The organism is Thalassospira sp. GB04J01 (genome assembly GCF_000751115.1).
Lineage (GTDB): Bacteria > Pseudomonadota > Alphaproteobacteria > Rhodospirillales > Thalassospiraceae > Thalassospira > Thalassospira lucentensis.
The window spans coordinates 115,343-173,013 of record NZ_CCDX020000010.1 but is presented as its reverse complement, the minus strand read 5'-3'; the positions used below and the strand labels follow the sequence as shown (position 1 = coordinate 173,013).

The 57,671-nt window shown below is 52.2% G+C and carries 48 protein-coding genes, 1 tRNA gene and 1 pseudogene (2 of these 50 running past the window's edge); 39 read left to right on the top strand and 11 right to left on the bottom strand.

Annotated features, from left to right (window positions below; all coding sequences use genetic code 11):
- The 7 genes from rpoD to AMM48_RS10200 form a co-directional block, all read left to right on the top strand.
- Positions 1 to 946: the end of an RNA polymerase sigma factor RpoD gene (rpoD, locus tag AMM48_RS10230; protein WP_022731304.1), read on the top strand. The gene continues 1,148 nt to the left of window position 1, outside the view; the window shows 946 of its 2,094 coding nt (coding positions 1,149-2,094); its start codon lies beyond the left edge, outside the window; its stop codon occupies positions 944 to 946.
- Between the two features lie 106 nt (positions 947 to 1,052).
- Positions 1,053 to 1,129, top strand: a tRNA-Ile gene (locus AMM48_RS10225).
- A gap of 831 nt (positions 1,130 to 1,960) precedes the next feature.
- A complete protein-coding gene (locus tag AMM48_RS10220; RefSeq protein WP_102783931.1) occupies positions 1,961 to 2,599 on the top strand; it encodes a TnsA endonuclease N-terminal domain-containing protein in 639 nt (212 codons plus the stop codon).
- Entirely contained in the window at positions 2,596 to 4,686 is a 2,091-nt protein-coding gene (locus AMM48_RS10215) for a Mu transposase C-terminal domain-containing protein (RefSeq protein ID WP_102783930.1), read from the top strand. The genes AMM48_RS10220 and AMM48_RS10215 overlap by 4 nt, the downstream gene beginning before the upstream one ends.
- Positions 4,679 to 5,629 (top strand): TniB family NTP-binding protein, encoded by a 951-nt coding sequence (locus AMM48_RS10210; RefSeq protein ID WP_158246453.1) that lies wholly within the window; start codon positions 4,679 to 4,681, stop codon positions 5,627 to 5,629. The genes AMM48_RS10215 and AMM48_RS10210 overlap by 8 nt, the downstream gene beginning before the upstream one ends.
- A complete protein-coding gene (locus AMM48_RS10205; RefSeq protein ID WP_102783928.1) occupies positions 5,616 to 7,169 on the top strand; it encodes a TniQ family protein in 1,554 nt (517 codons plus the stop codon). Before AMM48_RS10210 ends, AMM48_RS10205 begins: the two co-directional genes overlap by 14 nt.
- Before the next feature lie 182 nt (positions 7,170 to 7,351).
- Positions 7,352 to 8,830 carry a Fic family protein gene (locus AMM48_RS10200; RefSeq protein WP_102783927.1) on the top strand — a complete coding sequence of 493 codons (1,479 nt, stop codon included), beginning with the start codon at positions 7,352 to 7,354 and terminating at the stop codon, positions 8,828 to 8,830.
- 356 nt (positions 8,831 to 9,186) lie between these two features.
- Here the strand turns inward: AMM48_RS10200 and AMM48_RS10195 are convergent, their stop codons facing one another.
- From AMM48_RS10195 to AMM48_RS10170, 6 genes are all read right to left on the bottom strand, one after another.
- The gene (locus tag AMM48_RS10195) at positions 9,187 to 9,381 is read right to left on the bottom strand and encodes a hypothetical protein (protein ID WP_102783926.1); all 195 of its coding nucleotides are present in this window, start codon (positions 9,379 to 9,381) and stop codon (positions 9,187 to 9,189) included.
- A 95-nt stretch (positions 9,382 to 9,476) separates the two neighbouring features.
- Positions 9,477 to 9,989 (bottom strand): MbcA/ParS/Xre antitoxin family protein, encoded by a 513-nt coding sequence (locus tag AMM48_RS10190; RefSeq protein ID WP_102783925.1) that lies wholly within the window; start codon positions 9,987 to 9,989, stop codon positions 9,477 to 9,479.
- A 436-nt stretch (positions 9,990 to 10,425) separates the two neighbouring features.
- Positions 10,426 to 10,686 carry a type II toxin-antitoxin system prevent-host-death family antitoxin gene (locus AMM48_RS10185; RefSeq protein ID WP_102783924.1) on the bottom strand — a complete coding sequence of 87 codons (261 nt, stop codon included), beginning with the start codon at positions 10,684 to 10,686 and terminating at the stop codon, positions 10,426 to 10,428.
- Positions 10,687 to 11,009: 323 nt separating this feature from the next.
- Positions 11,010 to 12,224, bottom strand: a complete 1,215-nt coding sequence (locus AMM48_RS10180) for a CaiB/BaiF CoA-transferase family protein (RefSeq protein WP_102783923.1) — start codon at positions 12,222 to 12,224, stop codon at positions 11,010 to 11,012.
- A gap of 3 nt (positions 12,225 to 12,227) precedes the next feature.
- Positions 12,228 to 12,644 carry a PaaI family thioesterase gene (locus tag AMM48_RS10175; protein ID WP_198413521.1) on the bottom strand — a complete coding sequence of 139 codons (417 nt, stop codon included), beginning with the start codon at positions 12,642 to 12,644 and terminating at the stop codon, positions 12,228 to 12,230.
- Positions 12,645 to 12,649: 5 nt separating this feature from the next.
- A complete protein-coding gene (locus tag AMM48_RS10170; protein WP_102783922.1) occupies positions 12,650 to 13,435 on the bottom strand; it encodes an IclR family transcriptional regulator in 786 nt (261 codons plus the stop codon).
- A gap of 147 nt (positions 13,436 to 13,582) precedes the next feature.
- Between AMM48_RS10170 and AMM48_RS10165 the strand changes: the two genes are divergently transcribed.
- The 9 genes from AMM48_RS10165 (at position 13,583) to AMM48_RS10125 (ending at position 24,647) form a co-directional block, all read left to right on the top strand.
- Complete coding sequence (locus tag AMM48_RS10165; protein WP_102783921.1) at positions 13,583 to 15,139, top strand: acyl-CoA synthetase; 1,557 nt, start codon at positions 13,583 to 13,585, stop codon at positions 15,137 to 15,139.
- A gap of 44 nt (positions 15,140 to 15,183) precedes the next feature.
- Positions 15,184 to 16,323 carry a MaoC family dehydratase N-terminal domain-containing protein gene (locus AMM48_RS10160; protein WP_022731324.1) on the top strand — a complete coding sequence of 380 codons (1,140 nt, stop codon included), beginning with the start codon at positions 15,184 to 15,186 and terminating at the stop codon, positions 16,321 to 16,323.
- A 33-nt stretch (positions 16,324 to 16,356) separates the two neighbouring features.
- The gene (locus AMM48_RS10155) at positions 16,357 to 16,848 is read left to right on the top strand and encodes a TRAP transporter small permease (protein ID WP_022731325.1); all 492 of its coding nucleotides are present in this window, start codon (positions 16,357 to 16,359) and stop codon (positions 16,846 to 16,848) included.
- A 30-nt stretch (positions 16,849 to 16,878) separates the two neighbouring features.
- The gene (gene dctP / locus AMM48_RS10150; protein ID WP_198413520.1) at positions 16,879 to 17,889 is read left to right on the top strand and encodes a TRAP transporter substrate-binding protein DctP; all 1,011 of its coding nucleotides are present in this window, start codon (positions 16,879 to 16,881) and stop codon (positions 17,887 to 17,889) included.
- An 88-nt stretch (positions 17,890 to 17,977) separates the two neighbouring features.
- Positions 17,978 to 19,267, top strand: a complete 1,290-nt coding sequence (locus AMM48_RS10145; RefSeq protein WP_102783920.1) for a TRAP transporter large permease — start codon at positions 17,978 to 17,980, stop codon at positions 19,265 to 19,267.
- Positions 19,268 to 19,370: 103 nt separating this feature from the next.
- A complete protein-coding gene (locus AMM48_RS10140) occupies positions 19,371 to 20,978 on the top strand; it encodes a carboxyl transferase domain-containing protein (protein ID WP_102783919.1) in 1,608 nt (535 codons plus the stop codon).
- Between the two features lie 2 nt (positions 20,979 to 20,980).
- Positions 20,981 to 22,984 (top strand): acetyl/propionyl/methylcrotonyl-CoA carboxylase subunit alpha, encoded by a 2,004-nt coding sequence (locus AMM48_RS10135; protein ID WP_102783918.1) that lies wholly within the window; start codon positions 20,981 to 20,983, stop codon positions 22,982 to 22,984.
- The gene (locus tag AMM48_RS10130) at positions 22,981 to 23,859 is read left to right on the top strand and encodes a hydroxymethylglutaryl-CoA lyase (protein WP_102783917.1); all 879 of its coding nucleotides are present in this window, start codon (positions 22,981 to 22,983) and stop codon (positions 23,857 to 23,859) included. The genes AMM48_RS10135 and AMM48_RS10130 overlap by 4 nt, the downstream gene beginning before the upstream one ends.
- On the top strand, positions 23,856 to 24,647 hold the full coding sequence (locus AMM48_RS10125) for a crotonase/enoyl-CoA hydratase family protein (RefSeq protein ID WP_102783916.1): 792 nt from the start codon (positions 23,856 to 23,858) through the stop codon (positions 24,645 to 24,647). Before AMM48_RS10130 ends, AMM48_RS10125 begins: the two co-directional genes overlap by 4 nt.
- Positions 24,648 to 24,668: 21 nt before the next feature.
- On the opposite strand, the gene AMM48_RS10120 is transcribed toward AMM48_RS10125, so the two are convergent.
- Both AMM48_RS10120 and AMM48_RS10115 read right to left on the bottom strand, forming a co-directional pair.
- Entirely contained in the window at positions 24,669 to 25,598 is a 930-nt protein-coding gene (locus AMM48_RS10120) for a hypothetical protein (protein WP_158246452.1), read from the bottom strand.
- Positions 25,595 to 26,392, bottom strand: coding sequence for an NAD(P)-dependent oxidoreductase (locus tag AMM48_RS10115; protein WP_279627489.1), 798 nt, complete (start codon positions 26,390 to 26,392; stop codon positions 25,595 to 25,597). The genes AMM48_RS10120 and AMM48_RS10115 overlap by 4 nt, the downstream gene beginning before the upstream one ends.
- A 532-nt stretch (positions 26,393 to 26,924) precedes the next feature.
- Here AMM48_RS10115 and AMM48_RS10110 point away from each other — a divergent pair.
- The 11 genes and pseudogenes from AMM48_RS10110 to AMM48_RS10060 all read left to right on the top strand — a co-directional run bounded on the left by AMM48_RS10110 (position 26,925) and on the right by AMM48_RS10060 (position 39,979).
- Positions 26,925 to 28,877: an ABC transporter substrate-binding protein gene (locus AMM48_RS10110; RefSeq protein ID WP_102783914.1), complete on the top strand. Its 1,953-nt coding sequence runs from the start codon at positions 26,925 to 26,927 to the stop codon at positions 28,875 to 28,877.
- A gap of 84 nt (positions 28,878 to 28,961) precedes the next feature.
- The gene (locus tag AMM48_RS10105; protein ID WP_102783913.1) at positions 28,962 to 29,948 is read left to right on the top strand and encodes an ABC transporter permease; all 987 of its coding nucleotides are present in this window, start codon (positions 28,962 to 28,964) and stop codon (positions 29,946 to 29,948) included.
- A gap of 5 nt (positions 29,949 to 29,953) precedes the next feature.
- Positions 29,954 to 31,093: an ABC transporter permease gene (locus AMM48_RS10100; protein WP_102783912.1), complete on the top strand. Its 1,140-nt coding sequence runs from the start codon at positions 29,954 to 29,956 to the stop codon at positions 31,091 to 31,093.
- The gene (locus AMM48_RS10095; protein ID WP_198413518.1) at positions 31,093 to 32,847 is read left to right on the top strand and encodes an ABC transporter ATP-binding protein; all 1,755 of its coding nucleotides are present in this window, start codon (positions 31,093 to 31,095) and stop codon (positions 32,845 to 32,847) included. Before AMM48_RS10100 ends, AMM48_RS10095 begins: the two co-directional genes overlap by 1 nt.
- Before the next feature lie 9 nt (positions 32,848 to 32,856).
- On the top strand, positions 32,857 to 34,065 hold the full coding sequence (locus AMM48_RS10090; RefSeq protein WP_102783911.1) for a mandelate racemase/muconate lactonizing enzyme family protein: 1,209 nt from the start codon (positions 32,857 to 32,859) through the stop codon (positions 34,063 to 34,065).
- A gap of 10 nt (positions 34,066 to 34,075) precedes the next feature.
- On the top strand, positions 34,076 to 35,107 hold the full coding sequence (locus AMM48_RS10085; RefSeq protein WP_158246451.1) for a beta-propeller fold lactonase family protein: 1,032 nt from the start codon (positions 34,076 to 34,078) through the stop codon (positions 35,105 to 35,107).
- Between the two features lie 30 nt (positions 35,108 to 35,137).
- Positions 35,138 to 35,881 carry a ribonuclease activity regulator RraA gene (locus AMM48_RS10080; RefSeq protein WP_102783909.1) on the top strand — a complete coding sequence of 248 codons (744 nt, stop codon included), beginning with the start codon at positions 35,138 to 35,140 and terminating at the stop codon, positions 35,879 to 35,881.
- Positions 35,874 to 36,950, top strand: coding sequence for a DUF475 domain-containing protein (locus AMM48_RS10075; protein WP_102783908.1), 1,077 nt, complete (start codon positions 35,874 to 35,876; stop codon positions 36,948 to 36,950). The genes AMM48_RS10080 and AMM48_RS10075 overlap by 8 nt, the downstream gene beginning before the upstream one ends.
- A gap of 163 nt (positions 36,951 to 37,113) precedes the next feature.
- Positions 37,114 to 37,833: a GntR family transcriptional regulator gene (locus tag AMM48_RS10070; RefSeq protein ID WP_102783907.1), complete on the top strand. Its 720-nt coding sequence runs from the start codon at positions 37,114 to 37,116 to the stop codon at positions 37,831 to 37,833.
- Positions 37,834 to 38,041: 208 nt separating this feature from the next.
- Positions 38,042 to 39,034, top strand: coding sequence for a D-2-hydroxyacid dehydrogenase (locus AMM48_RS10065; RefSeq protein ID WP_102783906.1), 993 nt, complete (start codon positions 38,042 to 38,044; stop codon positions 39,032 to 39,034).
- Positions 39,035 to 39,095: 61 nt separating this feature from the next.
- Positions 39,096 to 39,979, top strand: a pseudogene (locus AMM48_RS10060) (2-hydroxy-3-oxopropionate reductase).
- Positions 39,980 to 40,071: 92 nt separating this feature from the next.
- Here the strand turns inward: AMM48_RS10060 and AMM48_RS10055 are convergent.
- Positions 40,072 to 40,539, bottom strand: a complete 468-nt coding sequence (locus AMM48_RS10055) for an FCD domain-containing protein (protein WP_102783905.1) — start codon at positions 40,537 to 40,539, stop codon at positions 40,072 to 40,074.
- Positions 40,540 to 40,608: 69 nt separating this feature from the next.
- Entirely contained in the window at positions 40,609 to 41,304 is a 696-nt protein-coding gene (locus AMM48_RS10050) for a FadR/GntR family transcriptional regulator (RefSeq protein WP_022731347.1), read from the bottom strand.
- Between the two features lie 272 nt (positions 41,305 to 41,576).
- Here AMM48_RS10050 and AMM48_RS10045 point away from each other — a divergent pair, with 272 nt between their 5' ends.
- From AMM48_RS10045 to AMM48_RS10020, 6 genes are all read left to right on the top strand, one after another.
- Entirely contained in the window at positions 41,577 to 42,458 is an 882-nt protein-coding gene (locus tag AMM48_RS10045) for a 2-hydroxy-3-oxopropionate reductase (protein ID WP_022731348.1), read from the top strand.
- 155 nt (positions 42,459 to 42,613) lie between these two features.
- Complete coding sequence (locus AMM48_RS10040) at positions 42,614 to 44,686, top strand: alpha-amylase family protein (protein ID WP_102783904.1); 2,073 nt, start codon at positions 42,614 to 42,616, stop codon at positions 44,684 to 44,686.
- 179 nt (positions 44,687 to 44,865) lie between these two features.
- Entirely contained in the window at positions 44,866 to 45,834 is a 969-nt protein-coding gene (locus AMM48_RS10035) for a TRAP transporter substrate-binding protein (protein WP_022731350.1), read from the top strand.
- Between the two features lie 69 nt (positions 45,835 to 45,903).
- The gene (locus AMM48_RS10030; protein WP_022731351.1) at positions 45,904 to 46,404 is read left to right on the top strand and encodes a TRAP transporter small permease; all 501 of its coding nucleotides are present in this window, start codon (positions 45,904 to 45,906) and stop codon (positions 46,402 to 46,404) included.
- Positions 46,401 to 47,681, top strand: coding sequence for a TRAP transporter large permease (locus tag AMM48_RS10025; RefSeq protein ID WP_022731352.1), 1,281 nt, complete (start codon positions 46,401 to 46,403; stop codon positions 47,679 to 47,681). Before AMM48_RS10030 ends, AMM48_RS10025 begins: the two co-directional genes overlap by 4 nt.
- A gap of 35 nt (positions 47,682 to 47,716) precedes the next feature.
- Positions 47,717 to 49,000, top strand: a complete 1,284-nt coding sequence (locus AMM48_RS10020; RefSeq protein ID WP_102783903.1) for a DUF4147 domain-containing protein — start codon at positions 47,717 to 47,719, stop codon at positions 48,998 to 49,000.
- Between the two features lie 488 nt (positions 49,001 to 49,488).
- Here the strand turns inward: AMM48_RS10020 and AMM48_RS10015 are convergent, their stop codons facing one another.
- Complete coding sequence (locus AMM48_RS10015) at positions 49,489 to 50,616, bottom strand: Gfo/Idh/MocA family oxidoreductase (RefSeq protein ID WP_102783902.1); 1,128 nt, start codon at positions 50,614 to 50,616, stop codon at positions 49,489 to 49,491.
- A 107-nt stretch (positions 50,617 to 50,723) separates the two neighbouring features.
- Here AMM48_RS10015 and AMM48_RS10010 point away from each other — a divergent pair, with 107 nt between their 5' ends.
- From AMM48_RS10010 to iolC, 6 genes are all read left to right on the top strand, one after another.
- On the top strand, positions 50,724 to 51,554 hold the full coding sequence (locus tag AMM48_RS10010; RefSeq protein ID WP_101299497.1) for a MurR/RpiR family transcriptional regulator: 831 nt from the start codon (positions 50,724 to 50,726) through the stop codon (positions 51,552 to 51,554).
- Positions 51,555 to 51,686: 132 nt separating this feature from the next.
- Positions 51,687 to 52,691 carry an inositol 2-dehydrogenase gene (gene iolG, locus AMM48_RS10005; RefSeq protein WP_102784032.1) on the top strand — a complete coding sequence of 335 codons (1,005 nt, stop codon included), beginning with the start codon at positions 51,687 to 51,689 and terminating at the stop codon, positions 52,689 to 52,691.
- A 426-nt stretch (positions 52,692 to 53,117) separates the two neighbouring features.
- Complete coding sequence (locus AMM48_RS10000) at positions 53,118 to 54,059, top strand: sugar ABC transporter substrate-binding protein (RefSeq protein ID WP_102783901.1); 942 nt, start codon at positions 53,118 to 53,120, stop codon at positions 54,057 to 54,059.
- 74 nt (positions 54,060 to 54,133) lie between these two features.
- Positions 54,134 to 55,231 carry an ABC transporter permease gene (locus AMM48_RS09995; protein ID WP_022734419.1) on the top strand — a complete coding sequence of 366 codons (1,098 nt, stop codon included), beginning with the start codon at positions 54,134 to 54,136 and terminating at the stop codon, positions 55,229 to 55,231.
- Positions 55,231 to 56,010, top strand: coding sequence for an ATP-binding cassette domain-containing protein (locus tag AMM48_RS09990; protein ID WP_022734420.1), 780 nt, complete (start codon positions 55,231 to 55,233; stop codon positions 56,008 to 56,010). Before AMM48_RS09995 ends, AMM48_RS09990 begins: the two co-directional genes overlap by 1 nt.
- On the top strand, positions 56,010 to 57,671 hold the 5' portion of the coding sequence (gene iolC, locus AMM48_RS09985) for a 5-dehydro-2-deoxygluconokinase (RefSeq protein ID WP_102783900.1). 252 nt of this gene lie beyond the right edge of the window; 1,662 of the gene's 1,914 nt are visible here — the first part of the coding sequence; it begins with the start codon at positions 56,010 to 56,012; its stop codon lies beyond the right edge, outside the window. Before AMM48_RS09990 ends, iolC begins: the two co-directional genes overlap by 1 nt.

The window sequence follows — 57,671 nt, the reverse complement described above, 5'->3', positions numbered from 1 at the left end:
TGATTTTGTGAAACAGTATCAGGGCAACGAGCTTGATCCGAACTGGATGGAACGTGTTTCGGGTCTGCCGGGCAAGGGCTGGAAAGCCTTTATCGAACGCTATCCTGATGAAATTGCCAACCTGCGCGAAGGCATCGGTGGTGTTTCCGCCGAAGTTGGTTTGCCGATTGGTGAATTCCGCCGCGTTTATGGCGTGGTCAACAAGGGTGAACGCGAAGCAGGCCGTGCAAAAAAAGAGATGATCGAGGCCAACCTGCGTCTTGTGATCTCGATTGCCAAAAAATACACCAACCGTGGTCTTCAGTTCCTCGACCTTATTCAGGAAGGCAATATCGGCCTGATGAAGGCGGTAGATAAGTTTGAATATCGCCGTGGGTATAAATTCTCGACCTATGCGACCTGGTGGATCCGTCAGGCGATCACGCGCTCTATTGCTGATCAGGCCCGGACCATCCGTATTCCGGTCCACATGATAGAGACCATCAACAAACTGGTTCGGACCTCGCGCCAGATGTTGCATGAAATCGGTCGTGAACCGACCCCCGAAGAGCTGGCTGAAAAACTTCAGATGCCGCTTGAAAAGGTTCGTAAGGTTCTGAAAATTGCCAAAGAGCCTATCTCTCTCGAAACCCCGATCGGGGACGAGGAAGACAGTCATCTGGGCGATTTCATCGAGGATAAAAACGCTGTTCAACCGCTTGATGCGGCGATCCAGGCAAACCTGCGTGAAACTACCACGCGGGTTCTGGCGTCCCTCACCCCGCGTGAAGAACGTGTTTTGCGGATGCGTTTCGGGATTGGTATGAACACCGACCATACGCTTGAAGAGGTTGGTCAGCAGTTCTCTGTGACCCGCGAACGTATTCGTCAGATCGAAGCAAAAGCGCTGCGGAAGCTCAAACATCCGTCACGCTCACGCAAATTGCGTTCGTTCCTCGATTATTAAGAAATAACACGACGTTCGGGCTTGACCTTGGCCCGAAAATCGCTAGTTTTCGGGACCGCACCAGTGATCTGGTGCGGTCTTTTCTATACCCCATCTTGTTTCTTGGGGGCCCGTAGCTCAATTGGTTAGAGCCGACCGCTCATAACGGTCTGGTTGGGGGTTCAAGTCCCTCCGGGCCTACCATGGGTGTCTTGTCGAGTGCCATAAAAGTTGAAATTTTCGCCAGAGAAGCTGAAATTCTCGCCGGAAATGATGAAACTGGCACTCGACAATGTCCTTCCTACTTTGACACTTAAATGGCCGACGTTAACAACCCATTTGAGTGATTGTAGCTAAGGTATTGTCTCCAGAATTGAGATGTTGCTCTGAAGGAGCCAAATGAATGTATCCGAGCCAGACTTGAAGTTTGGGGGGTAGTCATTCAATCGCTGTTTTACTCAAATCTCAGTTGCCCGAGTCTCTAGATATTTTCAAAAACTTGAGAGTTTTCTGCTGCGGCTACAGTGTAGCTCTGGGAGAGATTAACTCAGACTGAGAGAGCAAGAAGAAAGTTTTGAATGCAGGTTTTCAAATTTTTCGGGTTTGCCTTTGAGAGGTTTTCACCACTAGATGGTGTTATTAACCTCTGTAGAGTTCGGTGAAATTTGGCAGTTTTATGTGTAGCTTGTATCGAAGATACAACTACATAGTTATGTTGAACCTCTTTCTGAATTATTTCCTGTGTGCCCTAAAGATTCATCTCAGTTAATCATCATTTGATTTCGAGACGATAATCACGACCGACGGGCTTGACCTCTTTAAGTTCAACCGGGAACATACTCCCATAACGAAAACAACTCATGAGGTCTGAAACGCAAAAACCGCCCCAGAATGTCTGAGACGGTTGGTTACGTCGCTAAATGCGATAAGGTGTGGTTACCTTCTCGTTTAGCACGTTCCCTCCTCTCAGGCAAGCACTGCGTGTCAAGCACGCCACAGGATTACTTTGCCTAATTTCAACTTGAGGAGCAGAACATGTATGAATCAGCAAGGCGGGTCGTGACCCGCAGCAAAGGCCGAGTTGTTGGTCGATTTTTCAGCGGTAAGAACAAGCGCCACGTACCCTGGGAGTCTCAACTTGAGCGGGATTGCATGCGGCTTTTGGATGTATTGCCAGAAGTAGTGACTTACTGGTCGCAACCTTTTGGTCTTATGTACGAATTTTGCGGAAAGGAGCGAATTTACTACCCTGATATTGAGGTTAGAACCAAGACGGGGCGTAAGATTATCGAGGTCAAGCCAAATAACAAACTTATCAAGGATGGCATCTTTGATCGGTTTGAGGTGATACGAGGCCTACTTCAGGATAAAGGATACTCATTTGAGGTCTGGACAGAGGATCAAATTCGTCCTGAGCCTCTATTTTCGAATGTAAACCTCTTGCAGCCCTATCGCCTACTGGGTGGAACAATATATTCCATCATTTCGATCGAGCGTGCTTTCGGTGGGAGAAGGCGGGTATCAGTTAAAGAACTTGCCCGTAAAATCAGCGCTGATGACGCTCTGGAAGCGGTGTTGCCTTACATTGCAGAGGGTAAGCTTTGCGTCGATCTTCATGCACCTATTACAGAGAACAGTCTGGTCTGGTTGTTTGAGGGGGATGCAAAGCTATGACAATGATCCATATCCCGATCAATACACGAATTCGGCTGGATGAGGCAGTTTATAAAGTCACATGCCACACCGAAACCGGTGAACTGAACCTCACATGTTGTCAAACAGGTAAGCCTCGTTTGATTTCCACGCGCAAACTGGTGAAAAAAATCATCGATGGTGAGGCGTCGCTAGATCAGCAAGTCCCTGAAGCCTTGATCAATTCAAAAGATCAAACTGAAAAGCGGTTTGATGCATTTAATGAGAGGGACAAGGCTGTTGCGCGAGAACGGCTAAGTTATGTTGAAAAAGTTGACGAGTATCTTGCTAAAAGCAACTTAACAACAGCTATAAATGACGTGATCCAGAGCGCTGTACTGGGCGGGGTTTCTTTGCCGCCAAGTTTTACTGCGATTTGGAGGTGGTATGATACTTGGATCAAAGGCGGACGGAACATTACAGCTCTCCTTCCTCGGCACCACGTGAAGGGGCGACGACCGACATGTTTGTGCAACCGGTCTTTTGAAATACTTCAGGAAGTTATCGAGGACCAGTACCTCATCCGAACACCGAAGACGAAACTCAGCGTCTTCAAGGAGTTTAAAAGTCGGTTAGTAAGAGAAAATAAGCTTCATCCAGAAGCTGGACGTATGCACATACCGTCTTCGCGAAGCATCTACCGTTTTCTTGCCGGGCTTAATCCCTATGAAGTGATGACAGGCCAAAAAGGGCGAAAAGAAGCTGATAAAGTTTTTGCCTCTGTCGGAGCTGGTGTTGTTGCGAGATTTCCTTTGCACATTGTGCAAGTGGATCATCACTTGATGGACATCATCTTAAGGCTTCAGTCAGGTGAGCTATTGGGAAGACCTTGGTTAACCGTGGCTCTGGACCTTTACAGTCGAATGCCCGTCGGCTTCTACATTAGCTTTGACGCGCCGAGCTATGTTTCTGTCATGCATTGCTTGAAGCATGCAATCCTTCCCAAAGAGCAATATCTCGAACAAGTATTGTCGCAAGTCAAAGCCCAACCGGGTACCATGATGGACGCTAAGTTCTCATCAGAGTGGCCGTGTTTTGGTTTGATGGACACTTTGGTTCTCGACAATGGCCTGGAGTTCCACTCGCAAGATTTGCAGGACAGTTGCAGTCAGCTAGGTGTTTCACTGGAATATAATCCGGCTCGAACACCTCATTATAAGGGCGCAGTTGAACGCTTCTTCGGAACGTTAAACACGAAGCTGATCCATACCTTGCCCGGTACAACATTCTCCAATCCTGAACAGAGAGGAGACTATCAGTCTGAGAAGGCCGCTTGTCTAACGATTGAGGATTTGGAGTTCCTGCTGGCCAAATTCATCGTCGATGACTATGCACTGACAATTCATTCGACGTTGGACGAGCTTCCATTGGAGAAATGGGATGACGGCGTGCAGAAGCATCCGGTTCGTTTCATTTCCGATCAGCAAGACCTGTCTGTATTGCTGTTCAAGGTGAAGCTAAAAAAGCTGACTCGAGCCGGTATCAAGATCATGGGGTTGAGCTATCAGTCGGATGCCGTGCAATTGCTTCGGCAGCGTCTGATGAAAAACGGGTCGGGGAAGCACACTAACCCGGACGTTCGCGTCAAATTCGATCCCGAGGACTTGTCGACGATCTTCGTCGAGGACTCTCATGCGAAGATTTTCCTTCCAGTCACATGTATTTACGAGACATATGCGTCAAAATTATCGATTTGGCGTCATCGCATTATCCGCAAAGCGATGCTCAAGCAAAAGCTGGACCTTAGAAAATCCTCGGAAGATGAATTTCTCGAAGTGCGGCAGTCATTGTTCGAAGTGGCTGAAGATCTCATTAAAAGTCGCCAAAAAAGGAAACGCAAGGCGGCCAATCGCGTCAGCAGCGAGGAAAGGAAAGCTGGCAACGATAATGGTCCGCTACCTGCTTCGGACGGGTCTCCTGAAGATGATAATGACGATGTCATTCCAGATGCCGAATTTACATCACCATTTCAGTCGCCTGAAGAACTTGAGGAGGAATTGAAACGACGGGGATGGAGGTCTTCTCGTGCGGGAAGGCAAAACCGTGATGGGAGTGAGGCGGATGCATGAGTTTGAGAGACGTCTCACCGAAGAACAGGCTGTTAAACTTGCAGCATTTCGGGATCGTAGGATTGCACATGATGCCTTTCAGGATGCGCTGACCAAGATTGCGAACTTCCATCAAACAGGCCGTCATGCTGCCCGGCCGGGCATTCTGACGATGGTCGGTGAAACAGGCGCAGGAAAAACATCCATCATTGAGGATTACTGCAACCTTCACAACGAGAGTGGACAATTCAAGAAGGTCCTGTTTGTCATCGTGCCTGAGAGCTGTACGGTTAAGAACCTGGCCGCAAGCATCTTTATGGCGTTGGGAGATCTGTCGAGTGTGAAAGGCACTCGGCAGGACATGGAACTAAGGATCAAAGACTATGTCGATCGCACGGGTGTCGAGATGTTGATCTTTGATGAGTTTCAGCATCTGACCAACCGCGGGAGTGCGAAACGACAGTATGATGCGGCAGACTGGTTGAAAACTCAGGTGGAGATTTTGCGCAAACCAATCGTATTTGCCGGGCTACCTGAAGTTCACAACATTTTCGCATTGAACCCTCAGCTCGAGACGAGGCGAAACGGCAAGATCGGCATCATGCCCTTTGATCTTGATACGGATGAAAATCGCAAATCTGTATTCCTCTTCTTTCATATGCTGAACAAGCACTTGCCGCTACCAAGGCCTGAACTTTCAGCCCTTAATGACCCGAACGCGATCAAATATGTCGTTGACGAGAATAAAGGGCTTCTTGGTTACATGATGAAAGTTGTCCATCATGCGACCGAGAAAGCATTGATTGAGGGGGATGAAACGCTCCGGTTTCAGCATCTTCACGATGCTGTGCAGGAATTGGGGGGTGTGACCTTCGAGGTTGGGCAAACAACGATCCGTCCCGGGAAAAACAAGAAACCTAGGGGCAAAGACAAAGGTAAGGGAGGTCTATATGACATCCTCTAGATCCCTCCTTTTTAAATCTCCCCCGATCCAACACGAGAGTCTGGTCGGCTATCTGATCAGAATAGCCGAACTGAACCGGTATCCACGCATGTCCTGGATAGGAAACTTGGCTGGGGTTAATCTCACGGAAGAAACCTTGTCCAAGATGAGCACACGCCTCGGGCGCTTAGCCAAAGTTGTTGGCGCTTCAGATGACGAGATGAAGTCCCTCTGCCATTACGTGAGTGCAAAGGGAAACAATCTACACGTTATCCTGTCGATGGGAGAGATTATCCCCAAACAATACCTTTACTGGCCAAGTCAACGTGTCTGTTTTTCATGTTTGCGTGAAAAAGGCTTCGTTTCGGGTTTGTGGGATATGAAAGCCGTTACGCACTGTCCGGAACATGGCGAATTGTTGCGTGACGCCTGTCCGGTTTGCAAGGAACCCGTAACATTCAACAGGGGGCGTTTAGCCCCCTGTCTACCCGGGTGCCAGTATAGAGGTCATGGAAGTGAGTGCTTAGATTCAGTCAGGGCACTCATGCAACTCATATCCAACAAGTTCCTTGGTATCGAATTCGATTTGACCGAGTTTGGTTTTCCGAAACAGATTGTGGATGGCGATCTTTATATGCTTCTGCAAACAATATCCTTTTTGGCAATGCGTTCCTGGCGCGGCGACAGCGACATTGACCATGGATGGTTGGACGCAAGACCAGAAACCATGATTGAAAAGATGAATCATGCTGCCGGAGCATTGGTTAACTGGCCTTCCGGGTATTTCAAATTCCTCGACGATATCTGTGCGGGTAAGGGGGCACCCAATGGCGCAATTGTGATGCATTGGATGTTTGGTGGGTTTTACAAGAGCCTTGTTTCACAGCAAAAGCAGTTAGGGTTCCTGTTTGACGGGCTTCAGGATTACATGAACCGTCGGCTGAATGACCGCATTTTGACAGGCAGAGGATGTCCTTCTGTGCTGAAGAAGCGTGATCGACGGATTTATGTGCCGGGCTTTATTGCTCGAAAGCAATTGGGAGTTGGTCGCCAGGAATTCAAACGCCTTGTCGACCGGCATTACCTTCAGAGCAAACCTTTCGACACCAGCTATGGTAAGATGATCTGCGTGCATCGCGACAGTGTGCGTGAGTATGCTGAAACCAGATCACGTTTTGTCGGAAGAAAGGAGCTTTCAGAAGAACTCGGTCTGTCCCTTCACTCGCTCTACAGTTTGAGTACCGCTAGCATTCTTAATCCATTTCACTCGCCCGAAAAGGACGGGTGGCCAAAGTGGTGGTATGACAGGCAAGTCATCGATGACTGGCTGGGCGGTTTGCGAGAAACCGCCAAACGACCAGCTACAGGAAAAAGAACGATTCAGTTGTCTAAAGCTGTTGCCAAATACAATCATATGGGCCTGACATATAGTAAATTGTTCAATGCTATAAACTATGGGGCTCTGAGATTATATCGTCGGCGACTGGATACTGAAAATCTGCTGGAGTATTTTTCCTTGGACGAGGCTCAACTGAATAAGTGGTATCTCGCTCGCGGCTAGGTATGTGACATCGATTTTCACATAGCCAACATTCGCTAGTTGGAAATATCTGAGCTTTGAATGGCTTCATTGACGATGCTGAGATCTCTTATCCATCTGTTTGTCGATAAATTCCTATCTTATTATTGAGTTTGTCGACAAAATGCTTGGATTGTTCGATCTTGTTGGCGGAACTGTTGCACATGCAGTCGTTGAAGAAACTGCCTGAAATTTTCACGACGTCACCATCGTCGCGGCAAATGATTTCCAATGCACTGAAGACCAACAGAGAGAGACGGCTGGCACGTGGGCTCTACACGAAGGATCTAGATACTCCACTCGAAGACTATGTGCGCCGTCATCTTTGGGAAATCGTCACAAAGATTTACTCAGAACCTGTGCTTGACGGACGCACAGCCCTTCAGAATGGGCCAGACAATGATGGGTGCATCTTTCTCATCACCTCAACTGCTCGGGATACTGTTCTGCCTGGTTTGACCATTTATGCCCGCCGGGGACATCAGCCGCTTTCAGACGACACCAGAACCAAAAACGGCATATATATTCCGAGCCCGGCACGTGCCCTGATCGAAAGTATGGTTCCGTCCCGTACCTCGTCGCGGCGTATTGCTCGAACATATAGCCGGGATGAACTCAAGGCGTATCTAGAAGCCTATTTGGAGCGGTATGGAGAAGACGGCCTAAGCCGGTTGCGCGATCAGGTGCCTGCGGTCGGACAGCAGTTGGGAATGACAAAGGAAGCTGAAAAGCTTGATCAGATCATTGGTGCCCTGCACGGTGCAAATAATGTTCTCCTAGAAGCAGGCGGACGCACAGACAGGGGCGAATCCCGGATTGATGCTGATCGTGTGGTTCTGTTTGAAAAGCTATTTACGGCACTGCACGAGTTCATCCCCACAGGTCGCCCAGTCTCTGCCATGAACCCAGCCAACAATGAACTGAGTGCTTTCTATGAGGCTTACTTTTCCAATTTCATTGAGGGGATCAAATTCGACGTAGAGGAAGCGCGAGACATCATCTTTACAAACAAGGTTCCCCAGGGACGCTTAGAGGATTCTCAGGACCTTTTTGGGACGTGGCAGGTGGTTTCCGGTGCAGCACATATGTCTTCGCCCTCAACGAGTTTTGACGCCTTTATTCGCCAATTAAGAACAGATCATGTTAGCGTCATGCAGGGGCATTTGGGCAAGAACCCTGGTGTGTTCAAGGCCAAAGACAACATGGCAGGAGGCTATGTCTTTGTGTCTCCTGAAAAGGTGGCGGGCACCCTGGAAGAGGGATTTGCCATGCTTGATCAGCTTAAAGGCGGGTTCCGGCGTGGTGTGTTTGCAATGTTTCTGATCAGTGAGGTGCATCCCTTCGATGATGGCAATGGACGGATGGCACGCATTGCCATGAACAGAGAAATGTCGGCTGACAATCAGTCGAGAGCTATAATCCCCCCAGTATTTCGAGATACATATTTTGTTGGCTTGAGAAGTATGTCCCGATTGGGAAATACAACGGCCCTGATCCGTATGCTTGATTTTGCTCAGCTTTGGACATCTGAGGTGCTGTGGCAAGATTGGGCTGAAACGCGCAGCATTCTTGAGGCATGTAATGCGTTTCTGGAGCCGGAAGAGGCGAATGAACACTATCTGCGCCTTGAGCGTCCGCGATAGGTCTGTTGTACGTCGTAGTCCTGGGCTTCACGCCCAATCCAAGCTTGAGAGCGCGGTAAAATCATATTCAGTGATCTAAATGATCTCTCGTCCGACACGAGGAGACGTTTCTAGCCACCTACTGTCCGTGTTTGTTTGGGAGAATTCTTCCGGATTCGTGGCAGCCAGAAGTTCGTCCAGCGTATAGAGTGGCGCGTCCCCCTACCGAAGTATGAGTACGCCATCTTTTACTGAAGCAGAAAGGATTTACCTTTCTTTAATATCTAGTCTGGAAACCAGGTCATCAGGCAAAGTCAGTGTTAACTCATCATCTCGTTTGGAAATTTTGCAGGGCTACATTTTTGCGTTCTCACTGCTCAAATACTGTTTTCTTCGTAAACAAGGCCCTTAAGGCCGGAGTTGGCCTGAATCACAAGGGAGCCGACCAGATAGTCAGGGATGCTTTTGGTTTTTGAGAGTTTGGCTGCTTTACGGATGAGCCTCTCGTCATCACGGCGGACTGTGATGGACAGTCCGCCGGTCAATTGCGCCTTGTTGCATGCGGAATCCATTGGTTTGCTCCGAATTCATATGATGACGGACAAGTGTGCCAGCAAGGCTATATGTAGCAGGGAAGATGATAAATCCTTCCAGCAGCATTCACTGGTTAGTGACTCTCGCGAAAAACAAGATCTTCCGGTTTTACAGGGCTAAATGATGTCGATGTGTATGCATTTCCTTGAGGACCGTAGGGCCAGTCATCGAGATAACGTCTTACGGTGAGAAGGTCGTCTTGTGTGCCGAGGAGCATTACTTCAAGTGGGGACAGTCCTGAAAAGACAATTCCGGTATGGGAGGCTTGAAGCCATGTCATGGCTTCGGCGGGATTTACGAACAGATTTGTAAGCTGCTTATGAATGCCAAGGATTGCCGAAATCCTGATCAAGGTGTCTTTTGACAAGGTAATAGCTTCGTGCTTCGCAGTTTTTACTATCCAGCGCCGATAGGTGGAAATTGCAGGGTCTCCAAGAAGGATACAGCGTTGTTGATGCGTAAGACCCCAGATGTCTGTAATAGAGTGAAAAGCACGCAAACCTGGACCACTTAGCCGTTTGCGATCGCTGGCGGATGTACGTGCCGAACCGATGACTTGAATGGCATCTCTGACCTGATCGCTCATTGGAGTGTTCCGTTCTTTGGGAATCTGGAAGAGGTTATTGAAGCACTGTTTATAGGGACAGACAAGACGACCAGATCAAATAATGCCCCTATCCGGAAAGTCGGATAGGGGCGGGTTTTGCTCGATGTTCGAAAGAATTAATGGGAAGTTCTGCTTGTCTCTTTTTGCTCCTGCAGCAGTTCAAGTGCAGGTTTGAGATAGCAGGAGACATAGAAATATTGTCTGTCCATCAGAGCTTTCTTGAGTGCGAGTTCCAGAAGTGTCTCCAAACTTGGTTGTTCACGCATAACCTTCCTTCTTTCGAGATATCGGGCTCATTGCCCAGCACAGAAAAACATGGGCATGGGGGAAGGTGCTGTGATCTGCCTCGTCAAGGTTGATTTACAATCGATAATTCTGCCTCAAAAAAAAATGTTCTCTTCTGGCCAACCTGTTTTCATTCAAACGGGTCAGACCGGAATTTGATCTCAAGTCTCTCAGGGTAGAATGAAACATCGGCTGCCTCAGGACTGTAAAAAAGGGTCGCCAGACTGGGCTCAGGCGTGTTCGTAACAAGCCGATCATAGTCTGCATATGTCAGCAGGACATGAGATGGATGGCCGTTGGTTGTGATCATAACCGGGCCTTTTTCTGCCGCCTGTCTGGCCATGGCAAAATTTCGAGCCACTTCTTGACTTGTAAGTGTGGTTTTCGTCATACCCTGCTCCTTGCGATTGTCTTGGAGTCTTTGGGGGTGGTCATTCAAGAGGCTGATTGACCGCGGAACACATTTTGTTCGCGAAGCTGTATGTCTGTCGGGGGAGATCGTGACGACCAAACGTTACCAACAGCACGGACTATTAATATCTGCCTTGTTCCAGATACTGTCAAACGACATTCTCTCTTGCCAGTAACATGGCAAAGTGCACCACGTTTGAAAATCGATAGTCATGATTTTCATTGATCCAATGTCTGTTTTTTATCATGCGTAGTTTGTCATAATTCGGGGATATGGACCCCGGTCACTCGATTGCTTTCTTGCTATGTGTTTCTGATGTAGCCCTTGTTGGCCAAATCCTGGACTTTCTCAGGTGAATATCCCAGCATCTCTGTCAGGACTTCAGATGTATGTTCGCCAAGGAGGGCGGGGGCACCGGATTGTACCGCACCTTTGCCATCAAACTGGATCGGGCCGCGGACAATGCGCATCTCGCCCGCGACCGGATGGGTGACGGTTTCAATCAGGCCCTGTTGTGCGACGTGATCCTGTTCAAGGGCCTCACCGATGCTCAGGATCGGGGCGTTGGGGACATCGAATGTGCTGAGCCGGTCAAGCCAGTATTCGGTTGAGTCCTGTTGCATGCGGTTGAAAATCATTGGTTCGAGCTCATCCCGATTTGCCAAACGCTGTTCATATTGCGCAAAGCGCGGGTCCTCGATCAGGTCTTCCATATCAAGGCAGCGTGCAAAATTGTGCCAGAATCGTTCGGTCAGGCAGGCAACGATCACATACCCGTCCGAGGTTGGGAATGAACCGTAGGGCACGATGCTTGGGTGGCGGGTGCCAACCGGTTCCGGGCTTTTGCCGCTAACAAAATAGATCTGTGACAGGTAGCCCTGAAGTGCGATCAGGCTATCGAGCATGGCGATTTCAACATGGCGACCGTGCCCGGTTTGATTGCGTTCATGCAAAACGGCGAGAACGCCAAACAGCGAGAAGATACTGCCTGCCATGTCGCCCAAGGGAAGACCCAGCTTGTTCGGGGCCTGATCTGGTTCACGGTTGACGCTCATCACCCCTGAAAGGGCCTGGGCTACAATATCGAACGCTGGCTTGTTGCCATGCGGGCTGTTTTTGCCAAAACCCGTGATCGAGCAATAAATCAATCCGGGATTGTCGGCCTTGAGTGTCTCGTAACCCAAACCAAGCCGATCCATGACGCCGGGGCGGAAGTTTTCAAGAACAATATCACTTTGGGCAGCAAGCTTGCGCGCAATTTCGCATCCCTCTTCGGATTTAAGATCAAGGCTGATGCTCTTTTTGCTGCGGTTCAGTGCAATGTAGTAATGGCTTAGCGGTCCCTGAAATGGCGGGAAGTTTCGCGTTTCATCGCCTTTCTCAATCGGCTCGACCTTGATAACTTCGGCGCCAAGATCCGCCAGAACCATGCTGGCATAGGGGCCGGAAAGGATGCGGGAGAAATCAAGGACCTTGATACCCGAAAGCGGGCCGGTTGTGGAGTTTGCGGTTGTCATAGGTTAGCGCGCTTTCTTGATGATCTTCATGACAGAGGTGGCCGTTGCAATCAGCGAGTTATCGGCCGTGATTTCAGCATCGACAAACATCATTGATCGGGTGGCATGACGAATGGTGACATTGGCTTCCAGAAGATCGCCAGATGTCGCTGAGGCAAGGAACCGTGTGTCCATCTGGATTGTCACCGTTGGGGATCGGTCTGCAGCTTGCCAAGCTTCCATCGCCATCACCTGGTCAAGCAAGCTGGTAATGACACCGCCATGAATGACACCGATGGCATTCTCGTGGTTGGCTGTTGTCTGCAGGCTATAGGTCTTGCGGCCATCCACTCGACGAGATCGAACAGGTCCAATCATACTGATAAAGCCGGGAATAGAGAGTCCCCGCCAGTCTTCGGTGGTCGTTGCTTTCTCTGACACGTTTTTTAACTCCCTGGCATTGCTTGCATTTCGTTGATTCTGTCCCGAATGGTTTGCAATGCCTCGGCCAGTTTCGGAACTTCCTTGTTCTGTAATCTTTCACTGATGCCGATTGCCACCAGTGAGCGGACCATTTGATCATTCTGATCCAGGATCGGAACGGCGACGACGGTTACACCGGAGATGTACGCGCCGCGGTCAACGGCATATCCCTGCTTTCGGACCTGATCGATTTCAGCCCGCCACTCTTCAAAGCTGGGCGGATGATCCCAAGCCAGTTTCTTGAACCTGGAACGCATGGTGTCTTCGTCCATCTCATTGAATGCCGCGACACAACGACCCGTCGCGGAAATCAGCAATGGGAAGCGACTGCCCAAATCGACCTGTAGGCGGAATGGCAGGTTTGATTGCGAGAGTGCAACCACCACCATTTGGCCGGGTTCTGCAATCTGGGTGGCAATGCCCGTGACGCCAAATTGCGTTGAAAGCGCTGATAGATGCGGCTGTACAAGGGCTGAAAAGGTGTTTTTCTGAAGCGCTGACCGGGCCAGCGGCAAGATGCCGATACCAATTGAATAGCGTTTGATTTTTGGCTCAAACTCAACGAGTCCCTCATCCTGAAGAACCCGCAGAATATGCATGCATGTACTCGGGACAAGGTCCAGTTCACGGGCAATAGGATTTACACCCATCGGTTCTGACGATTTTGCCAAAAACCTGAGGATTGCCAAGGCACGCGTGACGGCAGGGACCTGTCTTTTGTTATTCGGGGTTTCTGGCTTTTCGGTCATCTCATCCTCTGACAACGGTAAATTTGTTGTCTATATACAATAAGTAAAGCGTATTGACAATAATGTTCTGATCTCCCTATCGTTGTCAACGAACAGTTCGGGACGTCGATGACGAACCCGAAAGCAAAATTCGGGAGGAGACCGGACATGACCCGTTTGACGGATTTTCAATCCTACGCGGATGCCCAGAAGCACTTTTCACGCGATGCGCTTTGGGCGCTGTTTGATGGAAGCCGCCAGACTTTCAATATCGCCCATGAATGTGTTGATCGGCATGTAGGCACAGGCGGTGTAGCTGTGCGCGTTGCCCATTCGGATGGGCGTGATGAACTGATCCGTTTTGACGAACTGGCAAAGCTTTCTTCGCAGTTCGCCCATCTCCTGCAGGCGAAAGGGATTGGCAAGGGAGACCGCATTGCGGTCATGCTTGAGCCGTCTTTGGCATTCTATGTGGCATTGTTCGGGGCCATCAAAATGGGCGCGGTTGCTGTGCCGATGTTTACCCTGTTTGGCCCGGAAGGCATTCGTTTGCGCGCAGATGATTGCAAGCCGCGCCTCATTTTTACCAATGCTGAAAAGAAGAATGACGCGGATGAAGCCGGCAATCTTGATGTCGTTGTTGCCGACGATGCATTCATCAAATCACTTGCCGATTTTCCAGATCATTTTGACTGCGACACGGCCGGTGATGATCTTGCCGTTTTGCAATACACATCGGGCACAACCCGGTTGCTGCCCGCGGCTGTAAAACATACCCACCGGTCATTGGTGACATTGATGGTTGCGGCATTGTACGCAACGGGCATTCGTCCCGGTGACCGCTTCTTCTGCCCGTCGTCGCCAGCCTGGGGGCATGGTCTTTGGCACGGGACGCTCGCACCGCTTGCACTTGGTGTTTCTACCGGAACATTCAGCGGCAAGTTCGATGCCGTGCGCCTGCTCAAGGCCATCCAGGACTATAAGATTACCAACATGTCCGCAGCTGCCACCCATTACCGCATGATGCGTAACACCGGGCAGGCAGAAAACTTCACCTACGCGATTGAGAAGCTTTCCTTCACCGGAGAACCGATTGATAGCGAAAGCGCGCGTTACATTGAAAATCTCTTCGGTACGAAGGTTTGCTCGATGTATGGCACCACCGAAATCGGTGTGATCCTGGCAAACTATCCGGGCGCGCCCGACTTTGATGTGCGCGAAGGATCCATGGGCAAGGCTGTCCCGGGCGTTGAAGTTGAAGTTCAGGATGCCGAGGGCAACCCGGCAAAGCCAAATGTCACTGGCGAACTGATGGTGCGCAAGCAGGGCGAATGGTTCCCGACCAAGGATCTCGCCCGGATCGATGCCGATGGATACTTTTATCATGCCGGGCGTGCCGATGACGTGATCATTTCGGCGGGCTGGACCATGAGTGCGGTTGAGATCGAGGATGCGATCCTCAAACACCCGAAGGTTGCCGAGGCAGCCGCCATTGGCGTGCCCGACAAAGTACGTGGCCAGGTGGTGAAGGCCTTTATCGTTCTGAAAGACAGCTTCGAGGATGGCCTGACAGAGGAAATTCAGGATCTGGTCCGTACCAATCTGAGCCGTCACGAATATCCCCGTCATGTGGATTATGTCACCGACCTGCCGAAAACCCCGGCAGGCAAGGTGAACCGCAAAACCCTTCGAGATCAGGAAGCAAAACAGGGCACTGCCGCCTGATGGCGTGTGGTGATCCAAGGTTATTTTCAGTGAGGAAATGAGACATGAACGAGATTTCGCAAAGACGTTTTCCGAAAATTACGCAAGAAGGTCTTGATGACCTGAGCAAGCGTATCGGTGTCAAAATCGAGAAAACAGTCGAGCCATGGTGCTACGAAGCAACCCGCGACAATATTCGTCACTACGCCCATGGTATCGGTGATGACAATCCGCTCTGGTGTGATCCGGAATACGCAAAGACCACCAAATATGGTGATGTGATCGCCCTGCCGAGCTTTCTGTTTGCTACCAGCCGTATTATTTCCGGTTATGTTGGCGGTCTTCCGGGCGTCCATGCGATGTGGTCCGGTGCTGATTGGGCTTGGTACAAGCCGATCATGCGCAATACCGAGGTCCGCACCGTCGCCCATCTGAAGGATCTGGTTGAGCACAACACACGTTTTGCCGGTCGCGCCATTCAGCAGATTTATCATGTTGATTTCTACGATGCGAAAACCGGTGACATGCTGGCAGAAGCAGACAGTTGGTGTTTCCGTACTGACCGTGATCAGGCCCGCGAGAACGGCACGAAATACACTGAAGCGCGTTCGCGTCCGAAACGTGTTTACACCGATGAAGAGCTCGCAGAGTTCACCAAGTATTACGAGCAAGAAACCATCCGTGGGTCCGAAACCCGTTATTGGGATGACGTCGCCGAAGGCGAAGCATTGCCGACCATGGTCAAGGGCCCGATGACGGTTACCGGCTTTGTTGCCTATGCGCAGGGTTGGGGTGGGCTTTACATCCGTGCCAATAAATTGGCGTGGCAGCTTCAGCAGAAACACCCGAATGCCGGTATCAAAAACCGCTTTGGTATCCCGGATTGCCCGGAGCGCGTGCATTGGGAGGAAGAGTTTGCCCTAGAAGTTGGCGCGCCGGGTGCTTACGATTATGGTCCTGAACGAACCTCATGGCTCCAGCACCAGGTCACGAACTGGATGGGCGATGACGGTTTCCTCTCTCAGGCTAAATGTCAGGTCCGCCGGCACAATCCAGAAGGCGACATCATCCTGATCAATAGTGAAGTCGTCCGCAAATATGAGGAAGGTGGGCGTCACTTCGTGGAAATTCGCCAGCGTGCGGAACAGCAAGACGGTGAACTGTCGGCCATTGGTTCGGCGATCGTCGAGTTGCCCAAGCGCTAATCCTTTTCATGCTTCAACCTCAAGGAGGCTGGGTTGAGCGTTTTTGGAAAGATACTGCATCGGATTGAGGACATCCTCCATTGGGGAGGGTGCCTCGCCCTTGTCATCGTCGCGGTGCTGATTAATGCAGATATCGTTATGCGAATGGTTGCAGGTATCCCGGTTCAGATTCAATTCGAAATGACGGAATTGTATCTGATGCCGGCGCTGGCAGCGCTTTCGCTGTCGCGGGTCTATCGCGGCGGTGGTCATCTTGCACTCGATTTTATGACGTTTGAGTTGAAGGGGGGTATGGGAACTCTCGTCAACAAATTGCGCACGCTCATGCCGGCACTGTTCTTTGCAGCAGTGACGTACATGTCAGGGTCGTTTGCCTTGCGGGCGTTCATGCGTGGTGAAGTCGAGTACGGGGTGATTGATTGGCCCCTTGGCTGGGCCTATGCCGCAATTCCGCTGGGGTGCGGTTTGCTCTCGTTAAGATTGCTTTATGACACGTGTCAAAAATCAACGGCCGAAGCATCTTGAAACAAAGATAATGTCTGGGAGGATTACACAATGAAGAATACCGGAAAGATATTGGCGATCATGGCTGGTGTTTTTGCATTCGGTACGGATGCAAGGCCGGCTTCTGCGGAGACATTGCGGCTGGGGGATTTCCAGTCCACCAGTCATATTATCTCGATTGAAGGTACGACACGCTGGATGTTTGCCGTTGAGCAGGCGACTGGTGGCGAAATCTCCTTTGAGCACTTCCCGGCACAGCAAGCTGCAAAATCAGCAGCCCAGCTTGATGCGGTAAATAACGGCATTCTTGACGTATCGCTGCTTGGCGCGCTGTATCACAGCGAGGTGCTGCCGCTGAACTCTGTGGTCGGCTTGCCTGGTTTTTATGGTACTGCGGTTCAGGGAACGGAAGCTCTGCAAAGCATGCTTAAGGAAGGCCCTCTGCGCGATGAGTTCCTTGAAGCAGGTGTCATGCCGATCTTTGGTTTCGTTTTGCCGCCCTATCAGGTGCTTGCCAAAGAGCACCTTGGTGGCGTGAAAGACTGGAAAGCACTTGATCTGCGCACATCAGGCTCGACCCAGGCCATGACGGCACGTGCATTGGGTGCCGTCGGGATCTCGATCCCGGGTCCAGAAGTGTACACCGCTGTTGAGCGTGGTCGTCTTGATGGCATCCTGTTCCCGCTGGCTTCCGTGCCGGGATACAACTTGCAAGAGGTTGTCAGCCATATCTCCACCAACGGTTCTTTCGGTGGGTACAGCTTCGTCATGGTGATGGGCAAAGACAAGTTCGAAGACCTGTCATCCGACGCGCAGATAGCCATGATCGAGGAAGGTGGCAAAGCCGCAACGCACCTTGCCAAGGTTCAGGATGACTCTGTCAAACAGCTGACTTTGGAATGGGAGGCCCAAGGGCTGAATGTCTATGAGTTCACCGAAAGTGAGCTGGATGAATTGCGTAACGCAATGAAAGCGGTCAGCGCTGATTGGGTTGAACGGATCGATAACGACAAGGCCGAAATGGTTCTTGAGGCTTACCAGGAAAAGGTCTCGGGCAACTAATTCCAGGACTTCTCAGCCTGTCATTGAAGGGTGGCTTCCCGCATAGCGTTGTGGGAGCCACCCCCTTCACGGAGCGTGCGTTTTATTCATGCTTACTTTTTTGCTTATTTTGGTCCTGCTTGCAGTTCTGATGGTTTTTCGGATGCCAATTGCATTCGCCATGGGGATTTCGGGCTTTGTCGGTTTGGTGCTTCAACTTGGTTACAAGCCAGCTTTGGCTGTTCTTGAACGCGCCTTTTTTGATACATCGGCCTCTTTTATTCTTGTGTCGATACCTTTGTTTATTCTGATGGCCGAGTTGCTGACTGCTGGTGATGTGACGCGCCGAGCCATCATTGCCTGTCAGAATTGGGTGGGGCATTTCAAAGGCGGATTGGCAATGGCGACGGTGGCTGCCTCTGTTCTGCTTGCGGCCCTTGTCGGAAGTTCAACTGCGTCGACCGCTGCGATGGCGGCTTCGGCATTCCCCGAGATGAAACGCCACAAGTACCATGACAGTCTTGCGGCGGCGGTGGTTTCTGTTGGCGGAACGCTGGCGGTCGTTGTGCCGCCAAGCATTGTTCTGGTTGTTTACGGGGTCCTTACTGAAACTTCTATCGGTAAACTGTTTATCGCCGGGATCGTGCCAGGCCTGTTGACTGCGGCCGGGTTGTGTACAGTTATCAAGATTATTGCCCATCGCACGGATCATGCGCCAAAGGGCGATCCGTTCAAGTTCGGCAAGGCGGTTAAATCCAGTGTCAATGTCTTCCCGATTGCGCTTTTGATCATCGCGGTGATCGGGGCAATATATGGTGGCATTGCCTCACCTTCCGAGGCGGCAGCACTTGGTGTAATGGGATCGCTGATTGTTGTGTTGGCACAGGGTACCATCAGCATGCCAGGGGTCGGAAAATCTCTGAGCGGTGCAATCCGTGCAACCGTGATGATTGTTGCCATCATTGCCTGTTCTGCGATCTTTTCGAATTATCTTGCCTTTACCCGTGTGACGCAAAATCTCTTGGAATTTGTCAGCAATACCGAGATGCCACGCGAAGTCATCTTGGCGATGATGGTGCTGATCCTGCTTGTAATGGGCATGTTCATGGATCAGCTCGCGATTTTATCGCTTGCGATGCCGCTGGCCTTTCCGACTGCGATGGCGCTTGGATATGACGCTGTCTGGTTCGGCATCATCGTTACCAAAACTGTTGAGATCGGGCTTCTTACACCGCCACTTGGGCTGAATGCCTATGTTGCGGGGGCTCAAACTGGTGTTCCGCTCGGATCTATCTTCAGGGGGTTGATCCCCTTCCTGATCATGGAGATCGTGGTTCTGATTGTGTTGATCATGATCCCGGACATCACGCTGTATCTGCCTGGCCTTATGGGGCGCTGAGAAGGCCCAAGAAACAAAGCGGCCAGCGCTCCTTCCTCTTAGCGGATGCGATCAAAATCGCATCTGAACGGGGGCGGCTTGCCGGAATGCATGGAGTAACCAGATGACGATTATCCAAAGTACGCTTTCTGAAAGCACCCCCGGTTTTTCCGATAACCGGGATGCCTTGATGCAACAGTATGATGAGGTTGCGTCGGAAGCCGCCCGCATTATGAAGGGGGGCTCGGATGCAGCCCGCGATCGTCATGTAAAACGTGGAAAACTGCTGCCGCGTGACCGAATTGCGAACCTGATCGATCCGGGTTCTCCGTTTTTGGAAGTCGGCCTTTTTGCCGCCCACGGAATGTATAACGATGAAATCCCGTCTGCAGGCGTTATTGCAGGAATAGGCAATGTTGAAGGTCGGCAATGCATGATCCTGTGTAACGATGCCACGGTTAAAGGCGGGACGTATTTCCCGATGACGGTCAAAAAACATCTGCGTGCGCAAAATATCGCCGAGGAGAACCACCTTCCCTGCATTTATCTGGTGGATTCTGGTGGGGCGAACCTGCTGAACCAGGACGAAGTTTTCCCTGATGAAAACCATTTCGGGCGGATTTTCTATAATCAGGCGTGTATGAGCGCCAAAGGAATTGCGCAAATATCGGTGGTCATGGGGTCATGTACTGCGGGCGGGGCGTACGTGCCTTCAATGAGTGATCAGACCATTATTGTTCGCGAACAAGGCACCATCTTTCTTGCCGGGCCGCCATTGGTAAAGGTCGCGACCGGTGAGGTGGTTGATGCAGAAACGCTTGGTGGTGGTGATACGCATACCCGATTGTCGGGGGTCGCCGATTATCTGGCCGATAACGACGAACATGCACTTGCCTTGGCGCGAGAAATTGTCAGTCACCTTGGTCCGCAACATCGGCCCGACGTTGATATTGCCGAACCACGGACGCCAAAATATGATGCTGCCGAGGTTATGGGCATTGTTCCTCAGGACACCAAAACCCCTTATGACGTGCGTGAAATCATTGCTCGTTTGGTTGACGGTTCTGATTTTTCCGAATTCAAGCCGCGCTTTGGTACGTCGCTTGTGACCGGGTTTGCCCATATTGACGGGCTTCCAGTCGGGATCATCGCCAACAATGGGGTTCTTTTCTCTGAAAGCTCCCAGAAGGGTGCACATTTCATCGAACTTTGCTGTCAGCGCAAAACACCGATCCTGTTCTTGCAAAATATCACCGGCTTCATGGTTGGTTCTAAATACGAAGCCGGCGGGATCGCCAAAGATGGTGCGAAACTGGTTACAGCTGTTTCGACTGCAAACGTTCCGAAAGTCACCGTTGTGATCGGTGGATCTTATGGTGCGGGAAACTACGGGATGTGTGGTCGTGCCTTTGGGCCACGCTTTGTCTGGATGTGGCCCAATGCGCGTATTGCGGTGATGGGGGGCGCTCAGGCGGCTGGCGTGCTTGCCGATGTGAAACGTGCTGGCATCGAGGCGCGCGGTGGATCCTGGTCCGAAGAGGAAGAAGCAGAATTCAAGCGTCCGACGGTCGAGATGTTTGAACGCCAGTCTCACCCGCTTTATGCCTCTGCGCGTCTTTGGGATGACGGTGTCATTGATCCCAGAAAAACCCGTGATGTCGTGTCACTTAGTCTCAGGGCTGCATTGAATGCGCCGGTTGAAGAGACGAAGTTTGGCCTGTTTAGGATGTAATTATGAAACCGCTTTTTTCAAAAATTCTGATCGCGAACCGTGGTGAAATTGCCTGCAGGGTGATTGAAACCGCCCACAAACTGGGCATTGCGACCGTGGCGGTCTATTCCGAAGCAGATGCAAATGCCATGCATGTCAACCTCTCGGATGAGGCCGTTCGTATCGGGCCTGCGCCGGTGGTGGAAAGCTACCTGAAAGCTGATCGTATCATTCAGGCTGCCCTCGATACCGGGGCCGAGGCCATCCATCCGGGATATGGTTTCCTGTCGGAAAACCCGAACTTTGTTGAGGCCGTCCAAGCAGCTGGTTTGATCTTTATTGGGCCTTCGGCCGATGCAATTCGTGCCATGGGATTAAAGGATGCCGCAAAGAACCTGATGGTTGAGGCTGGTGTTCCTGTGGTGCCTGGATATCAGGGGGAGAACCAGGACGCGGCATTCTTGGCCCGAAAAGCAGATGAAATCGGTTATCCCGTCCTGATCAAGGCCCGCGCAGGCGGTGGTGGCAAAGGTATGCGCAAGGTCGAAGCGCCCGCAGACTTTGCCGAGGCCTTGCAATCAGCCATCCGCGAAGGTGAGTCCTCCTTTGGGGACGGCCATGTTCTGATTGAAAAATATATCACCTCGCCGCGCCACATTGAGGTGCAGGTATTTGGGGATGGTATGGGCAATGTTGTACATTTGTTCGAGCGTGACTGTTCCTTGCAGCGTCGCCATCAAAAGGTCATAGAAGAAGCGCCGGCCCCCGGTATGAGCCAGGAGGTCCGGTCTGCTGTAACTTCGGCTGCGGTCGCCGCCGCAAAAGCAATCGGTTATCAGGGGGCTGGGACCGTTGAATTTATTGCTGACGGTTCCGATGGTCTGCGTACAGACGGTTTCTGGTTTATGGAAATGAACACCCGCCTGCAGGTCGAGCACCCGGTCACTGAGGCGATTACGGGTCTGGATCTGGTCGACTGGCAGATCCGTGTTGCGGCGGGACAAGAAATTCCGGCTACACAAGACCAAATCCGGATGTCTGGACATGCGTTTGAAGCGCGTCTTTATGCCGAAGATCCGTCGAACAGCTTTTTGCCAAGTACCGGCAAGCTGCATCACCTGCAATTTGATCCCAATGCCCGCAACGATACCGGTGTGCGTTCTGGGGATGAGATTTCGCCATGGTATGACCCGATGATTGCCAAGGTCATCGTACATGGCACAACGCGCGAAGAAGCGCTTGAGAAACTGTCAAAGTCCCTGAAGCGAACGCACGTTGCCGGTACCGTTACCAATGCAGCTTTCCTTGATGCTTTGGCTCGCCACGAAGGGTTTGAGTCCGGTGCGTTCGATACTGGACTGATTGACAGAGACATCGAGAAACTGGTTGCCGTTGTCCCCGTTGATGAGCTTGCTGTGGCGTTTGCGTGTTTTGCGGCATTGCAAATTGATTTCGGTGCCGAGCGCGTGGGCTGGTCGCTTTGGGGTGGAGCACGCCGCACGATCAGACTGCTGCATGAGGATGAGGTCTTGGAGCGCTCAATTGTGTTCGAGGACGGTGGCAAGGTCCGGGTACTTGGCGATTCAAAAGAAGTGATGCTGTTTGACGTTCAAACGGTGGGCACAACGTTGCAGGCACGGACAGGTCAATATAGCGAGGCCGTCAGCGCCGATGCGGTTTGTGCTGATCTGTTAGGTCAAACGTTGGTGTCGATCAGGTTCCGAGGCCGTGTCGTCGATTTCATTTGCCCCGATCCGTTGGCCGATAGCGGCATTAACAGTGATCAGGGCAAGCTCGTTACCGCCCCAATGACGGGGGTCGTGATCGCATTGGATGTCGAAGCAGGCGCCGCGGTTAAAGCCGGTCAACGACTGGGCGTCATGGAAGCGATGAAAATGGAAACGGCCATTATCGCCCCAATTGATGGCGTGGTTGAGACGGTGAATTGTCACGTTGGCGAGACCGTTGAAGGTGGTGTTGCCCTAGTGACATTCCACGAGGACGCGATCAAAGAGGACGCGGCATGAGCGACGTTCTGATTTATGAAGTAGGACCGCGCGACGGGCTGCAAAATGAAAAAAGCATCATTCCGACTGATGCGAAAATCGCCCTGATTGATGCTTTGTCCGGTGCGGGTTTCACGAAAATTGAAGCAACAAGCTTCGTCTCCCCAAAATGGGTGCCGCAGCTTGCCGACGCCGCCGAGGTCATGGCAGGTATCACGCGGGATCCTGCTGTGACCTATGCTGCATTGACCCCCAATATCAAGGGGTTCGAGCGAGCAGTTGCGGCTGGTGTCACGGAAGTTGCTGTGTTTGCTGCCGCATCAGAAGGCTTCAGCCAGAAGAACATTAATTGTTCGATTGCTGAAAGTATCGAACGGTTCAAGCCGCTTTTGCAGTCTGCGACGGCCTCAAACATTGTCGTTCGTGGCTATGTGTCATGCGTTGTTGAATGTCCTTATGAGGGTGCTGTTCAGCCGGAAAGCGTCAAAGACGTCACGCAGCAATTAATTGATCTTGGCTGCTATGAGGTGTCTTTGGGCGATACAATTGGTGCAGGCACACCCTCGTCCATTCAGAAAATGCTCGAAGAGGTGCTGAAATCTATCCCCGCCAGTAAGCTGGCAGGCCATTTTCATGACACGGACAATCAGGCAATCGACAACGTCTTCGCCAGTCTTGAAATGGGCATACGCACCTTTGACAGTGCTGTCGGGGGATTAGGCGGTTGCCCTTATGCGCCTGGTGCGAAGGGGAATGTTGCGACGGGCGAACTCGTCGATGCGCTTGAAAAAAGGGGCTGGCAGACCGGGATTGATTTGCGCCAGCTTAGCGTAGCGGAACAGCAAATCCGAGCGCTTGTCACAGGGCACATGAACGATCAGGAGGCTGCCCAATGAATTACGAAATGACCCGGCTCGATATTGATCCGCGCGGTGTGGCAACCGTTTCGCTGGCGCGCGCGGAAAAACATAACGCGATGAATGCGCGCATGATTGATGAATTAAGCGATGTGGCAAAATCTCTTGCCGCGAACGGAGATGTTCGTGTTGTGGTGCTGGGCGCGGATGGCAAAACATTCTGTGCTGGTGGTGATCTTGGCTGGATGCGCGATCAAGCCGAACTCGACCGCGATGGCAAAATGACAGGCGCGAACGCACTGTCTGAAATGCTGCACGCTTGGAACAGCTTGCCAAAACCGGTAATCGGGCGGGTTCAGGGTGCCGCATATGGCGGTGGTCTTGGTTTGATATCGGTTTGCGACATCGTGGTCATGACGGAAAACATCAAACTTGCACTGACTGAAACGCGCTTGGGCCTGATACCCGCAACCATTGGCCCGTTTGTTGTCCGGCGTCTGGGAGAAGCCTTCGCACGACAGGTGTTTTTCAATGCCAAGCCGTTTGGTGCCGAATTCGCATTGCGATCGGGTTTGGCGGCGGTCGTGTGCAGGGATCAAGATATCGACGGAAAAGTCGAACAGGAAATATCATCCCTGCTTGGCTGCGCACCGGGGGCGGTTGCCGCCGCAAAGCAACTTTGCCGACAGTTAAGCGAGACGCCGCTAGGTGAAACCGTTGAATTAACTGCGGGGGCGTTGGCTGATCGATGGGAGACCGACGAAACCCGTGATGGTATTGTCGCATTCTTTGACCGCAAAGACCCGCGGTGGCGAGAGGCCTTATAGGCGCTCTATCTCATAGACGATCTATGGTTTGTTTGAAGTGTCTGACCGGTTGACTTGCAATGTGACAGTACCCGTGATCGTCTGCCCGGGGCTCAGAATGCAAAGCCCGGTTTCAGCCGTTGGTTCGGGCAGGGTCGCAAATGCGCCAGCAACGTGGGACGTGGGTTCGATGCACAGGTAGTCTTTTTGGCGCAGCAAAGTTAAATGTGACAAGCCGCTAGTTGCAGATAACATGATTGTGGTTCCGACACCAATCTGTGCTGTTGCTTTGGACCAGTTGGCGAAATGTTCGGTTATGCCGAACTGTAGTGCGCAGCTTTCGATGCAGTGTGGCGGCTCAAACGCTTCGGGCTGGTTGGTCTCGTGGTTTTCCTGCCATTGAGTTTTGGCATCGGTGAAGACTTGCCCATCATATGCGGGTTGAAAATATGGATGCCAGCCAAGGCCGCCGGGCATGTTTACGTTGCCAGAATTGGTAAGTTCCAAGGCGACGATCAATTGGTCTTCATGAAGCTCGAAGCGTTGTGTGGCTGTAAAATGGTATGGCCAGTCATGGTCGGGCGCAAAGACAAGCTCCATTGCAATGAAGCTTGTCCCCTTGTCGGTGACGTGCCATGGGCGCTGATGGGCGGGGCCATGCATTGTATCGAGGCCATTCGCCGCATTGGCGCTGAGCTGGATTTTTCGTCCATTAAGCCGGAATGCTGCGTTGCGCACACGATTGTGAAATGGAAAAAGCGGGAAAGCACCGGCTTTTGGCCATTGGGCAGGTGGAAAGGATGCGTCGCGCAGCGGAACAATCAGATCGCCGTGATCGGCATGGCGCAAAGAAAGCATGCGCCCGCCTGCCAAGGGCTGAAACATTGCCTCGAAGGTTTGGTTGCGGATGGTGTGGCGCGCAGATACCGGGTCTGAGAAGTGGCAATCTGACGCACCTTTGCACGATGTCATGACGGGCGCCATCTTAATGTCCCGTCATGATCAATGACGCAAAACCGTCCGCCTTGAAAATGCTCGGAAATGGTTGGCAGCGGCGATGGGAGTTCGTTTTGGGTTTCAGGACCTGCAACGGCATTTGCACTGTCGATCGGTGTGTAGCCAAGCTTGGATGCGGTGCTGTTGTCCCACCAGCTTCCGGCAACCTCCGAAACACCGAAAACCGTCGTGCAAGTGATGTCGGGATGTTCCAGGCCAATCAGTACAAGCTGTGCCAGATCTCTGGCGCTGACCCAGATTTTCGCAGAACGGGCGTCTGTCGGGCGTTCTCCGGCATTGCCGATACGAATGTTCAATGAGCGAATGCCGAACTTGTCGAAATAAAGCCCTGCTTCGAGTTCGCCCCAACATTTACTGAGTCCATACAGGCTATCGGGGCGCATCGGATCGGTTTCGGTGATCTTGGTTTTGCGCGGGTAAAAGCCGATGGCATGGTTTGATGAGCCAAAAACAACGCGGTTAATGCCGTTTTGGCGTGCAGCCTCAAGCACATTATGGGTGCCCAGCACGTTAACGCGCAGAATGTCGTCGATCCCGCGTTCATTGGGGTGGCCTGCAAGATGGATGATGGCGTCGACATCGGTCAGGTTTTCGCTGAGCTCCGTGTGATTGGAAATATCGACCTGTGCCCACGTCTCGTTTTCTGCGAGCGGGCTGGGGTCGGCAATATCGAGGATTTTTATGGGGCCAACTTTTCTGCTAAGCGCTTTGCGCAATGCCTTTCCAACTCTGCCAGCGCCCCCTGTCATTGCGATGGATTTAGTGCTTTTAGCAATCGGAGGGCGTGTCATGTCCGAAGTAGCGTTTTCGTTGCGTTTTCTGGGATTATCCATCCGTCATCCGCCTCCGGGCATGCGTTGTTGCGGGTCGTGAATTGGGGAAAGCATTTCAGGTCCTGATATTCCGATTTTTTATGGCGTTGTTCTGTTTATGGCGTTGATTTCGCATGGAAAACGGCATCATTTCCTTGTTCAGTATTCGCGCGTTTTCATCGCAATTGGAATGCACAAAGCCACTAATAATGTGCGAAAATTATAAGGCTTATGTTCCTTTCAAATTCAGAAATAACCTATTTATTATAAACTTATCAGATAGTTATATGGGTTTCCATTTTGTCTGATGATTTATAGGTATATTGAGTTTTACATTATGTCATCAAAATAATGTACTATTTTTGTTGATAAGTGTAAATTCCTGTAATAGGCTTTTTGAAAGTGCGCTGAAGAAATCCGAAAAAGTGATGCAAAGAACTCGGGCGCGCGGAAATTAGGGAGGATGAAAATGATCCAAGATTTTAAGTCGCTGGTGTTGACGCGGGCCAGGCCTGTTGTTGCCCGGTTTATGTTCGGGGCTGCTGTTTTGCCCTTTCTTACGGTGTCAGCGATGGCACAAGAGGCAACAGCGCAGGCTCCCGCGCTTATGGAAATGGTCGAAGCCGGAAATCTGCCACCAGTAAGCGAGCGTGTTGGTGAAGAGCCTGAGGTTGTCGAGCCACTTGACGCAATCGGTAAATATGGTGGCGAAATTCGAACTGGCCTTCGTGGCAGTTCTGACCATAACGGCATTTTGCGTGTCGTTGGTCCACAGGGCCTTGTGCGTTGGGACCCTCAATACACAAAAGTTGTTCCCAATGTCGCCAAAAGCTTTGACGTTGATGACGCAGGTGAGGTCTTCACGTTCCACCTCCGCAAAGGCATGAAATGGTCGGACGGGGCACCGTTTACCGCCGACGATGTCATGTTTAATGTCAGCGACCTTCTTTTGAATGAAGATTTTGCGCCGACGCCTGCGCGTTATACTGCGGGCGGTGAGCCGATGAAGGTCGAAAAAATCGACGACTACACAGTAAGGCTCACCTTTGCAGAACCGTATGGTGACTTTCTCGCTGAGTTGGCAGCGCCGCTTGGTCAGAACCCGGTGCTGTATGCCAAACATTACTGCAAGCAGTTCGTGCCTGCTTATAACGACAATCTGGATGCACTGATTGCTGAAAATAATGCATCGGATTGGCAGAACCTGTTCATGCAAAAGTGCGGTGATCTTGAAGTCCCGACACGTTGGGGCAACCCGGAGCGTCCAACGCTCGATCCGTGGGTTGTCACTGAGCCTTATGTAGGTGGGGCGACCCGTGTTGTGATGGAGCGGAATCCGTATTTCTGGCAGATTGATACTGCGGGCAACCAACTGCCCTATATTGATCGGCTCGTAATGCCAATTGGGGCGGATACCGAAAGCCTGCTTTTGTCGATCATCGGTGGCAGAATTGATTATGGACTGCGCCATGTTGATACCCCGGTTAACCGCCCACTTCTGGCGGAAAACCGTGAGAAAGGCGACTACCGGTTCTTCAAGGCTAGCGCTCCAGGTGGCTCGAACATGGTGATCGATTTCAATCTCACAAGCAAAAATCCCGATCTGAGAAGTGTTTTCAATGAGAAGGATTTCCGTGTTGCATTGTCACTGGGTATGGATCGTAGCGAGATCATTGATACGGTTATGCTAGGTGATGGGGAACCGTGGCAACACGGTCCGTTCGAAGACCACCCCTATTACTATGAGAAGCTTTCCAAGCAGTATCTGGAGTTTGATCCGGAAAAAGCAAATGAGCTGCTTGACGGGATCGGTCTGGATAAGCGCGGTCCTGACGGCATTCGTCTGATGCCAAATGGTGAGCCTCTCAAATTCAAAGTTGATGTAATTCCAACGTTCGATCCGACCTGGGTAGATGCGCTGCAATTGATCGAGCGGCAATGGGCCGAGATTGGTGTTGATATGGATATCAACTCGATGGAGCGTTCATTCTTCTATCAGCGCACGTCTGAGAGCAACGATCACGACGCTGCTGTCTGGAATGGCCGTCAAAGCTGGGTTCCGGGGCAATTGCCGCATCAGATTGTGCCTGTTAGCCACGATAGCCGCTACGGAATTCCGTGGGTCCGCTGGTACGAAAGTAATGGTGAAAAGGGCGAAGAGCCGCCTACAAGTATCAAAAAGCGACTGGATCTTTTTGTTGCAGCACGCGGTGCGGCAGATGCGGAAAAGCGTCAGGCTATCGTTCGCGAGATTGCTGAGATTGCTGCGGACGAATTTGAAGTGATTGGTTTGTCCAAGGCGCTTCCGACCTATGGCATCGTGAAGAACGGCCTCAAGAATGTGCCGGAAGCAATGCCAAGTTCCTGGTCTTTCCCAACGCCGTCTCCGACGTTGCTTCAGACTTGGTACTGGGCTGACTAAACCTGCGCCCTAACGCCCTTCGCGGTGCCGCGACTAATTTCCGCGGCACCGCCTTTCCAAACGCATCACCAAGGTACAGAACCGATGCTCTTCGCTTATATATTGCGTCGCATGGTATGGGCAGTTCCGCTGCTGTTTGCCGTGTCGCTCATTGCTTTTGCGCTGATCTCAGCACCCCCTGGGGACTATATCACCAGTTTTGCGGCGACTCTTTCGCAGTCTGGCGATGTTGTGGACCAGGCCCGACTTGACTCCCTGCGCGAGCGGTACGGATTGGATCAACCCTTCATCTTTCAGTATTTCCAGTGGATTGCAGGTGTTGTCCAAGGGGATTTTGGTATCTCCTTTGAGTGGCAGCAACCCGTTGGGCAGTTGATCTGGGAACGCATGGCGCTATCGGTCACCCTGGCACTCGCCACACTGATGTTCACCTGGGCGGTTGCACTTCCAATCGGGATTTATTCCGCAGTTCGGAAATATTCAATCGGCGATTATATTTTTACGACCATCGGGTTCATTGGGTTGGCGACGCCGAACTTTCTGTTTGCATTGGTGTTGATGTATGTCGCGGTGGTCTATTTCGGGGCCGATGTATCGGGGCTGTTCTCCCAGCAATATCAGGACGCGCCGTGGTCTTATGCAAAGTTTGTCGATCTGTTAAAGCATCTCTGGATTCCGGTTGTGATTCTGGGCACGAGTGCGACGGCAAGCCTTGTTCGCGTCATGCGGGCAAACCTACTTGATGAATTGCACCGCCCTTATGTCACCACTGCCCGTGCCAAAGGGTTGTCTGAGTGGCGCCTGATTTTGAAGTATCCGGTCCGGATTGCGATCAACCCCTTTGTTTCGACAATTGGCTGGGCCTTCCCCCAATTGATATCCGGGGCAGTTATCACGGCCTTTGTCTTGTCATTGCCGACCGCCGGTCCGCTTATGCTTCAGGCGTTGCTGGCGCAGGACATGTATCTGGCGGGTGCCTTCATTCTTCTTCTTTGCTGTCTTTCAATCGTCGGGATGCTGGTATCTGACATCCTGCTTGCGGTGATTGACCCTCGAATTCGTTTCCGGTGAGCCAAATGACTGCTGAAATCGATCCGCGTGCCTCGTCGCAATCACCAGAAGACTTCGCCTCCCAGTGGCGTCTGATCTGGATTGCGTTTCGTCGGCATCGCCTGGCCATGACCGGTGTTGTCATTGTCATGCTGTTTTATTTTGTTGGTGCATTTGCCGAGTTTCTTGCGCCATATGACCCCAATTCTTCGTCGTCAAAAGATATCTACCATCCACCACAGATGGTTCATTTCGTTGATTATGAGGAAGATGGTAGTTGGTCCTTTGGGCCCTATGTGACCGGATTGAAATCCGAACGTGACCCATTCACGCTTCAAACAACCTATGTCGAAGATCCTGATAAGAAGATCTATCTGGAATTCTTTGGCAAAGGGGAGCCCTATGAGCTTTGGGGCCTGATCCCGATGGAACACCATTTCCTGACAACTGAAGACCCAAGCCAACGCTTCTTCCTGATCGGGGCTGATCGTCTGGGCCGTGATATGTTAAGTCGCACGATTTATGGAACGCGTGTCTCCATGTCCATCGGCTTGATCGGTGTCAGCCTCAGCCTGCTGCTAGGTTTGGTTCTGGGGGGGGTATCGGGATATTGGGGCGGACGGGTCGATATGGTGATTCAGCGTGTCGTCGAACTGGTCATTTCGCTGCCAACAATCCCGATCTGGTTGGGGTTAAGTGCGGCTCTGCCCCAGGATTGGTCTCCGATAACCCGCTATTTCGCGATCACAATTATCCTGTCATTGGTTGCATGGACCGAGCTTGCACGTGTGGTGCGCGGGCGGTTCTTAGCGCTGCGCACAGAAGATTTCGTGACGGCCGCACGATTGGATGGCTGCCGCCCCCGCAGGGTGATTTTCCGTCACATTATGCCGTCGCTGGTTAGTCATATCATTGCGTCGGTGACCCTTGCTGTTCCTGTGATGATTATTGCGGAAACCTCTCTTTCCTTCCTGGGGTTGGGTCTTACGCCGCCGACCATTTCCTGGGGTGTGTTGCTTAAAGAAGCGCAGAATGTGAGGACCATGGCGCAGGCGCCGTGGCTGTTTGCGCCAGGGGCCGCCGTTTGCGTTGCGGTTCTTGCTCTGAACTTCTTGGGGGATGGTTTGCGTGATGCAGCTGATCCCTATGCGCAGGACAATCATTAATGAGCACGACAGCCATGAATACAAAAGCCAATACACCGGTCCTGGAGATCAAAAATCTCTGTACCGAGTTTGTGACCAAACGTGGACCCTTTCGCGCAGTGGATGATGTCTCGCTTCAATTGCATGCCGGAAAGACTCTTTGCGTTGTTGGGGAAAGTGGATCGGGCAAAAGCGTTATGTCACGTTCCATCCTTCAGATCGTCGACCCGCCCGGGCGTGTTTCCAGCGGTGAAGTCTTGCTGCACCGTCATCGCACCTCACGCGGGGTAGGCGAAGAAGAGACCATTGATCTTTTGAAGCTTAACCCGAAATCATCTGCGATCCGGAACCTTCGTGGCCGGGACATTGCAATGATTTTCCAAGAACCAATGAGTTCGCTTTCGCCCGTTCACAGGATCGGTGATCAGGTTGGCGAGGCCATCCGGCTTCATGAGCGTGTTTCTAAAAAAGAAGCCCGCGAACGAACTCTTGAATTGTTGCGCAAGGTCGAAATTCCGCGGCCGGAAAAGGCGATTGACCAATTCCCGTTCGAATTTTCCGGCGGCATGCGTCAACGCGCGATGATTGCCATGGCACTCGCCTGCAATCCCACTGTTTTGATTGCCGATGAGCCGACGACAGCGTTGGATGTGACCATTCAGGCCGAAATTCTGGATTTGATCCGATCCATCCAGAAAGCAAGCGACATGGCGGTTCTGTTCATTACCCACGATATGGGGGTTGTGGCAGAAATCGCTGATGAGATCGCCGTGATGCGGTATGGCAAAGTGGTGGAGACCGGGGATGTTTATGAGATATTTGAAAACCCACAGCATCCATACACCCAGCGGCTTCTGAATTCCGTGCGCGAGCTTGACCGCCCGTCAGAACGGCGGTTGTCGATGCGCGAAAATCGACCAGTTGGCAAACCTTGCCTTGTTTCCGAGGGGGTCCATAAGGTCTTTGGCGCAAGCAAAGGCTGGTTTGGAAAAGAGGTCAGCGGTCTTGTCGCCGTCAACGACGCCCACCTTGAACTTCGCAAGGGCGAAAACCTTGGCATCGTGGGGGAAAGCGGTTCGGGCAAGACAACGTTTGGTCGCTGTTTGCAGCGCGTGCACGATGTAACGTCGGGGCGCATTCTCTACACGAACGAGGCTGGGCAAAAACTTGATCTTGCTCCCATGACCGAGAACGAACTTGCTCAGCCATGGCGGGATATTCGAACCGTGTTTCAGGACCCTTTCTCGTCCCTGAATCCGCGCATGACAATCGGGCAGATCATTTCCGAACCGCTAATTGTCGAAGGTAAGCTATCGGGGGCGCAGATCCGCGAACGTGTATACGAACTGCTTGAACTTGTCGGGTTGCCGACATCGGCGTTCATGCGCTATCCGCACGCCTTTTCCGGTGGGCAGCGCCAGCGTGTTTCGATTGCGCGTGCGATTGCACCTAACCCGCGGATCATCATCGCAGACGAAGCAACATCTGCGCTGGATGTCAGCCTGCGGACCCAGATTCTTGACCTGCTTCTTGATCTTCAGGAACGCCTTGATCTGAGCTTTATCCTGATCAGTCATGATATCGCGGTCATCCGTTATTTCTGTGATCGTATTGCGGTGATGTACCGTGGGCGCATCGTTGAAACCGGTGATACCGAAGAAGTCTGCACGGCACCAAAACATGAATATACGCAGTCGCTGCTTTCGGCTGTGCCGGTTGCTGACCCGCGCGTACGTGGGCAGAAGCAACGTGTTCGTTACCATGAAGCGACCTGAGGATATCCAATGAAAATAACAGACATAAAAACGTATCTGATGCAGGTGGGCGCGCGTCCGGGAATGCCTGCTGGCGAAGGATCGTTTCGCGGGTCGCGCAACTGGTTGTTTGTGAAAATCGAAACCGATGAAGGCATATATGGTGTCGGCGAATGTTCCGGCTGGCCGCGTATTATTGAACGGGCGGTCCAGGATGTCGCCAACATCTTGGTTGGCGAAGACCCGCGCGACATTGATCGTCTGTGGCACCGTGTCTACATCGCATTGATGGGCCATGGCATGACCGGCACGGTCGGTGGCGGCACTTTGAGCGGGATCGAGATGGCCCTTTGGGACATCAAGGGCAAGGTGCTGGGCCAACCGGTGTGGAACCTGCTTGGCGGTAAGTTTCGCGATACAATTCCTGTCTATGGCCACGCAAAGACCCCGGAACGTGCGCGTGAATTGATCGCACGCGGCTATAGCGCGATAAAAGTCGGTTTTACCGGTGGGGTTGATATCGACCTTGTTGCGTCGATCCGCGATACGGTTGGGTCGGACATTGATCTGATGGTTGATGCCCACGGGCCATCCTGGATGACGGCGGCGGATGCGATCCTTGTCGGGCGTGAGTTGGAAAAGCTTGATCTGTTGTTTTATGAAGATCCGGTCGCACCAGAAAACCTCGACGCCTTGCAGCGGGTCCGCGATGCGGTCTCTGTCCCGCTGGCAGCGGGGGAGCGGGTCAGCACGATCTGGGGTATTCGTCCTTATATTGAACGCGATCTTGTTGATGTCATTCAGCCCGACACCGGGCGTGCAGGTGGTATTACTCAAATGCGTAAAATGGCGGCGATGGCAGAGTCTCATTTTATCACCATGGCACCGCATTCAGGCTCCCTTGGTCCGGTCGCAGAATTTGCAGCAGTGCATGTGCTGGCAACCATTCCAAACGCCTTGATGCTTGAGCGTGTCGAGTTCGACTGGACCGGGCGCTACGAAGTCGTTTCACCAGCCCTGAAGTCAGAGAACGGCGCCCTTAAGGTGCCAGATGCACCTGGCCTGGGTGTCGAGCTGGTCGAAGAAGAGATCGAAAAATATCCCAGTGATCGCAACGTGACAGACATGCCGACCAACGAAGGTGCTTATGAACCGGGGACCGTTGGCGAGTGTGTTTATTTTCAGCCCCGGCTTCGTCGCCGTGCGCGTCTGCGACTGACGCAGACAGATCAAAACTAGGAGCGAGACTTTGCACCCGACCAACAGTACCGCTCCTAACGTTTCAGGTGCGTCTCTTCTGGTGATCGGCCTTGCCGGGGAAGGCGCGCTTGCGCTCTGTGAGTTAAACGCCCAAACGGGTGATATTTCACTGCTTGATAAAGTGGAATTGCCCGATGTTGAGGGCGGCTGTGCGGGGATGCCGGTTTCGGTGAACCGTGCAGGCAGTCGGGTATATGCTGGCTGGCGTGGCGAGAAGCCAAGAGTTTTCAGTTTTGAACTTGACCGTCAGGCGTGCAGCTTGACCTGCCTTGGCCAAGCTGATCTGCCCGAAGGAGTTTGCTATGCCGTGCCGGCATCCTGTGAAAGTCGCCTGCTAAGCAGCTCCTATAAAGGCAGCAAAATCACCATCAGTCCGATTGACGCGCAAGGCAAGGTCGGGGAGCCAGTCATGATCAAGGACGCGCAGCACGCGCATTGCTTGGTTGAGGCCCCTAACGGCTTTGTCTATGCGACCAGTCTGCGTGGCGATTTCATCCAGACTTATGTGTTTGACGACACCCGCAGCTCGCTGCGACCTGTTGCCCGCCGTGAAGTTCCGAGTGGCTCTGGCCCGCGTCATATTGTGTTCTCTGATGATGGGGCGGTCGCATATCTGGTGTCCGAATTCGTCGGAACCTTAACGCTGTTTGATGTCGTGGCGAAAACGGGGGCGCTTAATCCCAAGCAAACGATCGCGCTTTTGCCCGAAGGAGAAAAGGCTTGGGCCTCTGAGATTTGCGTGACCCCAAGCGGGGACTTTCTGTATGCGTCAGAAAGAAACAGCTCGCAAATTTTTGGCTGCCGCTTGAAAGCCAATCGGGAAATGGAGCGGGTATGTGCCGTTAAAGCGCCGGAATGCCCGCGTGCGTTTTGTGTTGATCCTTCTGGTCGGGTGCTTGTCGCCTTGGGGGAAAAAAGCGGCGAAGCATGGACTTATCAAATTGGGCCCAGTGGGGATCTTGACTTTGTCAGCCACGTCAATGTTGGTGTTGCACCAAGCTGGGTTGCAGCGGTGTCGTGATCGTATTTTTAGGGATTTAAGGATCGGACAATGAAAGAAAGCACACGCGAAAAATTTATGCACATATCGGTCGCGACAATTGCAACCGCGCTTTACAAACGGGGCCTGCGCAATCAGGTAATTCAGGGTGTTGGTCCTGTTGGCGACAAGGGGCGTAATATGGTGGGGCCAGCATTTACGCTGCGCTACATGCCCGCGCGCGAAGACCGCAATCAGATTGATGTATTCCGCAATCCCGAGCATCCTCAACGTGTTGCCATTGAAACCTGTCCTGCGGGCCATGTGCTGGTCATGGACAGTCGCAAACAGGCCAACGCGGCGTCGGCTGGTGATATTCTGTTGACCCGTCTGATGAAGCGCGGCGGTGCGGGTGTCGTGACCGATGGCGGTTTTCGGGATGCTGCAACGATTGCCGGTCTCGATATCCCGGCCTATCATACCCGCCCATCAAGCCCGACCAATCTCACCAATAATGAGGCCATTGCGATTAATGAACCGATCGGCTGTGGTGATGCGCCGGTTTTCCCTGGTGATGTTATTGTTGGCGATGCGGATTGCGTCATTGTGATCCCTGCAGAGATTGCTGACGATGTCGCCGATGAGTGTATCGAGATGACAGCCTACGAAGAATTTGTTGCCGAACAGGTGGCCGAAGGCGAAACCATAATCGGTCTTTATCCCTGCACCAAAGATGAAAACCGTTCGTCCTATGAGGCTTGGCTCCTGTCCAAGGGGGCCGACTATTTCTATCATCGGATCAAGCAGAATGCTTAATGGTGGCGGACAAGAAAGTCCTGTTCAGGGAGGTTCGGTTTACCGATATTTCCGGTGGGCTTTTCTTGTCACAGTGATCGGATTGTGTTTGGGCGGCGTTGTCGGCTGGCAGGCGACGGGAACATTGGGCGGTACTGCGACGATCTTTATGATTACCGCCGTGTTGGCCGTGCTTGAGATCAGCCTGTCGTTTGATAATGCGATTGTGAATGCCAACAAGTTAAAAACAATGTCGCCGGTCTGGCAACGTCGGTTTCTGATTTGGGGTATTTTGATTGCTGTTTTCGGCATGCGTATCCTTTTCCCGCTGCTGATTGTCGTGTTGGCGGCGCATGTTGGTCCGTGGCAAGCATTGCTGCTGGCATTGACGCAGCCTGATGAATACGCTCGGATCATGCAGGATGCTCATCTGCCCATTGCGGCGTTTGGCGGCACATTTCTGATGATGGTTGGTCTTAGTTTTTTCTTTGACCACGAAAAAGACGAACACTGGATGCATTGGCTGGAACGCAAAATGGTGAGCGCTGCTGGCATCCGTGGCTTCGAGATCATGATCGTCCTGTTAATCGTTCTTGGGTTCGCGTCGCTTCAGACGAATGCAGATCACTCATATGCCTTCTTTGTCTCGGCGATCTGGGGACTGGTAACCTTTCTGATTGTCGAGGTTATCGGTGCTTTGCTTGACCAATCGCAAACGGCGATGAAAGGTGCGGCCCAAGGTGGACTGGGGGCGTTTCTTTATCTTGAAGTACTTGATGCATCGTTTTCGTTTGATGGAGTGATTGGGGCATTTGCGCTTTCGCAAAACCTTTTGGTGATTGCGATCGGTCTTGGTATTGGCGCGATGTATGTGCGCTCTATGACCATCATGCTCGTGGAGCGCGGTACGTTAAAGCAATATCGATATCTTGAGCACGGTGCGTTCTACGCGATTATTGCGCTTTCAATCATAATGTTTGTGCAATCAATTGTGCACGTCCCGGAAGTTATAACTGGTATTGGCGGCGTGGCGATTATCGGGGTGTCTCTTTGGTCTTCGGTTCGACAAAACCGGGCTATCTGTTCATAATCGGGTTGTGCGCTCGTGGTCGTGTGTGAATTTGAAATAATCGTGTATTATGTTAAATGCTCATAATCAAAGCGATAAAGTTGTGGCTGCGCATTGAAAGCGCAGGAAAAAACAGTTGCGATAACCGTAAAGCAGGCGTGCCCGTGCCAGCAAGAGGAACTAGATGAATCAGGCGATCAGGAAAAAACAGGCCAGCCCAATCACAGGGCAAAGGAGCAAAAAGGTGCGTGAGCCGGGCTACAGCCGCTTGGCGCAATTGATTCGTGAGGAAATTTTCGATGGTAGAGTAACTGCGGGAGCACGGCTTAAGGTGTCGGAAATTGCCAAGCGATTTGGCACCAGTACCAACCCGGCACGAGAGGCGCTTCAGGTTCTTGAAGGTGAAGGACTTGTTACCATTGAGCCGAACCGCGGAGCGAGTGTTCGGGAAATCAGCGAAGATTTACTCCATAACGTCTTCGATCTACGCGCTGTTCTTTGGGCGTATATTGTTCGCTCATTTGTTGAGTTTGCAACCCCTGACGATATTGCTCAGCTGCGACGTTATCAGGAAGATTGTGAGGCTGCGGTTCAGAACAGTGATTATTCTGCTTACCATAAGGCCAACGTCAATTTTCATGATCTCATGGTTAACCATCACTTCAACAGTGAAGCCGTTGCGATCATTCGTAAACATGACAGCTGGTTGCAGGCTCTTTCCAAAACCGAACCACTGAACCTTGCCCAAATGCGCCGGTCTGTCGCCGAGCACTGGCGTATTGTGGAAGCCGTCGAGAAAGGCGAGGCAGACGAAGCGGTACAAGCGATCGAAGAGCATATTCGGAATGCTCAAACCATCTTCCAGGATCGATTGCGCCGCAAGCGGCTAAACAAGCCCGCCTGAGACGAAAATCAACAACACGCAAGTTTGACGATTGGTTTTGCGCGCTTTTCTGGTTTGGGAAGTTGCGGTCAGTGACTTGATCTTTTTTTAAATAGTACACTATTTTATAATCATAGTGTGTAAAATTTCCTCTTGGAGACTTGCTTCATCCGTCAGCATTTCCTTGCTCTCTCCATGCACATTTCAACCACACAGGATAACGCCCGTAATGTCGTCTTTTGTCACATTTGCCTCCCACGATCTTCCGTTTGACCAATCCCAGTGGGAGCGTCTCGAAGCCGCGGTTACACCTGGCAAACTGATCAAGGTCGATACGTCTGATGATGAAGCTGTCGCTTCAGGCCTGGCCGAAGCCGAAGTCGCCATTCTCAAAGGGGACCTTGACGAACGGTTTCTGTCTGCCCCCTGTCTTAAATGGATACACTGTGATCACGCCGGTTTGACCAAGTCTGCCAAACCCGAGGTCTTTGAAAAGGGCCTGACTGTAACAGGATCAGCAGGGCGCTCAGGACCTGCTTTGGCCGAACATGTGATGATGTTCGCGCTTTTGCTGTGCTCAGGATACCGGGATTTCTATGAAGCGCAGAAACACCATGAGTGGCGTCGGATTCCTGAAATGTCAAACCTGCGTGCGCTGTATGGTCGCACGATCGGTATCATTGGTATGGGTCATACTGGCAAGGCGCTGGCCGTGCGGGCGAAGGCATTTAACATGAATGTCCTGGGCTATCGACGCCGTGATGAGGAGACCCCCGAAGGCGTGGATCGCATGTATTGCAGTGATCGTGGCGAAGGGATTGATGAAATACTTGAGCAGGCCGATATCGTTGCGCTTGTGATTAACCTTTCGGATGCCACGCATCACATGATCGGGGCCAAACAACTGGCAAAAATGAAAAAACCCGCCGTGTTGATCAATTTGTCGCGCGGCCCGGTTGTCGACCAGGCCGCACTGATTGACGCACTTGAAAATGGCGGCATTGCCGGCGCAGGCCTCGACGTTACGACCCCGGAACCGCTGCCAGAGGGGCATAAGTTATGGGATATGCCGAACGTACTTATCACGCCGCATTTTACAGCCTCTTTGCCAGATCGCTCGGAACGTTCATTGAAGATGATTCTCGACAATCTGCAGCGTTACCGCGCCGGCGAGAGCATGCTTAATCAGATCAGTCAGGAAGATCTGTGGTCGAAAAGCTGAACCGACGATCTACCGGTTCGGACAGGTAAACATCAAACATAGTAAAAAAGGTAGGATCAAAATGAATGTCGGATTCATTGGTTTGGGTGTAATGGGGCAACCGATACCTAGCACCTGATTTCAGCAGGACATAGCGTTCAGCTTCATCGGGTAAAAGACAAATCCCGTCATTTGGTAGAAATGGGCGGTCAGGAAGCCAAATCGGCAAAGGATGTTGCCAAGGCATCGGACATTATCATCCTGATGTTGCCTGATACGCCTTATGTTGAGGCTGTCCTGTTTGGCAAGAGCGGCGTGGCTCAGGGGCTTGATGCGGGTAAAACTGTCATCGATATGAGTTCGATTTCTCCGGTTGCAACCAAAGAATTCGCCAGCCGTATTTCTGACCTTAACTGTGCGTATCTTAATGCGCCGGTGTCCGGCGGTGAAGCCGGTGCCAAATCTGCAACCCTTTCCATCATGGTTGGTGGCACGCAAGAGGATTTCGACAAGGTCCTACCTGTCCTTAAAGTCATGGGCAAAAACATTAATCTTGTCGGGGGGGCGTTGGTGATGGGCAAACGGCCAAAGTTGGCCAATCAGATCATTGTCGCACTGACCATCAATGCGGTGTCTGAAGGTTTGCTGTTCGCGTCAAAAGCGGGGGCTGATCCGGCAAAGGTGCGTGGCGCATTGATGGGTGGATTTTCATCCTCAAAGATCCTTGAAATGCATGGTCAGCGTATGATTGACCGCAATTTCGAGCCAGGATTTCTCATTCCACTGCATCAAAAAGACATCAACAACGCCCTTGATGCCGCAAGAAGTATCAAACTCTCACTCCCATCGACATCACTGGTTCAGGAACTGTTCAATGTCTGCGGTGCATTGGGGCATGGAGAGGAAGATCACTCGGCACTCGTACGGGCTCTGGAAACGATGGCCGCCCATCAGGTGAATTCCTGATCAGTAATTCGGTTTTGCCGTGAGCGCTGCTTGCGGCAAAATCCCCGTATATGCGGGGCAAGAGTATAAGAGTGTTCGTTTGCTAAGGCGCTTCAGTATGGTTGTTCGTCAAGTTCTAACGCAGTTCCTGCACCGTCCCAGTGCCGGGTTGATTGGCTGCAACGAGACAGATGCATACGCATCGCATGGCGCGCCCCAGCATCATCGTGTCTTTCTATGGCATTAAAAACGGCAAGGTGTTGTTGGCGGATTGCCATGCCTTTCATTTCTGCTGAAAGACCTGATGGGGCGATAGCAAGCACCATGCCGCTGCGAATCTCTGGCAGCATAGTTTCCAGACAGCTTAGGAAAAAGTTGTTATGCGTGGCACGGGCGACAGAGAGATGGAATTCGAAATCCACTTCAAAGGAGAATTGTGACGCTTGGTGGAGCTTTTCGAGGTCGGACATCGCTTTCTTCAGGCGCGCAATATCCGTTTCGGTGCGGTATCTTGCTGCCGCCGCTGCGGCCTCACCTTCAATGCCAATTCTGTATTCGAAACAAAAATTTCGCGGGTTCATCTATCGATGCTCCAAACTTCCATGCACGGTATGGTTTTGTCTATCTTGCTGCTCTGATGACATATCTCGTCAGGATTTTCCTGTCTGTCCTTCCATCAGTCGCTTATGAGACGAGCATACATGGTGACGCATCGCGGTGCGTGCACGCTCTGGGTCTTTGGCTTCGATGGCGTCAAAAATCTCCTGGTGCTCGTGATTTACAGCTTTATTAAAGTCGGAACTGAAAGCCGCAATATTCCATGTAAGATTCATACATAATTGTATTTGTGTACGAAGTGACAGCAGTGTGTTGACGTAGAACGGGTTGCCTGATGCCTCGGCAATGCCGACATGAAATTTGAAATCTCTGCCTGCGCTATCCTCAATTGAATCTCCCGGCTGGCAGGTCGATACGCTGCGCAACATTTCCAGTTGCTTGTCAGTGCGGCGCTCAGCTGCAAGAGCTGCCGACTCACCCTCCACACCCTCGCGGAAGCTGGAAAAGGGAGCAATGTCTGCAATACTGGCAATTACCGGAAACTGTACGTCTGAAGACGGCTTTCGCGTAACGAAGCTACCCGATCCGCGACGTGATAAAATAAGCCCCTCAGTACGGAGCCGTGCAAGCGCTTGTCGGATCACCGGACGCGAAACGTTGAACTGACGTGCCATCTCGTTTTCGGAAGGCAGACGTGAATTTTCTGCCCAAGTTCCGTTACGGATGAGATCAAACATTTCACGGTACGTAATGTCAGACAGCTTGTCTGCGACTTCATCAACTGTCACGTTTATCCTCCCAATCTGGTGCTTTGGACATTTAGCACGCCCGTCGGAAAAGACAGCATTGGGCACTTTGACCCTAGCGTTAAAAACAGCGTGTGGCGGTGCAATTTTTTCCGACCTTACCAGCTTCCAAGCTAGCAAAATTGCATTGTTATCGCAAGCGAGTTGGAAAATTTGTAAAAATCTGTTACTTCCGTTTGGCCAATCAGGCGAAAATGATATCCGGTTATCCCGGAGTGCATACGCGTATCATAATCACGACGGAGGAAACTATCATGGCAAAAATTGGCTTCATCGGGCTTGGCACTATGGGGTGCCCAATGGCTGAGCGCTTGATCAAAGCGGGGCACGAATTGCGGATTACGCGGGTAAAAGATGCGTCGCGTTATCTGGTTGATCTCGGTGCGACTGCCTGCGAAACGCCTGCAGAGGTCACGCAAGGAAGCGAAATCGTTATTTTGATCGTTCCAGATACGCCAGACGTTGATTCGGTTCTGTTTGGCGATCGGGGGGTTGCCTCCACGCTTGGTTCCGGCGCGATCTTGGTTGATATGAGTTCGATATCGCCGCTGGCAACCAAGGAATTTGCCTCAAAAATCAATGCCCTTGGTGCTCAATATGTTGATGCTCCTGTGTCTGGTGGCGAAACTGGCGCACGGGAAGGAACTCTCTCGATCATGGTTGGTGGAACCCGGGATGCGGTGGCTTCTGTACGTCCAGTGTTGGAGGCAATGGGGAAAAATATCACTCACGTCGGCGATATAGGGGCAGGGCAAACAGTCAAGGTTGCCAACCAGATCGTGGTTGGTCTGACGATCCAAGCTGTCAGCGAAGCCTTTCTTCTTGCGAAAAAGGCTGGTGTCGATCTGCAGGTCGCTCGTGACGCCATGCTGGGCGGCTTTGCTCAGTCGCGAATCCTCGAATTGCATGGACAACGGATGATTGATGAAACCTTCGACCCTGGTTTCAAAATCGCCCTGCACCGCAAAGACTTGAATATCGCGCTGACAAATGCGGGGCAGCTAAATGTCGCGCTTCCGAATACTGCTGGTGTGGTTCAGATCATGAATGCCGCGATCGCACAAGGCGAGGGGCAGAGTGACCATTCCGCACTATTCCGGGTGCTTGGCGCAATATCCGGTTCAGATTCTGAATAGTCGGCGTGTGATCAGGCAGTGCGCATTATCAAGATATAGATAGTGTTGACAAATTATTACAAATTTACCAAGCTGTGATAGCTGAGCATGGTGTCGAGGCACTGAAAGCGTCGCTGCGCCATGCTCGGCAACTGCCTAAATATAAGGAAAATAAGATGTCAGGGGAAAACGAGCGGGATCGTAAATCTGGTGGAACATCTTTCACCGGAGAAGACGGGTGGTGGCGCCGTCCCTTTTCTGTGTTCCAAACCAATCTGCAAGAGATCGACGCAACTATGGATGTTGAACAGACTCTTGATAGAATTGAGGCTCAGGGTGCGACGACGTGGCTGATTAATACCGGCGGAATCTCTTCGTTTTATCCGACTGATCTGCCCTATCAGACTCGCAATCCCTTTCTGGCAGACCGACCGTCAGGAGATCTGATTGGTGATGCTGTTGCCGCTGCAAAGAGACGCGGGATCAAAGTCCTGTCACGCCTCGATTTTTCCAAGGTATCCCCACGTATTGCCAAGGAACATCCGGAGTGGTTGTTTGTATCGCCGAAGGGCGAGCCGCAGATTTACAACACGCTTTATAGCACCTGTCCGAACCGTGATTATTATCAGAACCGGTCGTTAGACATTCTGGATGAGGTCATTGATCGCTATCCGATTGATGGGTTCTTTTTTAACTGGTTCGATTTTTCCGAAATGGATTACAGCCGGGTCTATCACGGCGTTTGCAGTTGCAATGTTTGCCGAGAGCGCTTTGCGACATACTCCGGTGGCAAGGAGCTTCCCGATGGTCCGGGGCGCCCGAACTATGCGCAGTGGTTGAGTTTTGCAAATGATCTCGTAACCACACTGTGTGCCAAGATCTCGGACCATATCAGCGCCAGACGTCCGGATGCGGCGCTTGTTCTCAAACGCGGTGCGCCGATTGTCTACTACGAGGCAAACAACGCATTCGGGCGAGAGCCATGGCACCATAACACCTCAGAGAATGTCGGCGCACATATGACTGGTCTGCCCGAGATTTCCCTGTTGGTGAACTCGGTATCTTTCATCGATATGCCCTATCGGATGTCTGGCGAGCAGCCTGAAATGTTCGCGCAATATTTGCTGCAGGCAATCGCGCGCGGCGGAAATCCGTCGACATATATCATGGGTGCACCGGGCCGTATTCCCTATGCAAACCTGCCTGTGGCAGGCCAAATTCAGTGCTTTCATCGCAACCATCATGAAATTTATCGCGGTCTTCGACCCGCCTCAAATATTGCGCTGGTTAGGCCTGATCCGGTGCGCCGCGCTGAGCCAGGTTATGCACAAAGTGTGTCTGAATTCCGGGGGCTTTTCTCTGGCTTGACGGAGCGTAATCTACCGTTTGACGTGGTGGCAGTCGAATGCATTTCCAAGATCGCTGAAGAAGGTCGTCTCAGTCAGTTCCAGATGATCATTTTACCTGACCTTGGTCAGGTTGGATCTGATACGGCATCGGCTTTGGACGCCTATGTGGCGGCTGGTGGGAATGTTGTGCTGACCGGAGGCAGTGCAATAACCGACGAGGGCGAAGGCGAACTTGCCACAGGCCCTGCTATCATGCGCGCTGGTAATGTTTTGACCGGTTCCGACTTGTGGTCGACATTCGTGACCGATGCTGAACAAACGCAATCTGATGCGTTTTGTTTTGCGCCGCGTATGGTGGCCGTTTACGGCACCTATGCCAATTACGTTTGGAAGCCGCGTGCCGAAAAGATGGGCCGTCTTGCACCGCAAGCGCCGTTCGGCCCACCCGAAAAGTGTTATGGCCATATCCTTAGCGACCACCCAGCTGCGGTTCGGTTGATCAATGGTGGCAGTGTTACCCAGTTTCCGTGGACCATTGGTCATACCTATCGCGAATTCGGGACGACCGAAATCAGGGATTTCTTCCTCGATTGTGTTGCCGATCTTGCGACCCCGACGGTCACGGCTGAGTTGCCAGATCAGGTTGAAATTGTCGTTGGACGGTCGGATGCAGGCCTGGTCATTCATTTGATCAATCAAAGCGGGATGCGAACCCGATCCGTTGGACCGCACTTGCCAATCTCGGGCGGTGTCCTGCGGATAAAGGATGGTGTCGGTCCGGCGCGGCTTCTGAAGTCGGATAAAGAAATTGAAGGCCAAACTGAAGATGGCGCGCTCGTGCTTGAGCTGCCTGAGCTTGGACTTTACGAGGTCGTCGTGCTGCCCGAAGCAGCGCAATGACAGAGGGGGTGTCATGCCCGGACGGCTAGGTACGGGCATGACTTCCAGAACAGCGAACCAACTGTTTGAAACGCGCCATCCATAAAGGATCAGGCGCATAACCAAGTCTATTAGACGAAAGCGGGGCCATCGCCCAAGCATAACAAGACTTTCGCATAGACATCAGTGGAGGAAACAAGATGAAACACTTTATTATCGGTGCGGCGATTGCCTTCGCGCTTTCCACACCAGTGCAGGCCGCACAGCAACTTATCCTTGGCACAATTACTTCCGAGACCTCGCATTTCGGCGTTGGCGCCGAAGCATTCTTTGACAAACTTGAAGAGCTTTCTGGTGGTGAGTTTACCGGAATACAGGCACCTGCCGGTCAGCTTGGCGGCGAGCGCGACCTGATCGAAGGGCTGCAGATCGGCTCGGTTGATCTGGCCATGGTGTCGACCGGGCCGCTTGGCAACTTCGTTCCCGAAGTTTACGCCTTTGATCTACCGTTCCTGTTCCGCGACTATGATCATGCCCGCAAGGTGCTTGATGGAGAGATCGGTCAGGAATTACTCAAAAAGGTCGATGAGAATAATCTGGTTGGCCTGGCATGGGCCGAAAATGGCTTTCGTCATGTTACCAACAATGTTCATCCTGTGAAAACGCCCGGTGACCTGGATGGTCTTAAGCTGCGCACCATGGAGAACAAAGTCCATATGGCCGCCTTTTCGGGCATGGGGGCCGCGCCAACACCGATGGCATTTCCGGAAGTGTTTAGTGCCCTGCAGCAAGGCGTTGTTGATGGTCAGGAAAACCCGGTTACCGTGATCTCGGCTTCTAAGTTCTGGGAAGTGCAGAAATACGCATCTCTGACTGGTCATGTCTATTCACCGGCCATTTTCCTTGCATCACCTGCCTTGTTCGAGGGGCTGAGTGATGAACAAAAAGGTTGGTTCTACGAGGCAGCGAAGGCAGGGGTTGAAGCGAACCGCGCTGAGGTCAACCGTCTTGAAGATAGCGGGGTCGCCATGATGCGCGAACACGGTATGGAGGTTCTGACTGACGTCGATAAGGCACCGTTTGCAAAACTGGCAGAAGAAGCATCCTACGCCGTTTATACAGACCAATATGGTTCTGAGATGATCGAGCGGATCAAGGCCGTCAAATAACGCCTGATTTTGTGACCGGACCAGCGCGCCATGCGCTGGTCCTTTTTTCTTTTTGGAAGAAACGTTCGGATGAAGCTTTTTTTGCGTGTCGAGACGGCCGCGACGCAGTTCGCTCTTGTGTGTGCCATTGCATTTTTGCTGATCGCAGCCGGGCTTGCAGTTTATCAGGTATCCACCCGTTTCATTTTTGGCCACCCGTCTACCTGGACGGAGGTTATCACACGGTTTGCTATGATTTGGGGGGTATTTATGGGCGTGGCCCCTGCGATCCGCGAGGGCGGTATGATTGCCGTCGATCTTGTTCAGAGGGTGTTGCCGCGCAAGTTTGGTGTTGCTCTTTATCTGGTTGCCACGGCGCTGACCATCATCTTCTTTGCGATCCTGTTTTGGCAAGGCTGGGCCATGACCGGGCGCGTTGCGCGCCAAACGGTTGCCGGTCTCGATCTGTCAATGTCTTGGGCCTATGCGGCATTGCCGACGGCATCTGTCTTTATTTTGATGTCGGCACTGGGCAGTGCAATCAGGGCTATTCAACATGGTTGCGTTGATCATTGGGAGGAAGCCCAGTGAATACAGCAATTGTTCTGTCTCTTTTGATCTTCTTTGTTGTCGGTGTGCCGATCGCGATCTCAATCGGTTTGGCGTCGGTTATCGGCATAGAGGTCCATGGCCGCCTTCCGCTGTTACTTGTGGCGCAACGGATGTTCGCCGGTCTCGACAGTTTTCCCCTGATGGCGATCCCGCTGTTTATTCTTGCCGGGAACCTTATGTCGGCGGGCGGCATTTCTTATCGTCTGGTTGAACTCGCCAAATCAGTTGTTGGCGGTATTCAGGGTGGTCTTGCTGCCTCCTGTGTTTTGACATGTATGCTTTTTGCGTCCGTTTCCGGCTCTTCGGTTGCAACGACCTTTGCCATCGGTGCGATCCTGATACCTGCAATGGTTAAGCAAGGCTACCCTGCACCTTTCGCGGCCTCCGTCCAGGCCAGCTCCGCCGAGCTTGGGGTTCTTATTCCCCCTTCCATTCCGCTCATTCTTTACGGTGTTTCCACCGAAACATCGATTGGTGACTTGTTCGTTGCAGGGCTTGGTCCAGGGATGCTGGTCGCCGGATCACTGATGGCACTGGTTCTGATTTTGTGCCGTCTTCGAGGGATCGGCAAGCTTGGCAAGGATGATCGTCCAGGGTTCCTGAAAGCTCTGTTTTCGGCAATGCCAGCGCTTCTGGTTCCCTTCGTTATTCTTGGCGGTATCTATTCCGGGGTTTTCACTCCAACAGAAGCCAGTGCTGCTGCTGTGGTGGCTGCACTCGTTGTTGGTGGGGTGTTCTATCGCGAACTGAAGGTGCAAAACCTTTATCCGATCCTGAGGTCGACGGTCATTGCAACATCGGCAATCATGCTGATTATCTCGGCTGCGGCATTGTTTTCATTTTTGATTGCCCGTTCAGGCTTGCCCAATGAAATTGCCAGCTCAATCAAGGGGATGTTTGAAAGTAAATATTCGTTCCTTCTGGCTGTGAATCTCTTGCTTCTCGTGGTCGGTATGTTCATTGAGACCGCAGCAGCGATATTGGTTTTGGCTCCGATATTGACACCAGTTGCAATGTCTTATGGCGTTGACCCGGTTCATTTCGGGCTGATCATTGTGGTTAACCTTGCGCTTGGCATGATTACGCCCCCATTGGGCGTCAATCTTTTCGCGGCCTGTGCTGTTGCCAAGCTGCCGGTTGAGAAAATTATCCCTCAATTGCTGTGGTTTGTTCTGACAGTTTTTGCCGCCCTAATGATCATCACCTACGTGCCCGCGGTTTCACTGTGGCCGGTGGAATTCATTAACGGGTCTTAGGCAGTTGAGATGTACCAGACACATGAAGGTAGAAAATGAACACCACAGATCAAGGCACCTTAGGCTCTCAGGGCATTGCAGAATTGCGGGAACATGCCAAAGACATGTTTGCCGCTGCCGTTAAAAGGGCCGATCCGGAAGAAGGTGTGCGCCGGCAACTCGCAGTAAGCCCGCTGCCCTCAAAAAAAGGGGGGCGGTGCATTGTTTTGGCGATTGGCAAGGCTGCTATTCCAATGATGCGGGCGGCGCAAAGCGCGATACCTGATGTACATGATGCTCTTGTCGTGACGAATCCGGAAAACATGTGTGACCTCGTCGGCACGACGGTCATAGCGGGGATGCATCCGGTGCCCGATGTAGCTTCCGCGCATGCTGGCCGTTGCGTCATTGATTTTTTACAGGCGTCACGCGAGGGCGATGTTGTTGTTGCGCTGATTTCAGGCGGTGGGTCATCGCTGATGATAGCGCCTGCCGGTGGCATTTCTGTCGAAGATTACGGCAGCTTGAATGACGTGCTGCTTGCCAGCGGGCTTGCGATCAACGACATGAATCTGATTCGCCAGCAGGTTGATGATCTTAAAGGGGGCGGTCTTTTACGGTTTGCGGCGCCAGCCGAAGTGCATGCTTTACTGCTGTCCGATGTAATCGGTGACGATTTGCGGGCCATCGCTTCTGGTCCTACTGTGGCACCGATTGGAACGCCCCAGCAGGCTGTATCGCTTATGAAGTCGTTGGGGATTTGGGATAAAGTCCCGGCCAGCATTCGCGATCATCTGGTCAAGAGCGCGCCGATAATTGATCTGCCAACGGCATCAAATCATCTGATCGGGTCAAACCGGCAAAGTCTGGAAGCGATGTTGGCTGCCGCCCCCAAAGGTTTTGACGCTCACATTGTTAGTGATGCCCTTGTTGGCGATGTCGAAAGGGCAGCGACGGAAGTTATCGCTGCAGCGCGATCTGCCAAAGGGCCGGTAGCCCTGATTTTCGGCGGAGAAACAACCGTCCAGATCAAAGGATCGGGACGCGGCGGACGCAACCAGGAACTAGCGCTTCGCTTTGCCTTGGCAGCAAAAGACACCTTGCAAGATAACTGGGTGTTCCTTTCGGGGGGGACAGATGGACGAGATGGTCCGACAGATGCGGCAGGCGCATTGGTTGACGAAGGCACGCTGAAACGGATCGCGGACGCAGGTGGGAACCTTGATGCGTTGCTCAGAAACAATGACAGCCATGAAGCGCTAAGCCGCGCACATGATCTACTGGTCACTGGTGCAACAGGCACGAACGTGGCCGACGTTCAAGTGCTTCTGCTTCCTTGATTATTGTAGTTTTATCTACCTGTTCTTCTACTGTTTGACCGGCAGCGATGTTCGGTTGGTCCCGAGGAAGCATATACCTATCGAAATTTGCCCTGCATTGCAGGTCTGCGTGAGACCACTCTCAATTTCTCAAGTAGATGAACGAAGAGCTCGTCTTTATTTCGATAGGTGCGACTTCCAAGCTGCTGAGCAAAGTTGAACATGAAGAAATCAATCAACGTCGGGAGCTGTTTTGAAGCTGGGCAATAGAAATGTCAGCTTTTCTGTCAATTCTGCAGGTTTTTGTCATCTTTTGTGACAATCGATGACAACTTATCTGGCATTCTGTAATGCTAAGTTGTTGATTTCACGGGAAGTCAAATGTCAGCTTTTGTGGCACACGACAATGGGCAATAATCATATTATATGATTATTGCCCATGGACACCATTTCTCCCGACAGAATTCCATTCCTCGCCGATCAACCGACCCGTTTGTCATAATTCGGGGTTATAAATCCGAGAGTGACACCCGCAGACCATCTCGGGCGGATTGGGAGATGGCGTGGATTGTTTTTTCGAACTCATAGGCGTGGTCGAAATCCGGGTAGGCGGCATGCTTGTCGCGGATGGCGCGGAGCAGGGCAGTGGCTTCGATGACTTTGAGGTCATTAAAGCCAAGCTGATGTCCCGGTGCTGGACAGAACTGGCCATAGGGCGGGTGTTCCGGACCGGTCAGGATGGTAGTGAAGCCCAGCTGTGATGTATCGCCTGTGTTGCAGTAGATTTGAAGTTCGTTCATGCGTTCCTGATCAAAGCAGATCATGCCCTTGGTACCATGTACTTCCCATGCAAGACGGTTCTTACGTCCCCAGGCAGAACGGGATGTCGAAAGGCTGCCCTGAACCCCATTGGCAAAGCGCACCAGTGCAGAGGCGGTATCTTCGTTTTCGACATTGGCACGTCCGGTGCCATCGGCCAGCGGACGGGTCGCATGGACGGTTTGCATGTCGGCAATCAGGCTTTCAATCGGGCCAACAAGGCCATAGGCCATCGAGACAAGATGACAGCCCAAATCACCAAGTGCCCCCAACCCGGCCTCCGATAGTTTTGCGCGCCATGTCCAGGGCAGGGACGGGTCTGCCTGATAGTCCTCATCCACCCAGCCACGAAAATGAACGATGTCGCCGATTTCACCGCTTTGCACCAACCGGCAGGCGTGGGTGAAGGCGGGGTTTTTGATGTAGTTATAGCCAACCATGGTTTTAACCCCGGCCGCACGGGCGGTGTCCCGCATTTCGCGGGCCTGATCAAGGGTGAGTGCCAGTGGCTTTTCACAGTAGACGTGCTTGCCCGCCTTGACTGCGGCAATTGCCATGTCGAAATGCAGGGTGTTGGGGGTGGTGATCGACACAATATCGACATCCGGATTGGTAACCAGAGATTTCCAGTCATCGGTTGCGTGAGCAAAACCGAACTGGTCTGCCATTTGCGTGGCCTTGTCAGCCGGTGTGTCACACAACACAGCCAGATGAGAATCGGGAACATCCCCCATGACGGCCTTTGCTGCGCCAAAGGCCAAAGCGTGGGCCTTGCCCATGAAACCGGTTCCAATCAACCCAATGCCAAGCGATTTCATTTGTTGGAACTCCTCATCTAGCCAAAATAGAATTTTTGTTCTATTTAATGGATGATCATGGAACGCAACGTGCGTCAAGCAGAATCAAGACAGGAAAACAAAACGCCATGAGTGATCAGACCGCACCCGTTTCGCTTGAAGAATTCAATCACCGGCTGGCTGAAATATCGGAAACCATGCCCAAAAGGCTGCGCCAATGTGCCGAATTCGTTGCGCAAAATACCGACCGGATTGCGGTGTCGACCGTTGCTGAACTTTCGATAGGGGCCGGGGTGCAGCCATCGGCTTTCATGCGGTTTTGTCAACTGATGGGGTTTTCCGGCTTTTCTGAAATGCAGAAAATGTTTCGCGAAACCTATGCGCAGAAATGGCCTGATTATGCCACCCGGCTTGAGAACCTGCGCGCGACCGGCGATGACAGTCCCAGTGCCTTGTTGGCCGAGTTTGTTGAGGCAGGGCGTCTGTCGCTTGAGAATCTCGCCTCAACGGTTGATCTGAAAACCCTTGAAAAGGCGGTCGATGTGCTGGCGGCGGCCCCGATGATCCATGTGGTCGGATTTCGTCGTGCCTTTCCCGTGGCGAGCTATCTGTCCTATGCGTTTGAGAAAATGGACATCGCCGCGGTGCTGCATGATGGTGTGGGGAACCTTAATCCCCGGCATGCGATCCGCACAGGCGACGTCGTGATCGCGATTACCTTTGCGCCCTATTCACAGGAAACGATTGATCTGGCGGCTTATGCCCATGACATAGGCAGTCAGGTGGTGGCAATCAGCGATGCGTTAAGCGGACCAATGCGTAAAACCGACGCGCTGATGCTGTCGGTTTCCGAGGTTGATGTGGGTGCCTTTAGGGCGCTTTCAGCAACGATTTCATTGGCAATCGCGCTGGCGGTTTCGGTTGGGGCAAAACGTGACAAACTGGCTTATGGAAAATAATTATTGAAAACTTTATAAAACAGAATAAATATTCCATTCATGGCATGTGTTGATGGAATACATGTCACCAAAAACGGATGCAAAAGACATCCGCAAGACCATGGCGACACCGCCGAAGGGAAGGAAAACGGAATGCTTAAAATAGGTTTGCTGGGCGCAGGGCGTATTGGTCAGGTCCATGCGGTTAATATTGTCGCCCATCCGCAAAGTGATCTGGTTGCCGTGTCTGACAAATTTGATGACGCCGCACAGAACCTTGCACGTGCACATGGCGCGGTGGTGCGCACCAGCGAAGAAATTATTGCTGATCCCGCGATTGATGCGGTTTTGATCGCAACATCGACCGATACCCATGCCGATCTGATGGAGGCGGCAACCGCAGCAGGAAAGGCAGTGCTGTGTGAAAAGCCGGTTGATCTTGATCTTAGGCGTGCGGTTGATTGCCTTGCGCGCTGCAAGCCGCACGGAAAGCCTGTGATGGTCGGCTTTAACCGGCGTTTTGACCCCAATTTCAACAGCCTGAAATCAGCGTTCGACAAGGGTGAAATCGGCAAGGGTGAATTACTGTCGATCACATCGTTCGATCCCGCCCCGCCACCGGTCAGCTATGTAAAGGTTTCGGGCGGTATCTTTCGCGATATGGCGATCCATGACTTTGACATGGCGTGCTGGATTTATGGCGAGTTGCCGGAAAAAGTTACGGCAATCGGCTCAAGCATCGTTGATCCGGAAATCGGCAAGGCTGGTGATTTTGATACGGCAATTACCACACTTGAGTTTTCCGGCGGGCGCATGGCGGTGATTAAAAACAGCCGCCGCGCTGCATACGGCTATGACCAGCGCATAGAATTTCTGGGATCGGAAGGCTTGCTGGTTGCGCACAATGTTCTGGAAAACACGGTCGAGATCATAACCCGTGCCGGTGCGACCAAAGCCAAGCCCGAGCATTTCTTCCTTGAGCGCTATGCCAAAGCCTATCAAATCGAATGGAACAGCTTCATCGAAGGTGTTGAGGGGGACACCGAGCTTCCGGTGACCTTGCAGGATGGCATCAATGCGCTGATCGTTGCCGAGGCCGCCGCCTTGTCCGCACGCGAAGGGCGGACTGTGGATGTGGCAAAGGAAATCCCGGTCTGATTTCAAAAGGTGCCTAAGTGGTTTGATTTTTCACCGGCACAGCCATCAGGTTGTGCCGGTTTTGTTTTGGCGGAGCTATCCCCGGCATTCGAGTCGTTCAGAAAGCACGTGAATTCGTGAGTTTGTAGCGTTTTCGGCCTTCTCTACAGAGGGTGCCGTCGCAGAATTTTGCAGGGTATTTAAGTGGCGGTTATCGGAGATTTAGAGCCGTGCGCTGCGTTCGAAATATCGCGATTTTGCAGCGCAATAGAAAAAAAATGTTGATCTTACATAAAAATAGAACAAAAATTCTATTACCGGTTTCAAGAATCGGGTTCGACCCACACCGTCATGGGCAAGAAGGACGCATTAAGACGACCGATTGCCGGGAAATCATATAAATCTAATGGGATAACCCCAACGTTATCAGCCACTAGGGAGGCACTCATGAAAAAGGCGCTTACTGCCGTTGCGGCAGCAGCATTTGCATTTGCCGGTTTGACCGGGACTGCATCCGCAGAAAATGAAAAATTTGTTCTGATCAGCCACGCACCGGATTCAGATAGCTGGTGGAACGTGATCAAGAATGCCATTCAGGTCGCCGGTGACCAGATGAATGTCGAAGTTGAATATCGCAATCCACCGACCGGCGATCTGGCCGACATGGCACGTATTGTCGAACAGGCCAGTGCAACCAATCCGGATGGCATCATTGTGACCATCGCAGACTTTAACGTCCTTCAGGGGCCGGTTAAAGATGCTGTTGATAAGGGCATTCCGGTTATCACGATTAACTCTGGTACTCAGGAACAGTCCGAAGAACTCGGCGCACTGATGCATGTCGGTCAGCCAGAATATGATGCCGGTTTTGGCGCAGGCAAGCGCGCAGCCGCAGCTGGTGCGAAAAGCTTTGTCTGTGTGAACCACTACATCACCAACCCTGCGTCTGTCGAACGTTGCCGTGGCTTTGCCGATGCCCTTGGTGTTGAGCTTGGCAGCCAGATGATCGATAGCGGTCAGGATCCGTCGGAAGTCAAAAACAAGGTCAGCGCATATCTGAATTCCCATCAGGATGTTGATGCAGTTCTGACCCTTGGTCCGAATTCCGCCCATCCCACCTTGGCAGCCCTTCGTGATAGCGGTCTGGCTGGCGAAATCATGTTTGGCACATTCGATCTTTCATCCGAGATTGCCGATGCGATCAAAGCGGGCGAAATCGACTTTGCGATTGATCAGCAGCCGTATCTGCAGGGCTACCTGCCGGTCGTCATTCTGACCAACTATGCCCGTTACGGCGTTCTGCCGTCCGGTCATATCAACTCGGGTCCGGGTTTCATCACCAAGGACAATATTGCGCAGGTCGAAAAATACGCCGGCGAATATCGTTAAACCTCCCTCCCGTCAGGGGTGTGCCAGTTTGGCCGCCCCTGGCCACCCCTTCTATCAGTTAAAAGAGTAATGCCATGTCGGACGAGCGGATCAAGCAAGTCTCAGCCATTCGCCGTGCCATGATCAGGCCCGAACTCGGAGCGATCTGCGGTACGATTCTGGTCTTTGTTTTCTTCTTTATGATTGCCGGTGATAGCGGCATGTTTTCCGCCGAAGGTGTTCAGAACTGGGGCGTTGTTTCCGCGCAGTTCGCGATCATTGCGGTCGGTGCCTGCCTGTTGATGATTGCAGGCGAATTTGATCTTTCCGTCGGTTCCATGATCGGCTTTGCCGGTGTGGTCATTGCCATTTTGTCGGTGCAATGGGGCTTGCCGGTGTGGCTTTCGATCATTGCAGCATTTGTTGTGTGCATGGCAATTGGGGCGCTCAACGGGTTCCTTGTCATCAAAACCGGCCTGCCCAGTTTCATCGTAACACTGGCATTTTTGTATATTCTGCGCGGACTGACCATCTGGCTTTCCATTTTGACGACCCGCCAGACCATTATTGGTGGCGTGAAAGAAGCAGCCGAAGGCGACCCGTTGGCATGGTTGTTTGGCGGTGTGATCTTCAAGGGGTTCTTCCAGTGGTTGGGCGATATTGGTGTGATCGAGACCTTTACCCGTGGATCGCGCATGGGCCAGCCGGTGGTTGATGGTATTCCGATGCTGGTTGTCTGGGCGCTTGGGCTTGTTATTTTTGGTCACTGGCTTTTGACCAAAACCCGCTTCGGGAACTGGATTTTTGCATCGGGTGGTGATGCGCAGGCAGCACGTTATGTCGGTGTTCCGGTAAACCGGGTTAAAATCCTGATGTTCATGTTTACGGCCTTTTGCGCGACTGTGTTTGCCACCTGTCAGGTGATGGAATTCGGCTCAGCCGCAGCAGACCGTGGTTTGCTCAAGGAATTTGAAGCCATCATTTGTGTGGTCATTGGCGGAGCACTTCTGACCGGTGGATATGGCTCTGTGATCGGGGCGGCACTAGGCGCGCTGATCTTTGGTGTGGTTCAGCAGGGCCTGTTCTTTGCTGGTGCTGAAAGCTCGCTTTTCCGCGTATTCCTTGGGGGTATCCTGATCTTTGCTGTCATCATGAATACTTATATCCGCCGCATGATTACGGGAGAACGGTGATGAGCACGCCTTTGATTGAAATGGACAATATCGAAAAACATTTTGGTCCTGTCATCGCCCTTGGAGGTGTTTCCTTCAATGTCATGGAAGGGGAGTGTCATTGTCTTCTGGGCGACAACGGTGCCGGGAAATCGACCTTTATCAAAACCATGTCGGGGGTTCACAAACCGACCAAGGGTGTGATGCGGGTTAGCGGTCAGGATGTCGCATTTTCCAGCCCGCGGGATGCGATGGAAGCCGGGATTGCCACGGTCTATCAGGATTTGGCAATGATCCCGCTTATGTCGGTTACGCGCAATTTCTGGATGGGACGTGAGCCGCGCAAAAGTTTTGGCCCGTTCAAATGGATCGATTTCAAACACGCCAACAAGGTTACCATGGATGAAATGTCATCCATGGGGATTAACCTGCGTGAGCCAGAACAAGCAGTTGGGACCCTTTCAGGCGGCGAGCGCCAGACGGTTGCAATTGCGCGTGCGGTTCATTTCGGGGCCAAGGTCCTGATCCTTGATGAGCCGACATCCGCCCTTGGTGTGCGTCAGACATCGAATGTTCTGGCGACCATTGATCGGGTGCGCAAGTCCGGGATCGGGGTGATTTTCATTACCCATAACGTGCGTCATGCAATGGCTGTGGGTGACAGATTTACCGTGTTGAACCGTGGCCAAACCCATGGCACGGCAAAGCGCGGCGAAATAAAGCCAGAAGAACTGCAGGATATGATGGCTGGCGGACAGGAGCTTGCCCAGCTCGAAGGGTCGCTCGGAGGGACAGTTTGATGAAGCGGCTTGATGTCATCACGATCGGACGGTCGTCGGTTGACCTTTATGGGGCCCAGATTGGCGGGCGTCTGGAGGACATGGTGTCGTTCAACAAATATATCGGCGGGTCCCCGACCAATATGGCATGTGGTACGGCGCGTTTGGGGCTTAAATCCGCGCTGATCACCCGTGTTGGGGATGAGCATATGGGCCGGTTTATCCGCGAGAAGCTTGTCGCTGAAGGCGTTGATGTCCGTGGTGTGGTCACCGACCCGGAACGTCTGAGCGCACTTGTGTTGCTTGGGGTGCGCGATCAGGAACAGTTTCCGTTGATTTTCTATCGCGAAAACTGTGCGGACATGGCGCTCTGCGAAGAGGATATCGATCCTGATTTCATTTCGGATGCACGCTGTGTCACGGTTACGGGAACGCATCTATCGCATCCCAAAACCCGTGCTGCGGTGCTTAAGGCGGTAAAACTGGCGCGCGATGGTGGTGCGAAAACGGCCCTTGATATTGATTACCGTCCCAATCTTTGGGGGCTGTCGGGACATGGGGATGGTGAAAACCGTTTCATTGCGTCGGACACGGTGACCAAGGAATTGCAGGCAACCCTGCATTTGTTTGATCTGATCGTAGGGACCGAGGAAGAATTCCACATTGCCGGGGGAACGACAAACACCCTAAAGGCACTTGAGAATGTTCGGGGTATCTCGAAGGCGACCCTTGTGTGTAAGCGCGGTCCGATGGGGGCGGTGGCCTTTGCCGACAAAATCGGTACGAACCTTGATGATGGGATTTCGGGGCCGGGGTTTGCGGTTGATGTCTTTAACGTCCTTGGCGCGGGTGACGGCTTTATGTCGGGTCTGCTCAAAGGCTGGCTAACCGATCAGGATTGGCAAACGTCACTTAAATACGCCAATGCATGTGGGGCGTTTGCGGTGTCTCGCCATGGCTGTACGCCTGCCTACCCGAGTTGGGAAGAACTTCAATTCTTCTTTGATCGTGGAATGAAAACCCCGGAACTGCGCAATGACGCAGAGCTTGAACAAATCCACTGGTCAACCAACCGAACCGGCACATGGCCGGAAATGCGGGTCTTTGCCTTTGACCATCGCATGCAGCTTGAAGATTTGGCTGATGAGCTAAAAGTTACCCGTGACCGCATTGGACCGTTCAAGGAACTTTGCCTTCGTGCGGCGCGAACGGTATCTGGTGATAAGGCTGGATACGGCATTCTGTGTGATCGTAGATTGGGTCGTGATGCGCTTTATGCGGCCGCGGGAACCGAGCTTTGGATTGGACGTCCGGTCGAAGTGCCGGGATCGCGGCCCTTGCAGCTTGAAATTGGACCGGATCTTGGTACCAAGCTTGCAGAATGGCCGGTCGAGCATGTGGTTAAGGTCCTGTGTTTTTATCATCCCGATGACGACGCACAGACCAAGACCGATCAGGAAGAAACCATTGTCCGCCTTGCCGATGCAGCACGGGCCAACGGGCTGGAATTCCTGCTGGAAGTCATTCCGTCGAAAGTACGCGACTGCGATGATGAAACCACGGCCAAGGTGATTGAACGTTTCTACGATATCGGGGTTTATCCCGACTGGTGGAAGCTTGAGCCGATGAAATCGGATGGGGCATGGCGCAATGCCTGTGATGCCATTGCCAAAAATGATCCT

Bases quoted from the DNA above. Each gene is read 5' to 3' on its own strand.
- AMM48_RS10160 (WP_022731324.1), top strand. From the start codon at position 15,184: ATGAACGAGATTTCGCAAAGACGTTTTCCGAAAATTACGCAAGAAGGT.
- AMM48_RS10200 (WP_102783927.1), top strand. From the start codon at position 7,352: ATGCAGTCGTTGAAGAAACTGCCTGAAATTTTCACGACGTCACCATCG.
- AMM48_RS10135 (WP_102783918.1), top strand. From the start codon at position 20,981: ATGAAACCGCTTTTTTCAAAAATTCTGATCGCGAACCGTGGTGAAATT.
- AMM48_RS10065 (WP_102783906.1), top strand. From the start codon at position 38,042: ATGTCGTCTTTTGTCACATTTGCCTCCCACGATCTTCCGTTTGACCAA.
- AMM48_RS10115 (WP_279627489.1), bottom strand. From the start codon at position 26,392: ATGACAGGGGGCGCTGGCAGAGTTGGAAAGGCATTGCGCAAAGCGCTT.
- AMM48_RS10220 (WP_102783931.1), top strand. From the start codon at position 1,961: ATGTATGAATCAGCAAGGCGGGTCGTGACCCGCAGCAAAGGCCGAGTT.
- AMM48_RS10140 (WP_102783919.1), top strand. From the start codon at position 19,371: ATGACGATTATCCAAAGTACGCTTTCTGAAAGCACCCCCGGTTTTTCC.
- iolG (WP_102784032.1), top strand. From the start codon at position 51,687: ATGCTTAAAATAGGTTTGCTGGGCGCAGGGCGTATTGGTCAGGTCCAT.
- AMM48_RS10130 (WP_102783917.1), top strand. From the start codon at position 22,981: ATGAGCGACGTTCTGATTTATGAAGTAGGACCGCGCGACGGGCTGCAA.
- dctP (WP_198413520.1), top strand. From the start codon at position 16,879: ATGAAGAATACCGGAAAGATATTGGCGATCATGGCTGGTGTTTTTGCA.
- AMM48_RS10035 (WP_022731350.1), top strand. From the start codon at position 44,866: ATGAAACACTTTATTATCGGTGCGGCGATTGCCTTCGCGCTTTCCACA.
- AMM48_RS10095 (WP_198413518.1), top strand. From the start codon at position 31,093: ATGAGCACGACAGCCATGAATACAAAAGCCAATACACCGGTCCTGGAG.
- AMM48_RS10000 (WP_102783901.1), top strand. From the start codon at position 53,118: ATGAAAAAGGCGCTTACTGCCGTTGCGGCAGCAGCATTTGCATTTGCC.
- AMM48_RS10010 (WP_101299497.1), top strand. From the start codon at position 50,724: ATGAGTGATCAGACCGCACCCGTTTCGCTTGAAGAATTCAATCACCGG.
- AMM48_RS09995 (WP_022734419.1), top strand. From the start codon at position 54,134: ATGTCGGACGAGCGGATCAAGCAAGTCTCAGCCATTCGCCGTGCCATG.
- AMM48_RS10040 (WP_102783904.1), top strand. From the start codon at position 42,614: ATGTCAGGGGAAAACGAGCGGGATCGTAAATCTGGTGGAACATCTTTC.
- AMM48_RS10170 (WP_102783922.1), bottom strand. From the start codon at position 13,435: ATGACCGAAAAGCCAGAAACCCCGAATAACAAAAGACAGGTCCCTGCC.
- AMM48_RS10075 (WP_102783908.1), top strand. From the start codon at position 35,874: ATGCTTAATGGTGGCGGACAAGAAAGTCCTGTTCAGGGAGGTTCGGTT.
- AMM48_RS10045 (WP_022731348.1), top strand. From the start codon at position 41,577: ATGGCAAAAATTGGCTTCATCGGGCTTGGCACTATGGGGTGCCCAATG.
- AMM48_RS10145 (WP_102783920.1), top strand. From the start codon at position 17,978: ATGCTTACTTTTTTGCTTATTTTGGTCCTGCTTGCAGTTCTGATGGTT.
- AMM48_RS10180 (WP_102783923.1), bottom strand. From the start codon at position 12,224: ATGACAACCGCAAACTCCACAACCGGCCCGCTTTCGGGTATCAAGGTC.
- AMM48_RS10080 (WP_102783909.1), top strand. From the start codon at position 35,138: ATGAAAGAAAGCACACGCGAAAAATTTATGCACATATCGGTCGCGACA.
- AMM48_RS10105 (WP_102783913.1), top strand. From the start codon at position 28,962: ATGCTCTTCGCTTATATATTGCGTCGCATGGTATGGGCAGTTCCGCTG.
- AMM48_RS10210 (WP_158246453.1), top strand. From the start codon at position 4,679: ATGCATGAGTTTGAGAGACGTCTCACCGAAGAACAGGCTGTTAAACTT.
- AMM48_RS10055 (WP_102783905.1), bottom strand. From the start codon at position 40,539: ATGAACCCGCGAAATTTTTGTTTCGAATACAGAATTGGCATTGAAGGT.
- AMM48_RS10215 (WP_102783930.1), top strand. From the start codon at position 2,596: ATGACAATGATCCATATCCCGATCAATACACGAATTCGGCTGGATGAG.
- AMM48_RS10185 (WP_102783924.1), bottom strand. From the start codon at position 10,686: ATGACGAAAACCACACTTACAAGTCAAGAAGTGGCTCGAAATTTTGCC.
- AMM48_RS10110 (WP_102783914.1), top strand. From the start codon at position 26,925: ATGATCCAAGATTTTAAGTCGCTGGTGTTGACGCGGGCCAGGCCTGTT.
- AMM48_RS10030 (WP_022731351.1), top strand. From the start codon at position 45,904: ATGAAGCTTTTTTTGCGTGTCGAGACGGCCGCGACGCAGTTCGCTCTT.
- AMM48_RS10070 (WP_102783907.1), top strand. From the start codon at position 37,114: ATGAATCAGGCGATCAGGAAAAAACAGGCCAGCCCAATCACAGGGCAA.
- AMM48_RS10205 (WP_102783928.1), top strand. From the start codon at position 5,616: ATGACATCCTCTAGATCCCTCCTTTTTAAATCTCCCCCGATCCAACAC.
- AMM48_RS10165 (WP_102783921.1), top strand. From the start codon at position 13,583: ATGACCCGTTTGACGGATTTTCAATCCTACGCGGATGCCCAGAAGCAC.
- AMM48_RS10125 (WP_102783916.1), top strand. From the start codon at position 23,856: ATGAATTACGAAATGACCCGGCTCGATATTGATCCGCGCGGTGTGGCA.
- AMM48_RS10120 (WP_158246452.1), bottom strand. From the start codon at position 25,598: ATGACATCGTGCAAAGGTGCGTCAGATTGCCACTTCTCAGACCCGGTA.
- AMM48_RS09990 (WP_022734420.1), top strand. From the start codon at position 55,231: ATGAGCACGCCTTTGATTGAAATGGACAATATCGAAAAACATTTTGGT.
- AMM48_RS10195 (WP_102783926.1), bottom strand. From the start codon at position 9,381: ATGGATTCCGCATGCAACAAGGCGCAATTGACCGGCGGACTGTCCATC.
- AMM48_RS10015 (WP_102783902.1), bottom strand. From the start codon at position 50,616: ATGAAATCGCTTGGCATTGGGTTGATTGGAACCGGTTTCATGGGCAAG.
- AMM48_RS10090 (WP_102783911.1), top strand. From the start codon at position 32,857: ATGAAAATAACAGACATAAAAACGTATCTGATGCAGGTGGGCGCGCGT.
- AMM48_RS10190 (WP_102783925.1), bottom strand. From the start codon at position 9,989: ATGAGCGATCAGGTCAGAGATGCCATTCAAGTCATCGGTTCGGCACGT.
- AMM48_RS10100 (WP_102783912.1), top strand. From the start codon at position 29,954: ATGACTGCTGAAATCGATCCGCGTGCCTCGTCGCAATCACCAGAAGAC.
- AMM48_RS10020 (WP_102783903.1), top strand. From the start codon at position 47,717: ATGAACACCACAGATCAAGGCACCTTAGGCTCTCAGGGCATTGCAGAA.